This window comes from Alkalidesulfovibrio alkalitolerans DSM 16529, from assembly GCF_000422245.1.
In the GTDB taxonomy this organism is placed as follows: Bacteria; Desulfobacterota; Desulfovibrionia; order Desulfovibrionales; family Desulfovibrionaceae; genus Alkalidesulfovibrio; species Alkalidesulfovibrio alkalitolerans.
In genome coordinates this window covers 1-54880 of the sequence record NZ_ATHI01000003.1, presented here as the reverse complement: position 1 = coordinate 54880, position 54880 = coordinate 1, and the positions used below count along the sequence as shown (strand labels likewise).

General features: G+C 59.5%; 63 protein-coding genes and 2 other RNA genes (1 of these 65 cut by a window edge). 26 read left to right on the top strand and 39 right to left on the bottom strand.

Going from position 1 to position 54880, the window contains the following annotated elements; genetic code table 11:
• From DSAT_RS14695 to DSAT_RS15920, 36 genes are all read right to left on the bottom strand, one after another.
• Window positions 1–2206, bottom strand: partial view of a phage tail tape measure protein gene (locus tag DSAT_RS14695; protein ID WP_161656082.1) — the 5' portion only. 437 nt of this gene lie to the left of the window's left edge; only the first 2206 of its 2643 coding nucleotides appear in the window; its start codon is at window positions 2204–2206; its stop codon lies off the left edge, out of view.
• 252 nt (window positions 2207–2458) lie between these two features.
• On the bottom strand, window positions 2459–2725 hold the full coding sequence (locus tag DSAT_RS01590; protein WP_020885829.1) for a phage tail assembly protein: 267 nt from the start codon (window positions 2723–2725) through the stop codon (window positions 2459–2461).
• A gap of 2 nt (window positions 2726–2727) precedes the next feature.
• Window positions 2728–3249 (bottom strand): phage major tail tube protein, encoded by a 522-nt coding sequence (locus DSAT_RS01585; RefSeq protein WP_020885828.1) that lies wholly within the window; start codon window positions 3247–3249, stop codon window positions 2728–2730.
• Window positions 3250–3261: 12 nt separating this feature from the next.
• Complete coding sequence (locus tag DSAT_RS01580; protein ID WP_020885827.1) at window positions 3262–4683, bottom strand: phage tail sheath subtilisin-like domain-containing protein; 1422 nt, start codon at window positions 4681–4683, stop codon at window positions 3262–3264.
• Window positions 4684–4686: 3 nt separating this feature from the next.
• Complete coding sequence (locus DSAT_RS01575) at window positions 4687–4875, bottom strand: hypothetical protein (RefSeq protein WP_020885826.1); 189 nt, start codon at window positions 4873–4875, stop codon at window positions 4687–4689.
• On the bottom strand, window positions 4872–5351 hold the full coding sequence (locus tag DSAT_RS01570) for a phage tail terminator protein (RefSeq protein WP_020885825.1): 480 nt from the start codon (window positions 5349–5351) through the stop codon (window positions 4872–4874). The genes DSAT_RS01575 and DSAT_RS01570 overlap by 4 nt, the downstream gene beginning before the upstream one ends.
• A complete protein-coding gene (locus DSAT_RS01565) occupies window positions 5351–5770 on the bottom strand; it encodes a gp436 family protein (protein ID WP_020885824.1) in 420 nt (139 codons plus the stop codon). Before DSAT_RS01565 ends, DSAT_RS01570 begins: the two co-directional genes overlap by 1 nt.
• Window positions 5767–5970: a hypothetical protein gene (locus DSAT_RS01560; RefSeq protein ID WP_020885823.1), complete on the bottom strand. Its 204-nt coding sequence runs from the start codon at window positions 5968–5970 to the stop codon at window positions 5767–5769. Before DSAT_RS01560 ends, DSAT_RS01565 begins: the two co-directional genes overlap by 4 nt.
• Before the next feature lie 12 nt (window positions 5971–5982).
• On the bottom strand, window positions 5983–6897 hold the full coding sequence (locus tag DSAT_RS01555; protein WP_020885822.1) for a Mu-like prophage major head subunit gpT family protein: 915 nt from the start codon (window positions 6895–6897) through the stop codon (window positions 5983–5985).
• A gap of 6 nt (window positions 6898–6903) precedes the next feature.
• Window positions 6904–7185: a hypothetical protein gene (locus tag DSAT_RS01550; protein ID WP_020885821.1), complete on the bottom strand. Its 282-nt coding sequence runs from the start codon at window positions 7183–7185 to the stop codon at window positions 6904–6906.
• Window positions 7178–8122 (bottom strand): phage protease, encoded by a 945-nt coding sequence (locus DSAT_RS01545; protein ID WP_020885820.1) that lies wholly within the window; start codon window positions 8120–8122, stop codon window positions 7178–7180. The genes DSAT_RS01550 and DSAT_RS01545 overlap by 8 nt, the downstream gene beginning before the upstream one ends.
• Window positions 8123–8355: 233 nt before the next feature.
• Window positions 8356–8865, bottom strand: coding sequence for a phage virion morphogenesis protein (locus DSAT_RS01540; protein ID WP_020885819.1), 510 nt, complete (start codon window positions 8863–8865; stop codon window positions 8356–8358).
• Between the two features lie 66 nt (window positions 8866–8931).
• Complete coding sequence (locus DSAT_RS01535) at window positions 8932–10170, bottom strand: phage minor head protein (protein ID WP_020885818.1); 1239 nt, start codon at window positions 10168–10170, stop codon at window positions 8932–8934.
• Entirely contained in the window at window positions 10163–11713 is a 1551-nt protein-coding gene (locus DSAT_RS01530; protein ID WP_020885817.1) for a DUF935 domain-containing protein, read from the bottom strand. The genes DSAT_RS01535 and DSAT_RS01530 overlap by 8 nt, the downstream gene beginning before the upstream one ends.
• Window positions 11707–13017 (bottom strand): terminase large subunit domain-containing protein, encoded by a 1311-nt coding sequence (locus DSAT_RS01525; RefSeq protein ID WP_020885816.1) that lies wholly within the window; start codon window positions 13015–13017, stop codon window positions 11707–11709. Before DSAT_RS01525 ends, DSAT_RS01530 begins: the two co-directional genes overlap by 7 nt.
• 144 nt (window positions 13018–13161) lie before the next feature.
• Entirely contained in the window at window positions 13162–13764 is a 603-nt protein-coding gene (locus tag DSAT_RS15925; RefSeq protein WP_353740129.1) for a DNA adenine methylase, read from the bottom strand.
• Between the two features lie 13 nt (window positions 13765–13777).
• Entirely contained in the window at window positions 13778–14311 is a 534-nt protein-coding gene (locus tag DSAT_RS01515) for a phage protein Gp27 family protein (protein ID WP_020885814.1), read from the bottom strand.
• Between the two features lie 5 nt (window positions 14312–14316).
• Complete coding sequence (locus DSAT_RS01510; protein WP_020885813.1) at window positions 14317–14622, bottom strand: hypothetical protein; 306 nt, start codon at window positions 14620–14622, stop codon at window positions 14317–14319.
• The gene (locus tag DSAT_RS01505) at window positions 14615–14899 is read right to left on the bottom strand and encodes a hypothetical protein (protein ID WP_020885812.1); all 285 of its coding nucleotides are present in this window, start codon (window positions 14897–14899) and stop codon (window positions 14615–14617) included. The genes DSAT_RS01510 and DSAT_RS01505 overlap by 8 nt, the downstream gene beginning before the upstream one ends.
• Window positions 14896–15318 carry a 3TM-type holin gene (locus tag DSAT_RS01500; protein ID WP_020885811.1) on the bottom strand — a complete coding sequence of 141 codons (423 nt, stop codon included), beginning with the start codon at window positions 15316–15318 and terminating at the stop codon, window positions 14896–14898. The genes DSAT_RS01505 and DSAT_RS01500 overlap by 4 nt, the downstream gene beginning before the upstream one ends.
• A complete protein-coding gene (locus DSAT_RS01495; RefSeq protein WP_020885810.1) occupies window positions 15318–15815 on the bottom strand; it encodes a glycoside hydrolase family 108 protein in 498 nt (165 codons plus the stop codon). Before DSAT_RS01495 ends, DSAT_RS01500 begins: the two co-directional genes overlap by 1 nt.
• Window positions 15816–15961: 146 nt before the next feature.
• Window positions 15962–16282: a hypothetical protein gene (locus tag DSAT_RS01490; protein WP_020885809.1), complete on the bottom strand. Its 321-nt coding sequence runs from the start codon at window positions 16280–16282 to the stop codon at window positions 15962–15964.
• A 15-nt stretch (window positions 16283–16297) separates the two neighbouring features.
• Complete coding sequence (locus DSAT_RS01485; protein ID WP_020885808.1) at window positions 16298–16786, bottom strand: Mor transcription activator family protein; 489 nt, start codon at window positions 16784–16786, stop codon at window positions 16298–16300.
• Window positions 16783–17214, bottom strand: coding sequence for a phage protein GemA/Gp16 family protein (locus DSAT_RS01480; RefSeq protein WP_020885807.1), 432 nt, complete (start codon window positions 17212–17214; stop codon window positions 16783–16785). The genes DSAT_RS01485 and DSAT_RS01480 overlap by 4 nt, the downstream gene beginning before the upstream one ends.
• Window positions 17211–17384 (bottom strand): hypothetical protein, encoded by a 174-nt coding sequence (locus DSAT_RS15485; RefSeq protein ID WP_020885806.1) that lies wholly within the window; start codon window positions 17382–17384, stop codon window positions 17211–17213. The genes DSAT_RS01480 and DSAT_RS15485 overlap by 4 nt, the downstream gene beginning before the upstream one ends.
• Window positions 17385–17403: 19 nt before the next feature.
• A complete protein-coding gene (locus tag DSAT_RS01475) occupies window positions 17404–17688 on the bottom strand; it encodes a hypothetical protein (RefSeq protein ID WP_020885805.1) in 285 nt (94 codons plus the stop codon).
• Between the two features lie 35 nt (window positions 17689–17723).
• Window positions 17724–17793: hammerhead ribozyme type II (locus DSAT_RS15055), an RNA gene on the bottom strand.
• Window positions 17794–17844: 51 nt separating this feature from the next.
• Window positions 17845–18873, bottom strand: coding sequence for a hypothetical protein (locus DSAT_RS01470; RefSeq protein WP_020885804.1), 1029 nt, complete (start codon window positions 18871–18873; stop codon window positions 17845–17847).
• Window positions 18874–18884: 11 nt separating this feature from the next.
• Window positions 18885–18953: hammerhead ribozyme type II (locus tag DSAT_RS15050), an RNA gene on the bottom strand.
• Window positions 18953–19231, bottom strand: a complete 279-nt coding sequence (locus tag DSAT_RS01465; protein ID WP_020885803.1) for an HU family DNA-binding protein — start codon at window positions 19229–19231, stop codon at window positions 18953–18955. The genes DSAT_RS15050 and DSAT_RS01465 overlap by 1 nt, the downstream gene beginning before the upstream one ends.
• A 20-nt stretch (window positions 19232–19251) precedes the next feature.
• Window positions 19252–19764, bottom strand: coding sequence for a host-nuclease inhibitor Gam family protein (locus DSAT_RS01460; RefSeq protein WP_020885802.1), 513 nt, complete (start codon window positions 19762–19764; stop codon window positions 19252–19254).
• Window positions 19761–20000: a hypothetical protein gene (locus tag DSAT_RS01455; RefSeq protein WP_020885801.1), complete on the bottom strand. Its 240-nt coding sequence runs from the start codon at window positions 19998–20000 to the stop codon at window positions 19761–19763. Before DSAT_RS01455 ends, DSAT_RS01460 begins: the two co-directional genes overlap by 4 nt.
• A 24-nt stretch (window positions 20001–20024) precedes the next feature.
• Entirely contained in the window at window positions 20025–20246 is a 222-nt protein-coding gene (locus DSAT_RS01450; RefSeq protein WP_020885800.1) for a hypothetical protein, read from the bottom strand.
• The gene (locus DSAT_RS01445) at window positions 20246–20971 is read right to left on the bottom strand and encodes an AAA family ATPase (RefSeq protein WP_020885799.1); all 726 of its coding nucleotides are present in this window, start codon (window positions 20969–20971) and stop codon (window positions 20246–20248) included. The genes DSAT_RS01450 and DSAT_RS01445 overlap by 1 nt, the downstream gene beginning before the upstream one ends.
• Window positions 20972–20992: 21 nt before the next feature.
• The gene (locus tag DSAT_RS01440; protein ID WP_020885798.1) at window positions 20993–23098 is read right to left on the bottom strand and encodes a Mu transposase C-terminal domain-containing protein; all 2106 of its coding nucleotides are present in this window, start codon (window positions 23096–23098) and stop codon (window positions 20993–20995) included.
• Window positions 23098–23286 carry a DNA-binding protein gene (locus DSAT_RS15920; protein WP_040370554.1) on the bottom strand — a complete coding sequence of 63 codons (189 nt, stop codon included), beginning with the start codon at window positions 23284–23286 and terminating at the stop codon, window positions 23098–23100. The genes DSAT_RS01440 and DSAT_RS15920 overlap by 1 nt, the downstream gene beginning before the upstream one ends.
• A 209-nt stretch (window positions 23287–23495) precedes the next feature.
• On the opposite strand from DSAT_RS15920, the gene DSAT_RS15045 reads away from it, so the two are divergent.
• The 26 genes from DSAT_RS15045 (at window position 23496) to DSAT_RS01305 (ending at window position 51601) form a co-directional block, all read left to right on the top strand.
• Window positions 23496–23954, top strand: a complete 459-nt coding sequence (locus tag DSAT_RS15045; protein ID WP_040370552.1) for a helix-turn-helix domain-containing protein — start codon at window positions 23496–23498, stop codon at window positions 23952–23954.
• Between the two features lie 310 nt (window positions 23955–24264).
• Entirely contained in the window at window positions 24265–24831 is a 567-nt protein-coding gene (locus DSAT_RS01425; RefSeq protein ID WP_161656080.1) for a hypothetical protein, read from the top strand.
• Between the two features lie 14 nt (window positions 24832–24845).
• Window positions 24846–25817: a class I SAM-dependent methyltransferase gene (locus DSAT_RS01420; protein WP_084712753.1), complete on the top strand. Its 972-nt coding sequence runs from the start codon at window positions 24846–24848 to the stop codon at window positions 25815–25817.
• A gap of 248 nt (window positions 25818–26065) precedes the next feature.
• A complete protein-coding gene (locus DSAT_RS01415) occupies window positions 26066–27388 on the top strand; it encodes a B12-binding domain-containing radical SAM protein (protein WP_235695904.1) in 1323 nt (440 codons plus the stop codon).
• Between the two features lie 22 nt (window positions 27389–27410).
• The gene (locus DSAT_RS01410; protein ID WP_020885793.1) at window positions 27411–28376 is read left to right on the top strand and encodes a UbiA prenyltransferase family protein; all 966 of its coding nucleotides are present in this window, start codon (window positions 27411–27413) and stop codon (window positions 28374–28376) included.
• Window positions 28377–28410: 34 nt separating this feature from the next.
• Window positions 28411–29052 (top strand): HAD family hydrolase, encoded by a 642-nt coding sequence (locus DSAT_RS01405; protein ID WP_161656079.1) that lies wholly within the window; start codon window positions 28411–28413, stop codon window positions 29050–29052.
• Window positions 29049–29786 carry a class I SAM-dependent methyltransferase gene (locus DSAT_RS01400; protein ID WP_020885791.1) on the top strand — a complete coding sequence of 246 codons (738 nt, stop codon included), beginning with the start codon at window positions 29049–29051 and terminating at the stop codon, window positions 29784–29786. Before DSAT_RS01405 ends, DSAT_RS01400 begins: the two co-directional genes overlap by 4 nt.
• Before the next feature lie 24 nt (window positions 29787–29810).
• Window positions 29811–30683: a class I SAM-dependent methyltransferase gene (locus DSAT_RS01395; RefSeq protein ID WP_020885790.1), complete on the top strand. Its 873-nt coding sequence runs from the start codon at window positions 29811–29813 to the stop codon at window positions 30681–30683.
• Window positions 30684–30737: 54 nt separating this feature from the next.
• A complete protein-coding gene (locus DSAT_RS01390; protein ID WP_020885789.1) occupies window positions 30738–31457 on the top strand; it encodes an acylneuraminate cytidylyltransferase family protein in 720 nt (239 codons plus the stop codon).
• Entirely contained in the window at window positions 31450–32361 is a 912-nt protein-coding gene (locus DSAT_RS01385) for a dihydrodipicolinate synthase family protein (RefSeq protein WP_020885788.1), read from the top strand. Before DSAT_RS01390 ends, DSAT_RS01385 begins: the two co-directional genes overlap by 8 nt.
• A gap of 191 nt (window positions 32362–32552) precedes the next feature.
• Window positions 32553–33077 carry a winged helix-turn-helix domain-containing protein gene (locus DSAT_RS01380; RefSeq protein ID WP_020885787.1) on the top strand — a complete coding sequence of 175 codons (525 nt, stop codon included), beginning with the start codon at window positions 32553–32555 and terminating at the stop codon, window positions 33075–33077.
• 380 nt (window positions 33078–33457) lie between these two features.
• On the top strand, window positions 33458–34933 hold the full coding sequence (locus DSAT_RS01375; protein ID WP_161656078.1) for an ABC transporter ATP-binding protein: 1476 nt from the start codon (window positions 33458–33460) through the stop codon (window positions 34931–34933).
• 123 nt (window positions 34934–35056) lie between these two features.
• Entirely contained in the window at window positions 35057–36010 is a 954-nt protein-coding gene (locus tag DSAT_RS01370; RefSeq protein WP_235695903.1) for an N-acetylneuraminate synthase family protein, read from the top strand.
• Window positions 36011–36024: 14 nt separating this feature from the next.
• Entirely contained in the window at window positions 36025–36834 is an 810-nt protein-coding gene (locus DSAT_RS01365) for an SDR family oxidoreductase (protein WP_020885784.1), read from the top strand.
• Between the two features lie 17 nt (window positions 36835–36851).
• Window positions 36852–38321, top strand: a complete 1470-nt coding sequence (locus DSAT_RS01360; RefSeq protein ID WP_020885783.1) for an aldehyde dehydrogenase family protein — start codon at window positions 36852–36854, stop codon at window positions 38319–38321.
• A 9-nt stretch (window positions 38322–38330) separates the two neighbouring features.
• Window positions 38331–40220, top strand: coding sequence for a thiamine pyrophosphate-binding protein (locus DSAT_RS01355; protein WP_020885782.1), 1890 nt, complete (start codon window positions 38331–38333; stop codon window positions 40218–40220).
• Between the two features lie 14 nt (window positions 40221–40234).
• Window positions 40235–41731 carry a capsular polysaccharide export protein, LipB/KpsS family gene (locus DSAT_RS01350; protein ID WP_020885781.1) on the top strand — a complete coding sequence of 499 codons (1497 nt, stop codon included), beginning with the start codon at window positions 40235–40237 and terminating at the stop codon, window positions 41729–41731.
• A complete protein-coding gene (locus tag DSAT_RS01345; protein WP_020885780.1) occupies window positions 41728–43110 on the top strand; it encodes a hypothetical protein in 1383 nt (460 codons plus the stop codon). The genes DSAT_RS01350 and DSAT_RS01345 overlap by 4 nt, the downstream gene beginning before the upstream one ends.
• Window positions 43111–43136: 26 nt before the next feature.
• Window positions 43137–44081: a sulfotransferase gene (locus DSAT_RS01340; RefSeq protein ID WP_040370549.1), complete on the top strand. Its 945-nt coding sequence runs from the start codon at window positions 43137–43139 to the stop codon at window positions 44079–44081.
• Window positions 44082–44117: 36 nt separating this feature from the next.
• Window positions 44118–45086, top strand: coding sequence for a 2-hydroxyacid dehydrogenase (locus DSAT_RS01335; RefSeq protein ID WP_020885778.1), 969 nt, complete (start codon window positions 44118–44120; stop codon window positions 45084–45086).
• Window positions 45087–45103: 17 nt separating this feature from the next.
• Window positions 45104–45826, top strand: coding sequence for an acylneuraminate cytidylyltransferase family protein (locus DSAT_RS01330; RefSeq protein ID WP_152490191.1), 723 nt, complete (start codon window positions 45104–45106; stop codon window positions 45824–45826).
• Window positions 45823–46896 (top strand): class I SAM-dependent methyltransferase, encoded by a 1074-nt coding sequence (locus DSAT_RS01325; protein ID WP_020885776.1) that lies wholly within the window; start codon window positions 45823–45825, stop codon window positions 46894–46896. Before DSAT_RS01330 ends, DSAT_RS01325 begins: the two co-directional genes overlap by 4 nt.
• 101 nt (window positions 46897–46997) lie before the next feature.
• On the top strand, window positions 46998–47939 hold the full coding sequence (locus tag DSAT_RS01320; protein WP_201764130.1) for an N-acetylneuraminate synthase family protein: 942 nt from the start codon (window positions 46998–47000) through the stop codon (window positions 47937–47939).
• Window positions 47936–49090 carry a UDP-N-acetylglucosamine 2-epimerase gene (gene neuC / locus DSAT_RS01315; protein ID WP_020885774.1) on the top strand — a complete coding sequence of 385 codons (1155 nt, stop codon included), beginning with the start codon at window positions 47936–47938 and terminating at the stop codon, window positions 49088–49090. Before DSAT_RS01320 ends, neuC begins: the two co-directional genes overlap by 4 nt.
• Window positions 49090–50490: a surface carbohydrate biosynthesis protein gene (locus tag DSAT_RS01310; protein WP_020885773.1), complete on the top strand. Its 1401-nt coding sequence runs from the start codon at window positions 49090–49092 to the stop codon at window positions 50488–50490. Before neuC ends, DSAT_RS01310 begins: the two co-directional genes overlap by 1 nt.
• A gap of 28 nt (window positions 50491–50518) precedes the next feature.
• Window positions 50519–51601 (top strand): SDR family NAD(P)-dependent oxidoreductase, encoded by a 1083-nt coding sequence (locus DSAT_RS01305; RefSeq protein ID WP_020885772.1) that lies wholly within the window; start codon window positions 50519–50521, stop codon window positions 51599–51601.
• Window positions 51602–51676: 75 nt separating this feature from the next.
• Here DSAT_RS01305 and DSAT_RS01300 read toward each other — a convergent pair whose 3' ends face one another.
• The 3 genes from DSAT_RS01300 to DSAT_RS01295 all read right to left on the bottom strand — a co-directional run.
• Window positions 51677–52120, bottom strand: a complete 444-nt coding sequence (locus DSAT_RS01300) for a response regulator (RefSeq protein WP_020885771.1) — start codon at window positions 52118–52120, stop codon at window positions 51677–51679.
• A gap of 231 nt (window positions 52121–52351) precedes the next feature.
• The gene (locus DSAT_RS15280; RefSeq protein WP_020885770.1) at window positions 52352–54010 is read right to left on the bottom strand and encodes a choice-of-anchor L domain-containing protein; all 1659 of its coding nucleotides are present in this window, start codon (window positions 54008–54010) and stop codon (window positions 52352–52354) included.
• A gap of 657 nt (window positions 54011–54667) precedes the next feature.
• Window positions 54668–54880 (bottom strand): 2-oxoacid:acceptor oxidoreductase family protein (locus tag DSAT_RS01295; protein ID WP_020885769.1); only part of this gene is annotated, 213 nt, incomplete at its 5' end.

The window sequence follows — 54880 nt, the reverse complement described above, 5'->3', positions numbered from 1 at the left end:
CCCACCCTTGCTTGAGGCCGCCGAGCAGGCCGCCGATGATCTGCGCGCCGAGCTTGACAAACTCCAGGGGCAGCATGGCCAGACGAAGAGGGAGGCCGATAACGAGCCGTATAATGGTGCCGATGGCCGTTCCGAACTTTTGCCCCAGCGACTGCGCCGCTCCGCCGGTATCTTCGACCGGCTGCAGCAGAGCCTTCACCCAAGACCAGACCTGGCCGAGCGCATCCGCGACCGGCTTCACAATCCACGCGACCGGAGCAAAGGCCGTGCGCATGGCGTCGCCGACCGGCTTGAGCGCCGAGGACAAGCCCTGGAACATGCCAACAAAGAACCCCTTGATGGGTTTCCAGAACTTCCAGATCAGGAGCGCGGCCCCGGCAATGGCGATGCCGATCCAGCCTATGGGGCTGAGCAGCATGGCGCGGCCAAGCCAGAGAACGGCCTGCCCGATCATGCGGAAAGAAGAAAAGAGAGCCTTCCCGGCAACAACGGGGCTGCGCAACGTGGCGCGCCCCCACCACAGCGCGGCCTGGGCGGAAGACTTGAGCCCGGAAACGAGTCCCCTCCCGGCGATCGCGGGAAGCGGTCGGAGAGACGATCCGAAACGCAGCGCACCCTGCCGGGCCGACAGTAGGCCAGCGGAGAAAGAGCCAGACAGGGCAGCGCCGGAGGCTTTTGCCGAGGCGGCGATGGCGGCCAGGCGAATCTGGGGAACCTTGAGAGGGCCGCCGAGACTCGCGATGCTTCCCATGTGAGAAGCCAGCCAGCCGGAAGCTGCGGACAGCCTGCCGGTCACTGCTGCGAACTTGCCGACGTTCCCGGCTTGCATGGCCATCATCGCGCCCTGGACGGACGCCTTGATGGAGCGCCAGCGGGCTATGCTGGACCAGAGGCTGCCGCCGAGAAGGTGGTAGCCAGCCCTGGCCGCAAGGCTTGCCGCCTTGAACGTCAAGAGCACAGCGGCGGCCTTGCCGATGGCGGAGACCAGCGCCGGGTTCTCTGCGGCCCAATCGGCCATTGCGACAACGAGAGGGCGAAGAGTGGAAAACATTTCCCGCAGCGCGGGGAGCAGCGCCGACCCAAGGTTTATGCTTAGTTCGGATACTGCATTCTTCAAAAGCTGCAGCTTGTTCTCGGTGGTTCCCGCCCTGGCTGCGAACTCGTTCTCCATGGAGCCTTCGACGCGCGGCAGGACGGCGAGAGCGTCCGTGTAGGTCTTAACGGACCCGGCCAGCAGCGCAACATCGTCGGCATACTCAAGGCCCATCATGTCAACCAGGAGCCCGGTGCGCTCCGAGTTCGGCACCTTCTCCAGAGCCTTCAAGAATCCTAAAAGCGCGCCCTGTGCGTCAGTGGCGATGGCCTTTTTGAGCCCCTCCGCAGACATGCCCATGGCGGCGAGGGCCTCCTGGAACTTCGCGCCCTGTTTGTCGGCGGTGGCCAGCTTGGTCAGCATGCCGTTGATCGCCATCCCGGCCACTTCCGGCGGCTTGCCAAGGGAGATCAGTGCGCTCGACAAGGCGGCCGCGCCGTCGGCGCTCAAGCCGAACTGCCGTGCGACACCGCCGACGCGAGTCAAGCTGTTTACGATATCCCGCGCCTTTGCCGGGGACTCGTTGGAAAGCTGATTGATCACGTCGCCCAGGTGGCCGATACTGCCGATCGGAATCTGATAGACGTTCGCGACCTTGGCCATGGAATCGCCAGCCGCTTCTGCGGACATATCAAAGGCGACAGCCATCTTGGCCGTGGTCTCTATGAAGCTCGGCAAGTCCTTGAGGGCAACGCCGAGCTGTCCGCCGGACGCCGCGAGCTGGGCCAGCTCCACAGCGGAAAGGGGCATTCGGCGGGACAGCATCTTGATGCTGTCGCCAAGCCCGTTCAGCTCCGCCTCCGACCCGTCTACGACCTTTCGCACGTCGGCCATGGCGGATTCAAAGGCCATGGCAGAACGAGCCGGAGCCGCGAGGGTAGCGCCCAGGGCGGCAACGCCCACGGCCTGCCCCCACATCTCGCCCATGGCCGCACGGTGCGACGCGGCCTTTTCCTGGGCGCGGGTCAGCCCTTCCAGATTGAGCTTCGCAGATTCAATGCTTTTGCCCAGCTTGTCATATCTCTTGGCCAGGTCTTCAGGCACCCGGCCAGACGCACGGAGCCGAGCCACCTCGCCGCCCAGGCGCGCATGTTCCCTGGAGGCGTCTTCCACCTGGCCGGAAAGCCGATGGACGGACTGCCCCAAGGATTGCAACGCGCCCTGGGCGGCGCTGGTGGTCGCTGAGACCAAGAGACCAAGAGTAAGGGAAGATGCCATGTGGTGTCCGGTTATTTCTCGGCTTCAGCTTTAGCCTGGCGGGCCGCCTCGGCCAGCCAGAGCCGCAGCTCTTCAAGGGTTAGCGCGTCTATTTCGGAGGGTTGGAAACGATACCACCGCGCCAGTGCGGCGGCGGCCTGCCACAGATCAGGAAGGGGAATCCAGATATCTCTGAAACGCGGCCTGGAGCTTGCGGAAGTCCGCAAGCCCCATTTCCTCCATATCCTCCGGCGTCATGGGAGGCTCGCACAGGGAGGCCATCAGCCTGATCTCCTGATCCGCTTCGGTTCCGCCGCCGCGCTGGGCCAGCTTGAGATCGCGCACCTTGGGGGAGCGCAGGACGATTTTCTTCACGACGGTGCCGTCGGGCAAGGTCAGATGTTCCGCCAGGGGAATCTCATTTAATTTGGACAAGACTAGCCTCCGATGTTCTCGTTGTATTCAGCCAGAAGATCTTCACCCCCGGCCTTGTAGATGTTTTCCAGCACGTCGACCTCGACGATATCCTCGCCTCCGGCGGTGATCTTCATGTAATAGGCGACGAACTCCGTTTCCATTTCGACGTTCTCGTGCTGCTTCCAGTTGCCGCCGGGGAAGGTTTTGAAGGCCACGGTCAGCAGTGCGACGACCGGAACCTCGTCAGTACGGCCCTGCGCCGTCTGGGTGTACAGGCTGCCTCTGAGCTGCAGCTGCACGGTCTTGAAGGGGTTGGCGGCCTTCTTGAGCACTTCCGGATACAGGGAGGCCCACTTGACCTTGCCCTCCAGCTTCTCGAAACCGGCGAACGCTTCAATGCTGCCCACCATGCCCAGAGCCTTGTGCTCGGACATCTTGGCCTTGATCTGCGGCAGCTCCACCTCTTCGGCCCGGCCAAGCAGGCTCGCGCCGTCAATGTAGACGTTCGCGTTGGTGATGCGGTTGATGGCAATCTTGCCCATATACGCCTCCTGTTACTGCCCAAGGGTCTTGAGCAGGTTGATGTCGATCACGCTCTCGAAGGTGATCCGCTCGGCCGGAGTCGGCGGCATGAACGTGATGTCGAAGGTCAGATGCCCGTTGCCCGTTTCGGTCGGCGGGTTCTTGGCCGGATCATAGGTGCAGGAGCCGTCGACCAGCGCGCCGCGACCGATCAGCGTCCGGATGAACGAGTTCACGGTTCCGCGAATGTCGTCGATCAGGGCGTTGTTGATGGGGAAGTCGATGAACTGCAGCATGGCGTACTCGACGGACTCGTGGAGAATGTCCGCAGTGCGGCGCACGTTGATGAAGTTCTTCGGGTGCGAGACGGACGGCCACGCGGCGGAACGGTTGCCCCAGGCTCGAAGGCCGGTACCGAAGCTGTTGAACACGGTCACGATGCCGTTTTCGTTCAGCAGGTTGGCTTCCGTCTGCGGATCGTTGATGCGCGCGGAAATGCTGCGCTCGGCCCCGGTGATACCCATGAACTCCGTATTGGAAGGGCTCCACCAGTATCCGTTCTCAACGTCCTTGCGGCAGATCACGCCAGCAAGACGCTGACTCATGGGCTCCAGGCGCTCCGAGTCGGTGGCGGTATCATATACCTTCAGATGGGGGTAGCAGAGCACGGCCCGCTCGCTGGAGGTGTTGAAGTTGATCTCGCCCATGGGGCCGCGTCCGGTGATCGCCTGCTGCGGAGTCAGCCCGATAGGCGCGTCGATCAGCGTAACCGCGCGCAGCTTGTGCGCCATGCTGATCATTTCCACGGCCACGCTGTTCTGGGTGCAGTACACCGGGGCGATCAGAATCTTGGCGAAGAAGCCGAACAGGTTGTAGGTGTCGTCCAGGGCCTTCATGCCGGTGCGAGCACCGCCCACGGTCACGGTCCCGATCAGGTCGGAAGGCAGAACGGCGGTGGGGTCTTTGTGCTCGTAGCTCACGAGCAGGCTCGCCCCGGAGGAGATACCGGCCCCGTCGATACGGGTGATGGTTCCCGCGTCGGCGTCGTAGGTGTAGTCCGTCCCGGCCACGTGGGTGGTTGCGCCGTCCGACGACTTGACCGTCGGCGCGCCGTTCCATGCCGGATGCGCGGCGGTCCCCACATCCCCGGACAGCACAAGCGCCTCGTCGGTCACTTCGGCCTTGTGAACCGAGGGGTCCAGCACGTTGATGACGATGACCGTACCCGCGCCCTGGTCAAAGATCGCGTCAAGGGCCTGCGGGATGGTGTAGTCGGGATGCGCCGCCCCGAACTGCGCGGCGTCGCGGTCGGACAGGACAATGGTGGGCGCGTTCACAGGCCCGGCCGGAGCCGTTCCGATCAGCCCGACAACGGCCGACTTGACCGTGCGGACCGGGCGAGGCCCCTTGTCGATTTCGATGGTTTCAACACCATGCAAGTAGTTGGCTGCCATGATTTACTCTCCTTTGCTCCGCTTTTTCTGAGGCGCAGCGGCCGGTGCGGGCGTCAGCCGTCCCTGGGCCACGAGCGCCGACACGTAGCCGGACTTTTCCGGCAGCTCCACAGGACGGCCGGGCCAGAGCATCACCTCGCGGCCTTCGATGGTCACGCCGGAGGGAGGCCCGGAATAGATATAGGTTTTCATTCGACGTCTCCTTTGAATGTTACTGTTTGCAAGGGAACTTCGACCTCTTCTCCGGCCACGCTGCCCACCAACACCTGGCGCGCATTCCACGCCAACGGCAGATACAGGAACCCGGCGTCGAAGCCGGGACGCGGGGCATTGGCCAGCTCAAGCTCGCGTACGCACCCAGAGGGCAGCCACCCGGCCAAAGAGCCGTACAGGCTGGAAATGAGCTTCGCAGCGTCTTCTCTTGCCGCGCTCCCCGTCTTCTGTGCTCTCGCGTTTCTCACCGCCAGAACGGTCAGCCAGGACGTTTCGATCTCAGCTACAGCCCCATCGGCCTGAACCACGCGATAGCCGTCATAGATCACATGCACCGCCGGGGTGTGCTGTGCGGCCTCGCGCACTCCGGCAAGGTCTGCGGCGGAAAAGACTTTCACGCCCTTGGGCATGTTCTCGGCGATACGGGCGACAATCACGGGCTCAAGAGAAACCATTAGAGCCCCTCCGTACCCGAGCGATCCATGATGCGCGGATTCCCGGAACTGGCAGAGGCCAGCGACGGGCGAGGCTGATCCTCGGTCTCCGGAACGCCGAGGCCGACAGAGCCACGGCTGATGCCCTCCAGCAGGCGGCGGGCGTCCTCGTAGCGGGTGCGAACCTCTTCCGGAGCTTCATCGCTATGGAGGCGATAGAAGACGATGTCCGGGGCGATCCGCGTCAGCACAGGAGGAACACTCGCCAGAGGGAGGCGGTAGCGCGCGGCCAGATACCCGTCGATCTCGGCGTCGGCGTCGGCAATGGCGCGCAGGAGCACGGCCTGGTCTATGACCTCGGCCATGCTCCTGTCGGTCAACTGCACCAGTCGCTCCTCGCCGTAGCGATCGACTAACTCCTGCAGCGTGGCGTAGCTCATGCCACGTTCACCACGAGTTCGGGATCAGCGCGAAGGGCCGCTTCCTGGTCGGGGGTAGCTTCGACCTCTTCGGGCTCCGGATGGAACGGCCCGAGGCCAGCACGGAACCGGCGCGAGAGACTCTTGGTTCGCACCACGAGCTTGACCAGGCCGGACTCCTGCTTTTCGTCCCTCTTCTGAGTCTTTTCTTTCTCAGCCATCAGAGAACCTCCTTAGGCCACCCACGGCGAGACGATCATGTCGACCACGCCGAAGTTGGGGTTGGACGCGCCGTTGGCCAGGCGCTCGTTCTTGACGATCTCGATGGCCGCAGCGCGCAGGGACGGGGGAACAACCAGCACGGAGGGCTTGATGCCCAGCGGGCGGCCGCCGTCGGCCTTGGTGCTCATCATGGCGGTCATGGCGGAGTTGAAGTTGGTGGCGTTCAGAGTCTGGCGGCTCATGTAGGCCATCTGCCAGAAACCGAAGCCCGCGTTGCAGCGGTAGCGAATGCCGTAGCGGTACTCGTCGCGGACGAACACGCCCTCGTCGTTGGTCGCGGTCATGCTGTCGAGTTCCGGCTTGGTGCGCTCCTGGAAGATCAGCGGCTTGAGGGCGCGGCCGGTGTCGAGCAGATACCAGGGCGCGCCGGGATCAGCTCCGGGAACGTCCATGTTGGAAACGGTTTCCACGTCTCCGGTCCCGTCGACCTCGGGGTAGATGGGATGGTCGGTGTCGAAGAAGTTCTGCCCGTCGTAGCACAGGGTCGAAGCTCCGGCCTTGAGCAGGGCAAAGACCAGCTCGTCCGCGTGGGACATGGCGGCCCGGCCCATCTCGGAGAACAGCGGGGTGTAGATACCGACGTTGTCGTCCTCGATGTCGGTACGCTTCACGCCGACCGTGGATTCGTACAGCTTGTTCTGGACCTGGTACGCCTGGGCGGCCATATCCTTGATGACGCGGTCGCCGATCCACTCGCGCAGCTTGGGGAACTGCCCGAGCCAGCCGTACGTGTTTCCGGCGGACCCGGAGGGAACGACGGTCGCGACCTTCTGATAGTCGGTGGGGGTGTCGCCCAGCGCCTTGCGGAACGCGTCGGAGAACCCGGTGCGCAGCGAGGTGATAAGGGCGGGGGTAACGATAGCCATGTTCACTTACTCCTTTTCGGTGATGGATTCGATTTCAACGCAGCCGCGCGGGGTAATGCGGTAGTAGCTGCCGGTCGGCAACGCCATTCCCGTCTCGACAAGCACCTCGCAAGCAAAGCGCACTTCCACTTCGGAGTAGCCGCTGTCGTCTGCGACGTGCTTGACGGAAAGGCCGTCGAGAGGCGGTGTCTTGACGGTGCGAGACACATACAGCGCAGCCAACACGGCCGCGCGCACATCCTTCTGCCGCAGCGCGTGCGCCTTCACTTCCGCGAGGCGGTTAGCCATGCTGGACATCCTTCTTGGCCTGGGAAAACGCTTCTTCCGACATGCCCAGCAGGCGGGCCGCCGTGCGATCGTCCTCGGACAGCTCGGAATGGCCGTCGCCGTCCGGGCGCTTCATGGAATGGGAGGAAGCGATGACAGGAGCCGCCTCCACGTACTTGGCGAAGCCTTCGAGGTCGGCCATCGCGTAATCCTTGGCCCAGCCCTCCATGGCAGGGGCGATCTTGCCAGCGGACATCGCTGCGGACACGGCGTCCGTCGCGGCCTTGGTTTTGACCTCGCCCTCCAGTTCGGCCAGCTTTCGGGACACCGCTTCATGCTGGTCGAGAGGCACGTACTTGGTCGGGTCGGGGGCCGCGCCCTGTGCGGCCTGGGCTGCGGTCAGCAGGTCTTTCTTCTTGTCAAGCTCGGCCAGGATTTCCTCGGCCGAGGCGGTGGGGGCGAGTCCCAGCTTGTGGGCGACTCGCTCCTGCAGTTCCTTGCTCATGGGGTCTCCTTGAGAGGCTGCGGCATGCAGGTAAAGGTTGGGGGTGTTCGTCAGGCCAGCCCCGGAGAGAGACACGACCCTTCCGGTGTCCGGGTCGTATGCGAATACCGGCGACAGGTACCTGTACTCCTTGGCGGCGAGCGCTTTTGCTGCCGTCTCGGTCCACGTTGCCTGCCCCCACACGCCGTCCTCTCGAAGCTCCAGCTTCTTGATCCATCCGGCTGCGGGGACTGGTCCGGCCTTCTTCTCGGCGGTAAGGGTCTGGTGATCGTAGTCGACCACCAGGTCGATTCCCCACCCGGCAAAGGCAGACAGCACGGCGTCGGCGTCAAGCTCATACGGCCCGCGCCCGTCGCGCCCCGAGAAGTTCCCCGCCGGAACGAGATGAACCCATTCCGGCGGGGTGTCCGAGGAAGGAAGGCGGATGCTGAAACGATCGGTGAGGGTCTTCATGTAGCCATCATGGCCACATCAGATGATAAGAAGGCGCGGAAGAGGGTCAGCATATAGCCGCTCTCTTCCGCGCCTGATTGGTGTCTTTGTCTGGTCGCCCCGTTTAACCCGTTTACCGGCGTTTACTAGGGGGGTGAAGGGGGTGGACAGGTGTCCACGCTAGGGACGATGGTTAAAAATCGTTCTGGGGGCATTCTGGCGAGTTTTCGGATTTTGCGCAACCCCTCTCGTCATCATGGCAGCATATACCCCGATACGATGGCCAGGATGGAGCCCCTGTCGCTGTCCGAAACACCAAGGAAAGGACGGGCCGGGATATCGCCCCAGGGGGCCGCACCGAATTGCCCGCGCTTCGCGCCGAACTGCTGCACGGCAGCATAAACCTGTGGGCTGCCAATTTCAACCCTGTCGCGACCCGCGCTGTAATGTATCATCGTGGACAGGGATTTGGTTTCGCCGATGAGCGGCTTCTTTGATCCAGCGCGGGTCTGGCCTTTCTTGGTCAGCCCGCCGCGCTTGCTGCGGGAACCCTTGTACTTGTCGACATAGGCAAGGATGGTCGCCGGGGAGTTCTCCTTCCACGCTTCGCCGTCAGGGCCGACGCCGTCGGAGAACCGCTGGATCGCGCTCTCGGCGAGCAGCTCCCCGATATCCTGCATGGCGGGAGACATATTGCCGAGGCGACGGACAAGCCCCTCCAGGGCGTCCAGAACCTCTCTGTCGTTGATTTCGATATTGATCATGGCTATACTCTATTGAAAGGTGCGCGCATCGCGGCGTCCGGCTCATACCCGGAAACGTCCTGGACGTTAGCGCGGGGGCGCACCTGCTTTTATCCACATGCTCTGCAGAGCCAGCGACCTTCTCTTTTCCCGAATCTCAAAAGCTGCCGTGCGCATCTCGCCGCCAATCTCTTTCGATATCCGCACGACCGGGCGGCCAGCCTTGGTCATGCCCCCGTCCTCGACCAGGTCCGGCTTGTTCAGCATTTCAGGCAGCAAGGCATAGTCTTCGACCCTTACTTCCCGCTGGCCTCTGGCGAGTTCTGACTTGGCGTCGCCATGCCCGGTGAGTATGTGCCTGGGTGCATACTGGTCGATCGCATAGTCGAACAGATCGACCCTTGCGCCGGTCAGTCCTCCCACCGTCTTCGCGTCTGCACTTGTGAGCAGGCCCATGGTCCGATACGGGGGGACGTCCCTGCCGTCCAACGCGGCCTGAGCATAACGCCGAACATCATCCGCCACGGAAGGCAGGCTGCGATATGCCGTGGCCAGCCTGTCGCGGACAGACTCCGGAACTCCCTGCATGTACGACTTGGCCAGGGAATAATCCCACTGCTGCGTTTTGGCCGCCATCGTCCGGACGGCGTCTGAAACCGTGTCGCCGGGCATGTAGCCCCATCCACGGTCGATGCCGCTCGGCTCTCCCGTCTTGGGGTCGATTCCATTATCCGGAGCCGTGCGCACCTTGCCGCCGTACCTGTCGGCATCCTCGGGACGCCTGACGCCGACAACCCGGCATCGGCAGCCCCACCCGTTTGGAGGGTAGTGCGCCTTCCACCAAGGATCGTCAGCCCGCAGCGTGAGACCGTTCCAGGACACATGCAGCGGACGGGGATGAAGGGAGCTGTCGGAGTGCTTGTACACCCACCACTCAAAGCCGCCCTCGCGCAGCTGCGCAAGGCGACCGGCGGCGTAGCTCGTGGAAAGATTGGTCGTGTAGATAACCCTGGTGCGCCAGTTGAACTCGCCCCGGTAGTCCCAGCCGTTGCGCTCGACGATTCGGGCAAAGTCCTTGCGGAAGGACTGAATACTTCCGCCCTCGGCAATAACCCTGTCGACCGCTGCGGCCAGGTCGGACAGCAGGTCCGCCTTTGCGGCCCCGGCCACCATGAACCCCTGATCGTGCCGCCCCTTCCAGACGTCGTCCCACTTGGCGGACGGCATCATTTTGCCGAGCTTGGCCCGGAAAAAGGCGACCTGCTCCGGAAACGGGCGCTTGAGTACGCCCGCCACCTTCGGGTCAGCTGCGGCCGGATCAGACATCAGACTCCCTCTCCACGTCGTAGCGCCCCGCCAGCTCGGCGGCGGCGAATCCCATGGCCATCACTTCGGCCAGATCTCCATCGGGCAGATCGGCGTAGCTTGCGAGCAGCGACTCCCGAAGCGTCGGAAGGTCCGGAGCGTCCTCGACCAGCTTGCCGATGTGCTCCAGAATGGTCGCCCACCCTGGCTCGGCATCCGCAGCCATCCTTTCGGCCTGGGGGGATATGGGGGTCACATCCTCTCCGGAAGCCTCCTGGGCGTGTGCGGCGGTAGCCTTGCGGGAGTGCTTGTCTTTGTCTTGCTCTGTTTGTTTGAGATTTTCCGGCGCGGATACAGCACCCAAAAGAGGCTCGTCGCCTTCCGCTTCGGGGATGCCCCACTTCTCACGCACCCAGCGCTCCGGCACCTTGGCACCGAGGGGGACAATCTTGGACAGCTGGCCCGCAAGCGCCACCATGTCCTCGGGCTCTTCAACGAACAGTTCCACGTGAGGAAGGGGCGCATCTCCAAGGTTCAAGCGCACGATGGGGCCGATAAGACCCCGGCGGAGCGTCGCAGACAAAGAACGTGCGTCGGCGCGCAAGAGGTCACTGCGAACCTCGTTGTGGACCGTGGCCTGGGCAAGGCTGCCGCTGGAACCCTGGTCTGTCGTCAGCGTCTGTCCCAAAACGGCCTTGCTCACCTGGCGGTCCAGATATTCGATCAGGCGCTGGTACAGGTCCGCGCTGGCCGTCTTGGCCGTCGACTCCTGAAATTCGATCTTGAGGCTGTCGGGAATAACGGCGGCGGCATCGGAGCCGACATCCATCACCGCCCGGCGAAGCACGTCAATATCCTGCTGGGTGGCCGAGGCGTCGTATTTGCCCAGGCGCAGCGGCTGGCCGTACAGCTCGGCGAATGCCGCCCAATCGCGCAGGGCATAACTCTTGAACACCCACGCCCACAGCGCCGAACGGGCGAGGCCGCCCATGATCGGAATGCCCGCCAGAATCCTCGGAGCATGGCAGATAAACTTGTACTCCGGCAGCTCCTGGCCATCCGGCGACCCGTCGTACAGACGCAGATGGCGGCCGGTCTCCCGGTCGAACTGGAACCAGTGCGGCTCGCGGATCAGCGCGTCCTGGGGCAACCACCGGCCGCCCTGGGTGGACCAGAGAATCTCCGCAACGGCATACCCCTTGGACAGCGCGTCAAGCAGTCCCACCAGCAGGGCGGGGATGTCCAGCCTCTCCAGCGCGTCTTGGACAAGCTCCGCAGCCTTCTCGGCGGCGGGCGTCTCGTCGGCTGGAGAAACGGACAGCGGCAACCCTGCGGCGGCCAGCTTGCGGGTCTGCAACACCGAACGGTAGTGCAGGTCTTTCTCTTCAATGTCTGCGGCGGCCAGCAGATACTCCTTGGCGTCGCCAAGGCTCGCCCTGCGCAAAATGTCAACCACGTGCGCCGGGGTGAGCGAGGCCATGGGCCGCAAGGTCCACGCCTGCCGTATGCCGGTCAACCCGGCCGAGGCCACCTCGGACTTCAGTGTCTTCTTATCTACTACCATCGTTCATTATCCTCGCTTCCGCGCCAGGTTCTCCGGCTGACCGTTTCATAGGCATATACAGGTGACGGCTCCACGGCCGCCGAGACGGCCAGAGCCAAGGCCCAGAATCTGTCCGCGTGGCTTCTGCCGCTTTCCGTGGTCCGCTCGGCGATCAGTCTCGGCGCTCCGGTCGGGCTGGCTTCGCGCTTGACGGAATGCAGGTCCGACCGCAACTCGGGCCGGGGCGGAATCCGCAGCGAGCGATCCTCCATGCGCTCCTTGAGCGCGGTGGCCATGTCGAGCTTGCGCACTGCGGAGAACAGGACGCCTTCGACACGGTACTGGCCATGGCGACGCTTTGCCTCTTCGACGGGCATCTCGCCGAGACCCGTCTGGTCGAGCGCGGCGCGGGAGACCCGGTATTCCTTCATGATCCTGTCCAGGGCGGACAGCTGCTCGGCAAAGGACGTCCGGCGCATTTCGACCAGCTCCCGCAGCCAAAGGACATCTCCGACCATCTCCAGCACGGCGATGACGGTCAGGTCGCCGCGAGCCGCAAAGTCCATCCCCACAAAGCAATGGCCGCCGGAGTACTTTGCGGGAATCCCCGCGGCCTCGTCCTCGCAGCTGCCGACCAGCTCATAAGGGAGCCAGGCCGAGGCCGCGTCGACGAACTGGCACTCGAACTCCTGCGCCCAGGCTTCCGGGTCGGACATGCCCCGTCGCAGCTCTTCGACGTCTCGCGGGAGCCCGTCGGCGACGGCGTCGTAGATGGTCACAATGTGCCGGGAGAAGACCGACTCGGGATCGGTCATGATCTCGTGAAATTTGTCTCCGACTCCGCCGGGCGTGGATATGACGCGCAGCTTGAGGTCGGGGCGGGATATGACGGGGAAGAGGGCCTTCCATATCGCCCGGTTGTCCTTATGGTGGGCAAACTCGTCAAGAATGAGGTTTTCCGTCATACCTCGCGCGGTGTCGGGGTTCGCGGCCACGCACCGTATGCGGCTCCCCTTGGGAAGCCTAACCTCGAAGGCCAGCTCGTTCGCGGCGAAGGGGACGGCCAACGCTTCGAAACCGGCCTTGAACGCGCGCAGGTGGAGCTTCACGCCGTTGTCCATGGCGTCCAGGGCGCGGGCCTGGCTGACGGACAGAATGGTCCATCGGCGAGACTTGCCCTGCGTCTCCGCGTCAAGGCAGTCCAGAACGGCCTCCAGGGTGGTCGTGAATGTCTTGCCGGTCTGACGGCTCCACATGCCCGACTTAAACCTGGAGGTGTCGTTCAGGTATCTGCGCTGGTACGGATAAAGGACTGATTCGCTCATTCTTTCGGCCTGATTAAAAGTTCAACGTAGCGCTTGCGGGCTGCATTGTTTATACCCCTCCAGCGCTCTCGCTCCACGATCTCGCAATCCGCATACAGCTCCCTGATCAGCGGATGGTCCCCGTAGGTCAAAATCCAGCTACCCTTAACAGTACGCAGGCGCTCCCGAAGCTCGGCATGGTCTATGCCGCCGCTCGCGTACAGCTTCTGGTCGCCGTCCGCGTAGGGAGGGTCCAGGAAAAAGACTACCCCCCCCCCCCCCCGAAGGGGCGTGGTCATAAAGGTCGATCAGCCGCCGCCAGTCGAGGCATTCTATCGACACCCGAGCCAGGCGATCGGATACGGCCATGATGTTCTTGATCAGCGTGTCCCGCGATGCGGCAGCGCACGACCTGGACACATGGAAGCCACGACCGGCCAGCCCGGCAAAGCCGGTCCACCGTGCAGCGATCCACCGCGCGGCGCGCTGAATGTCCGTCTCGCCCGGAGACTCCAGCCAGTGCAGGCGCTCGGAACGGGAAAAGAGGCAGTACCGAAGCTCCTTGGAAAGCTCGTCGGGATGATGCCGTGCGACGCGGAAGACCGTCACCAGCCCCTCGTCGACGTCGTTGTACACCTCGACAGGAGAGGGCTCTTTCGCCAGGAGCACGGCCCCCATGCCACCAAAGACCTCCACATAACAACGATGCGGCGGAAGCATGGCGGCAATGTCTTTTGCCAGCCACCTCTTTCCGCCGGGATATTTCATAATGGGCTTTACATTAGCTGCCATACAGCTCTTCCTTGATGCGATTGAATGTGTATGCGTCGTAACGAGCATCGTCCTGCATGGCCTCTTCGATCTTGGCCAGCTTGTCGGCCACCTCGTCCTGCCAGCGCTTTTGAACCACAGACGCTCTGGAAACCTCCGCGATAGCCTTGGCGGCCTGGGAGAGCAGCTTGACACGCGCTCCGGCGTCGGACTCTTCCTCGGCCTCCTGCAGCGACACCATCGCATCGAACAGTTCCGACTGGACCAGACTGATAACAGCTGCGGACCTGAGGTCCGCCTGATCCGGCGCGCTCTCCGCAATGAGCTTCGCGGCTTCCGTACTCGCCTTGATGGCCGAGAGCTTTCGTTCCAGCTTCTTTCCGTAGCGATGCACGGCGGAGCGGGAGGGAGCGGCCTCGTCGGGAAACTTGTCCTGCAGGTCTGCGATCAGCTCGTCGAGCGTCAATCTGCCCTCGACGATCCGCCGCTCCAGATAGGACCGTATCTCCGGTGAAAGCTGCTGGACTGTGGATTTCCTTGCCATGCCGCTTACCACTTGGGAGGTCTTGCGACGCCTGCGGGACACGGCGCGCGGTGGTCCACCACGTCCTCACCGTCGGCGGTCAGCTCGGCTTTCCAGACAGGCCCCTTGCTGATCGTCAGCAACCCGCGCTTTTCCAGACTTGCAAGCTCCTGCCGGACCAGGTCGGGAGTCACCGCCAGCGGGACGTCCTGGGCGGTCCTCATAAGCACCATTTCCGTGGTGCCATAGGGGCGCGCATGCCACAGCGCATAGAGAAGCACCCAGCGAAGGGTCTCCCGCTCCGCCCTGGCGATATCTACAAACTCATTCATTGTTTCTCCGGGCCATCAGCTCGTAGAGCCGGTCTAGTTTCACGTTCAGGGCCGTGTATTCGCGGATGGAGTCTTCCCTGCGCTGAAAGTTGATGGCCAGCTCGGATCGGCAACACTGCTGCTCGCGTCTGATCTGTGCCAGCTCCTTCGCCTGTTCGGCCTGGCGCTTTTCCATGTCGCTTACCATCTTGGAGACGAGCGCCCGCAGTATGCCCACGAGAAAGCCGCTCCAGGCGACCATAAGTCCTGCTGCGAACAGCAACTGCCTTTCGGTCATTTCCTGCTCCCGCCGCCCTTGAGAATGGTCGTGATCTTTTCCGCCCCGCGAGAGACGAAGTAGAACCCGAAGGCCGCCATGAGCATCTGCTTGAGCATGTCCACGTAGGCCGGGGAAACATCGTGCTGATACAAAGAGAAGCCTGCAAAGATGGTCCATGCAGCCAGCAGATAGATCAGGACGAGAGGCCGCACGTTTTTGGACAGCCAGCTGTCACTGCTCATGTCGGCTTTCAGCCGCTCGGTGAGCTGGTTTTCCATGTCGGCTTGGAAAGACATGGCCTGCGCCACGGCCTGCTGCTGCAGTAGTGCGAGCTTGGCCTCGGCCTCGGCCTTCTGCTCGGGAGTCATATCCGGGGGGAAGTACCCCTTGATAAGGTCGACCCCGGCAGAGATCAGGTCTCCAACAAAGGGGAGCATCATACCTCCTGGGCGAGGGCGAAAATCCGCGTCAGCCAGCCCATGCCGAAGCGGTCGAAGTTTTTCGTCTGGCTGTAGCGCATCGCGCGCAGCGCCATGAACCTGACCGCGCGCCATTCCGGGTGGGACTTTGCGGCAGCGAGAGTCTTCGGCCCGATCTTGCCGTCCACGGTCACGTCGGCAGCCTCCTGGAGCATCCGCGCGGCAGCGGATACGCCCTGGTTTATGGCGGCGTCAAAGACGTAGAGGGAAAGGGGCCAGGGAAGCTCGTCGCACTTGCAGGCATCCCAATAATCCCGCCTGTAAATCTCGCGCGCGTCAGATTCGGTCAGGGCGCGGATGTCGAGATCGGGATACGAGCGCTGGCAAATGCCCCACTTGGTCAGGCCGCCGGGGTCGCGAGGGTCGTCCGAGACCTTCTCGCCACCCTCGGCAGCCACAATCAAGAGGAACGCGGCATCGAAAATTTGAGGGGGGGGATTGTAATTCTTTTTCATGCCCGCACGATACGGCAATATGCGGCGGGGCGAGCGTAGAAAGCATTCAGCGGGAGCCACAAGACTATGCTTGCGACTCCCGCTGATATAAGGCTTTGGCCTTGGCTTTTTGATACAGAACTTTTCTCGGAAAAGCTATCCCCAGATCACAAGGTCGTTTCGCTCATGACCTTTTCGATACGCCTGCGCTCGCGCTGCGTCAGGCTCCACTCGCTTTTGATCTTCTGGAACTCGGACAAGGCTGCCTCATAGCGCTTGGCCTGCAGTTCCGTTCTGCGCTGCCTGTCGGCATACTGGAGGAGCACCCAGAACGGGTCAATCTCCTCCCCGCACTTTTCACACTTCACAGTGTGGGCCTGGTCGTTTACGAGCAGCCGTGGATGATCGCACCGGCGATTCCTTGGCTTCACGGTGTAGGGCGTGGCGACGCCTTTCTTGTAGTCGTTAAAATCAACAACCTTACCCACTTCACACTCCTTTCATCACAGAGGCAAGGGCAGCTGGCCAATCTGCTGCGACCTGCCGCCGTCCTTCTTTTCACCGCCGGGAATCCTCGTCAGGGCGCGCCAGATAGTCTTGTCGGTCAGACTGAACTCTACAGCCAGCATGGCCACGATCGTACGGGCCGATAGCCCCTGCTCGGAGAGGCCGTCGAAGCGCTTCTGGATCGACAAATCCTGCATGGCCGCGACGGCAGCCTGGCAGCGCGGGATATAGAACCCGCGACTGCCGCCATAGTGGCGCACGAAAGCTGCGGCGACATCTTCGCCGAGAACCTCGCCAAGCCACTCTATGCGGGCAATGCCTGCGGGAATGTCTCCCTTCGGCACGTCCAGGGTGGTTCCGCCGAGCTTCTCCACGACGCGCAAGGCGAAGTCCAGGCCGATATGCTCGGCCAGCTCCCTCACGCTCGCGGGAAGTAGCTCTTCCAGCTTCTGCGCGTGTTCCGTGTTCAGCTTCTGTTCGATCACTTGGACTCCTCTTGCTTTTTCCAGCGCCGTAGGCCGGAGATGATGTCGGTTGCCTGCTTCCTGCTGGCAAAGGTGACATCGTCGACGCCAGCCGTGCGCTTGATGAACCCACGCAGACGTCCATCATTCAGCCCGTCCTCCCATCCGCGCTCAAAAGCGAGCTGTTCAATCTGTGCGAGCTGCCGAGTGGTCGGCTTCGTCAGGTCTTGTCCACCGCGCGGAGCCGGATCAGGAACGTAGATGTCCGCGCCCATCTCTTTGAGCTTCCAGCACCATCTGGTCAGCACCTTGTCATCCATGGCGGTGCATGAACGATGGCCGGTATGAATCTCCTGAATGGAGCGGCGCATTTCCTCATCGTCTCCCCACAGCTGCTTTGCACCCTTGTGAGCTATAAAGAGCAGTCGCCCACGGCCTGTTTTATTCATTTACTGCCTCCATTCGCCCAGAGTTTCAGCCATCCGACAACCTCTTCGGCGTCTTCCGAGCTCAGACCTTTGCGCTTGATGTGGCCACGCCACATCGCAAGCACCGCCGGGTTCGTAAAAAAGTCGGCAAGAGCCTTGCGCAGTTCGTGCTTCTTCTCGTCCTGGGTCATTGACTCCTCCGCGCCCAGGCTACGGCCTCAAGGAGTAAGCGCCGATCATCGTCAACGCGAACACGGCGAGGGTCACCTTGTCGTCAGCCTGGATCATGACCAGCAGAGCTATGCAGTCCGCGCAAAGGGCGAGGGCCAAGGGCATCCCGGAACTCTTCACAGCCCCGAACAGGAGCGTGACCAGACATACCCACGTCCTCACCTGCCACGGAAGCATCGCGGCCGGAACGCCGTAGCGGAATCCCAGGGCATAGGCTCCGAGGAAAAGCGCGGTCACCAAAGTCTGCGGGTGCGTTATTTGCATGTTTCTCCCAAGCCGCTTTGCGGCATTTCGTTTTCATTCGGCTGGCTCATCAGGCCCCGGTCGCCGTCTCTCCGGAACGACCGCCCACTCAGGGCGGTTTCGCTTTCAACAGGCGGGCTTTCGCCCGCCACAGCATGATCCAAGGGGCAAGGCACATTACTCCTTCGCCAGGCGCGCACCGAGGATCGAGTGCGAGATCGACGCCGCGGGGACGCAGTTGACGTTCCAAAGCCCCGCATGCGCGCCGTAGCTCCAGTGGCCGCCCACGATCGGGAAGGCCTCGCGATAGCTGTCCCAATACTGCCAATCAGGAGCTGTGGACTCGCTCTGCTCATCAGCGCCGAAGTCCACGATAAAGAGGTCGCCGAGGTCGTATTCGTTCGTCCTCTCGTCCATGAAGGTCACCGGATAAACAGCGTCGTCAATGGAGTCGGGAATCTGGCCGGTCTCGACCCATGTCTTGCGGCCGTGGCGGTCCCAGAGGCAGATTTCGCCATCATCGGTCTTGAGCCCGTCAATCCACTGCCAGACGTTGCCCCAAAGGCCAACGATTCCGCGATAAGTGGCCTGCGCCACGTCCTCGGCGTCAACCTCCGCCGCACCCTTGCCCCAGGCGTCCACGCGGCCGCGACCGGTCTTGCTCTGACTGTCCATGGTGGCATTCTCCACCAGGTAGAGCCACTGAATCGCGGACCACTGGTAGGCGCTCCAGAGCATGAAGCCGTCGACATCGCCCTCGTTGCGCGCGGCGGCGTCGGCCTGAAACTGCGTCAGGCTCCGGCTGACAGCGGGCTTGACTCCAGGAACGGAAGAGAGCTTGGAGCCGTCCATGCTGGCCTGGTACTTGCCGACGAACACCTGCTGCAGGTCGCCACCATCACGGCGGAAGGCCGGATGAATGGAAAACCCGTCCAGAGGCTTGTCACTGATCAGCCAGGCATGCTTGCCAGCATACTCTCCGGCCGTCAGCCAGGTCCGCTTGATGTAGAACGCGGGAATAAGCACCATGTACTGCCCGTCGATCACGACATCCTTGATGCCGCCCCAGACGGGATGGGTGTCGAAAAACGCCTGTCCGGGATCGGGAACCACATTCCCGTCAGCGTCGATACGCGCCCACAGGCCGCCGTCGCTGTCCGACCCGGTAAACACCACGCCAATTGCATCCATAATCTTCTCTTCCATCGGTTTTCTCCTTTCGGCTGGCTCATCAGGCCCCGGTCGCCGATTGGCCGGGACGACCGCCCAAAAGGGCGGTTTCGCCTTACAGTTCATCCATGAGCAGCGACTTGGACGCCTTGAAGGTCACGGCCTGGCGCTCCGGGATCATGACCGGCTCGCCGGTCTGGGGATTGCGACCCTCGCGGGCCTTGCGCGTCACCGGCTTGAAGGTGCCGAAGTGGCGGAGGTTGACGGACTCGCCGGAGCGCAGCCCGTCGACCATGGTCCGCAGCACGGTGTCGACGATGCCTGCGGCCTGGGTCTTGGTCAGTCCCGACTTGTCGGCTACGGCCTGAACGATTTCGCTTTTGGTGAGAGACATTCCTTTTCTCCTTGTGGTTGTTACGCTTCACCCTTGAGGGCTTCGGCGGATACTTCGATGTAGAACTGGTCCTTGGTCTTGCGCTCCATGCCGACGGCTTCCAGCTTGCCGTCCGTCCACTCGCGCATGGCTTCCTTGTTCACGGTCTCCGAGGTCTTGATGGCCTCGCCCCATCCCAAGTCCTTGAGCTTCTCAAGAACCTGGGCCATCTTGACCTTGGCCTTGGCCACGATGCTCGTGGATTGCCTGAACCCGATCACCCCATGCGGCAGTTCCAGGCTCTTGCGCTTGGTGAACAGTTCGCCCCTGTTCACCTCGGCGAATCCGTTCAGCGCCGTCGCCAGGGCCTTTTTGCGCTCCTGGTGCGGAGCCGCTTCGGCGTCCGCGTTGCGCTTCACGATGTCGATGTTCTCGTTCATGTCCGCCTCGATGGCGGCGAGGCTGCGCTCGATCTCCGCCATTTCAGCCATTGCAACCTTTGCCTGCTCGACCGTGGTGATGATCTCGCTCTGCGGCTTGATCCGCTTGCTCATCTTTCGCTCCCTTTAAAGTGTTTCAGCGTTGCACCCTCCAAGCCTTCAATCCGCTCGGCAAGCGCCAGCATGTTGTTTCCCATGATCACCAGCTCCTCGTGGGCGCTTCCGGCCTTCTGCGCCAGAATCTTGAGTTCCACGCCAAGCCGGTGCGCCTCGCCGGAGATCGGTCCGTTCGGCATGGCGGTGAAAGCCTGGTTCCCTGTTCTGCGTCCGGTATCGGTTCTCTGCAGCATGTGATTCTCCTTGACTGTTGCGGGTTATCCCCTGAGTTCCGCCACCCTGCAGCCTTCGCAGTTCTGTCGGGGGCATTCGATGCAGATTTGATCCAGCGGGGTTTCGCGCCCCTTGTCCATGGCCTCCATGAGGGCCTGGTATCGCTTCACCAAATCTCCGTTCCTGTCGTATTTCCCATTCTTGAGCAGCGAGGCGGCAGGCTTCGAGCAGCCAAGCACCGCGCAAATCTCATTTAATGTGAGCATCAGGCCGCCCCTACCTCTCTGCGGTTGGCGGTCCAGGTCAGCGCCGCTTCAAGGACCGGCATGGTCAGGGCGGATACGTTGTTCGCCCGGCAGATGCGCAGGCATTCTTCGGCCAGCTCCACCGCCTCACCCCAGTTCCCCTTGCGGCAGCCCTGCCAGAACTTGGTGGCCGTCTCGCGGTCCACATCGCCGAAGCGGGCATTGAGCACATGGGTGAAGGTTTCGGCGCGGTCGAGGTGTCCCATCCGCGCGCGCTTGGCTCCGATCCTGCGCCCGAGCTGCAGCAGTAGGGGCCGGGTCTTGGCGCTCACGAACTGGCGCTCGTAAATTTCGGTTCCGACCAGGAGCACCGCGAAGCCGCATTCGTCGGCGAGGTAGCGCAAGGCTTCCAGCGCCTGCCAGCGCAGCTTGTTCGCCTCGTCCAGGATCAGGATCGGGCGCTCGGTCTGGCTCGGACCCCACTCGGAAAGCATCCGCATCCATCTGGTGGAAGGCCCTTCGATCCCGGCGGCGGCAGTCACTTCGCCGAGAAGGGCGTAACGGCTCATCCCCTCGTAGGCGCAAACCCTCATCGCGCCGTGGTTGGTCATGATCGCGCGAGCCGCCACCGTCTTTCCGGTGCCGGTCTCGCCGATGATCTCACCGACGGACGCTCCGGGGGTTTCCTTGAGCAGCGCGGCCAGGGCCAGCGCCTCGCGCACAAACTTGGTTTCAGCGATTTCCACATCTTCCTCCTTGGTTATGAATTACCAGCCTTGAGCCCTTAGAGCCTCGACCGCCGGGTCTTCCTTTACCCCCCAGCGATTCAGTGAGAGCTTCTCGGCATCCTGTGACTTGGCAGCAATGGCCAGCGTCTGCTCGGCAGCCTTGTGCCGGTTGTCGCAAAGAGCCTGCACCTCGGGATCAACAACGCTGATGCGTCCTGCCCCTATGTCGGTGGCCTCTATGGCTTCTCTGACGCCAGCCAGTTCAGCAAATTCGCGCATAAGTTCTCTCGGCTCCAGCCAGGCCACTTCGCCCTTCATGATCTGCACGGCCTTGCGGGCCTCCTGGGCCAGCTTGCCCGCGTACTTTGCACCCTGCGGGTCGGCCATGTCATAAACAGGCATGGGCCGGGCTACGCAGAGCAGCCGCGATTCCTTGAAAACATAGCTGCATACCGGGTCATGCCTCGGGTGGCGCACGAGCAGCTTCTCGCCGTCGTACTGGTGGAGTTTCTCGTGATAGTAGCGCCAGCCTCCGGCGGACACCGTTCCGGCGGTCACAACCCTCTCGCTACGGTCCGAGAACGCCAGCATCAGGGCTCCCTCATCTGCCACCATCTTTCTCCAACCGCGCTCGGTCCACTCGCTGAGCACCTGAACAGGAGAGCGGCCCTTCATGTGGTCGCCGCCCTGCGGTGTCGCGTGGTAGTAAGGGATCGCGTCCGCGAAAAATTGCTTCAAATCCTCAAGCGGCGTGGCTTCCGGAGCCTTGCCCAGCCGCCGGGTGCGCTTCACGATGCGGTTTCCGCCCGCGTAGAGCGGATGCCAGCCCAGATGCCATGCCAGTGCGGAGAAAATACCTTCGAGGTTCTTGGCCCTCGGCTTGAACGGCTGGGAGCGGATGATCCGGCCCTCGTCGCTGTTCAGCTGCACTCCGCCGAAAACACCGCCGGAGAAGACCGCCAGCTCGCGCCAAGCGTCGAGCATTTCGGTCCATGAGTATTCCGACCCGTTGTCCAGGTAGAGCCGCTTCGGCATGCCCCAGGGTGAATGGGCGCACATGGAGGCGAAGGAGAGCGCCACATGCTCGCGCCGTACGCCGGTACCCTTGTTGGGCAGGTAACCGGTGACGTGGATCATGTTGGTGGCCGCATCCTGCCAAACGATCAGGCGCGCCCAGGCCAACTTGCCGTCGGGCCGCAGAACAGGAATGTCGCAAGGCGATACGTCGCCGAAAACGACGTCTCCGGGGGCGTAGTTCTCGCGCGTCCTGTAGATGGGTGTCTGGTGGGTGTCGTAAAATTTCTTGGCGTCGCGCTTATAGGTGGCGATCATGGAATACCGGCGCTCAGCCTCCACAAACTTCCGGGGGACGTTGCAGCAGCGCTTCGCCACCGCTTCGGGCATCCCCGCCGCGACAGAAAGCCTGTAGAGCACCGGCTTGGCGAGGTTTTGCACCTGCCGCACGGATGTGTTCGCCTGCGCCCAGAGGCCGCGCACGGCCAGGGACATTTCCTCGGCGATCTCCGCCAGCTTCTCCCGGCGTATGCCGGACCCTGCCGCCATGGTCTCCCATTTCTGGGAGATCAGCGTCCGGGCCTGCCCCCTGTCGGTGCGGACCTTGTCCATAAGAGCGGTGATCCCGCCCTGGCGATACTGCTTCTCCCAGCGGTACAAGGTCGGCGTGGAAACGCCGTGGGCCTCGGCCAGCACTTCCGCCTTCTCGCGGCGACCCTTCGCGCGCGGTGGGAAGGATAGAAGCGGCTCGATCATCCGATACCGCCGCATGGCCTCCTCGCTGCGCCGTCTGGCGTCGCCCTCGTCCATGCTCACCAGCATGCCCACATGCACGTCCGTGGCATCTTCCCGCACCGCCGCCACAAGCGCCCGCGTCTCGGCGGGAACCTGCGCGGCGGGCGCGGGAAGATTGGAGGGGGTGGAGGTGGCTATTTCAACTGATTGACGGGCTTCATGGATGGCAAGAGCGCGCTGCACCTCGGCCGGAAGCGACGCGGCGTCGAACAGACGCTTGCGCCCGCCGCGACACGTCGCTTCGGTAAACGGCCAGGACTCGCGAAGAGCGCGTTTATGCACTGCCTGTACGCTGATATCCAGCGCGTCCGCGATAAGCCTGACGTCTACACTCATTAGATCACGCCGTCCTTGATGCCCAAGAGAACGGCAGCGCGGTGAGCATCGCCCCTGCGGCCTTTTTTTCTACCTGCCAAAACCTCATATACGGTCCGGTCCGAAATTCCGTGTTCACGAGCCCATTCGCGGATGGACTTTCCTTTCCTGTCGAGTTCCTTGCGGACCTGCTCGCGTGTTTTAACCATTGCTAAGATCACCTTCTTGGTTTAATTCGGTGGAAGACGGCCCAATCATACCGAACTAAAAAGTGATGTCAATCACTAAATGGTGATTCTCCGGTTTAAACTTAGAAAGTGTCGCCCGAAAAAGCGATTTTGCTTTTTATCTTTTTAATTTCAAACCTTTAACGTAAAGCGTCAACGAGGGGCAAAGTTGTCGCTTTTGGTTTAAACTTATGGAAGAAGCCTCAACCATAGGAAAAAGACTCCGCACATGGCGAAATGCCAACGGCTGGACACAAGCAGACCTTGCATCACTTTTAAGTGTTCATGTTGGAATGATTCGCAAATGGGAGGGAGAGACTTCTTTACCCGGCGGAGACGCACTCCAGCGGATTGGCGGAACCGGCGTGAATTTGCATTGGCTGCTCACCGGCGAAGGCAGTATGCGGAGCGATGAAGAGAGGGCCGCTACGCCGGATGTAGCTGTTGCTACGCCGGATGTAGCGCCAGGGATGCAGAAGTACGCCGCGCGGCTGGAGGCGATCATGAAGCTGCTGGAAGACATTGAAGACGAAGGGGAGCGGGAGGTTCTGCTCGCAGACTTCTTTGCGCGCGCTCAAAACGCGAAACAGATAGACGAGCTGAAGCGCACGGTCGCGGACCTCCGCGCCGCCCAGCAAAAAACGGGTTGACCTGGCGCACGATCAGCCGCCATAATCACCCGTAGAAGGCAAGGGAAATCTCAAATAATCAGGACAAAACTACACCCCTCGAAAAAGACCAACCCCATCCCCGCAAACCCGCACCAGCCGGGCGCATTCCGAAATATTCCCCCTCGTCCCACCAAATCCCAGATCACTTCCGTCTCACGTGTTCCGTCTCATATAATGTTTTCACCCCTACCCTGAAGTGAAGCTCATGCACAGCCATGTGCCTCCTTCGCGCGACCTCGTGGACAACGCGCCTCTGCTCGACGCCCTTGGGGTGCGTTGGATATTGGCTATGGAATCCGAGAGTCCACCTGCGAATGCGCGCGAGGTCGTGCAGTGGCCGGTCGAGGGCATGGAGAATATCGTCGTGTATGAAAACGAGGATGCATGGTCGCCCGCATGGTTCGCCGTGCCCGAAGTATCGGCCGGACCGCTTCCATCGGTAGCCGGATGTGGACATGACCGTCTGCTGTGCGCGGACGCCTCCGGACTACCCGCCATCAAGACCGGCGACACTCGGGCCGATTTCGCTGCAGGCGGCATGGACGTGCGCTTCGCCCCCGCTTCCGAGCCCCGCCTGCTCGTGGTTACACAGATGTACCGCCCGGGTTGGCGGGCCGAAGGACTGAGAGAAGGAGGCGAGCGTGTTCTCTTGACGACAAGCGAGACGCTGGGCACTCTCACGGCGGTGGAAATCCCAGCCGGCGTTTTCGCAGTGTCTTTGCGGTATCTGCCTGTAACGCCCAGATTGCTGACACGCGTGTCTTGGGGGATGCTCGGCCTGTTCTCGCTTGTGGCCGCTTCATGCCTGGCGTTGGGGCGGACGCGCCCGAAAAACGATTTTACGAGTCGGTCCTGATAATGTCACACCCCATGAACCGAGAATTTCAGTGCATCATTTGCGGTTCTTCAAGCGCACAACGCCTGTATCCCGTGCGCGATACCAACCAGGGAGCGCATGGGCAGTGGGACATCGTCCAATGCGACGGCTGCGGCCTAGGCGTGCTTTGGCCCTTGCCGTCCCCGGATGAAATATCCTTCTTTTATGAAGGCCAATTTTATACAGAGGGTGGCGAACGATTTGCAGGACCAGTCGAACAGCTTCGCGCAAAGCTGGCCGAACTGCGTGGCCGTACTCTCGACAGGATTTGTCCGGATCAAGGTCGCCTCATGGATTTCGGTTCAGGAGCGGGACATTTCGTGCGCGCGCAGCAACTCAAGGGGTGGGAGGTCCACTCCGTGGACCCCTACAGTTCCGTCGCGTCGCATACGGCCCGAGTAACGACGAACAAGGACGGGACGGTCCTATTGGACTACCCTGACGCCTATTTTGATGCGATCTCGCTGTGGTACGTGCTTGAGCATCTGGCAAATCCTCAGCAGGTGCTCCGCGAGTTGAGCCGTGTCCTCAGGCCTGGAGGCTACCTGCTAATTGCTGTACAGGATTTCTCGAGTATTCAAGCCCGATTCTTCGGTCCACGCTGGCTCATTCTCGACCCGCCTCGCCATCTTTGGCATTTCTCCCCGGCTAACCTCGATATGCTCGCCAAAAGACATGGCCTGCGACGGACGGCCATGAGTCGGGCGTGTGTTGAAATGGGCCCGTTCACCATTCTACAGAGCACGCTCAACATACTTCTGGGGAACCGCAATCACCTGTTTCGCTTCCTGAAAAATCCGAGGCTGTCCCGTGGCCGGGTTTCCTGGACGGAGGCGGGAGGCGTGGCCGCGAGCATTGCCCTTTCTACTGTCCTCGGGCCGTTGTCTTTTCTGGCATATTGGGGGCTTCTGGCGATCGGGTCGGGGGACGTGTTTACGGCCTATTACCGGAAAGACGCGCAATGATTTCGGCCAGGGCCGCTACGACAGGTGGAGGCGATGCCCGTCCGCTCAAGACTTGCGTCGTCGTACCGCCCGTCGTCTGCCACCATCTGGACCCCCACACGGGTATCCCCTTCATGCCGCACATGGCCGCCTATCTGGCGGGCGCCCTACGCGACGCGGGCATGGATGTGACCGTGCTGGACAGCTTCGGCATCGACTGCCACGCGACCCAGGTAGTACGTTCGGAATTCTTGCTCATGGGCCTTCGCGTGGACGACCTCGTGGGACGGGTCGCAAGGAACTGCGACGTCTGCTTCATCTATTGCCGGACAATCGCGGAATTTGTGGCCGTGGAAGATCTGGTGGACCGCCTGAGGATTAACAGGCCTGAAACGAAGATCGTACTTTTCGAGAACATCCAGGCAGTCACCTCATACAGCCTCATGGAAGTCGCGGACCAGTTCATCCGGCGAGGAGTTCATTGTGTCATCGGTGGGGAACCGGAAGACCGGTGCGCCGAAGTCGCTAGGCGTCTGGCTGCCAGCCGACCTCTTTCCGGCATCCCCGGCACGGTGCATGCGGGAGACGGAAGCGTGGCCGCGCCGGTCAGTGAAGAGTCTGCCGGGCTGCCAGAGAACCTGGACGCTCTGCCCATGCCTGCTTGGGAGTTGTGGAACCTGAAGGGGTACTGGACAATGGGCTTCGCCCACGCTCCAGTCAAAAAGAAGGACCGTTTCCTGCCGTTGCTCACTTCGCGTGGCTGCCCCTTCCGGTGCGCGTTCTGCATTTCGCCAGGGCTCAATCCCAGATGGCGACCTCGAAGCGCCAAACACGTCGTCGATGAAATGGAGCATTTCAACAAAACGCTCGGCATCAACGACTTCCACATCTCCGACCTCAATCCTACGGTCAACAACGAGCGCATCCGCGAAATGTGCCGCGACATCCTGCGTCGAGGGCTCGCGATTACTTGGAAGTTCGCCCAAGGCACCAAAATAGAGACCATAAAAGATCGCGAAACTCTGGAACTCATGGCCAAGGCCGGATGCGTCTATGTTTCCTTCTCGCCGGAAACCGGTTCGAAACGACTCCTTAAGATCATGCACAAGCCTTTCGACCACGAACACGCGCTTGCGATGGCCCGACATATGAACGCGTTGGGCATTCGCATGCAGGCCGTATTCCTCGGCGGCGTGCCCGGTGAAACGCAAGCGGACCGGGATCAAAGCCTGGCCTATGCCACACGGCTCATCAAGGCTGGGGTGGACGAGATATCCACGGTGATCTTCACTCCGTTGCCTGGGGCGCGCCTTTCCGATGCCCTGTCCGGTTACGAACATTACTCACAATGCACCCCGTCCCCCGATTGGCGCGCGGATTACAAGGATTTGACCGCCTACCGCCGTCGTATGTATCTGAATCTGTTCACGCGCAAGATACTCTTTTGGCCCGGCAAATTTCTGCGCGAGATGCACGGGCTTTTCACAAAAAACTTTGAAACGAAGATGGAAATGTCTTTGTACAAACAGATCAAGCTATACATCCTTCGGTATTTTCCGGCCTTCTATGCCCGGAAGCCTGTTTCCAAGTGAACCATAAGCAAAGGTACATTTCATGCCCAGTTTTCTAGTCCCCTATTTGCGCATAGCCCGCCCTGACCACTGGGCCAAGCATATCTTCATCGTGCCGGGCATATTTCTGGCCGCGTTCATGGCCGAAAGTCTCGCCTGGAACCAAGTGGCCATGAACGTCGTGCTGGGGTTCGCGTCGGCCTGCCTGCTCGCTTCAGCCAACTATGTCATCAACGAATGGCTTGACTCCGAAACCGACAAGCAGCATCCCGACAAGTGCAAACGGGCTTCTTGCCAAGGACTCGTCACAGCACGCGGAGTGTATGTCGAATATATCCTTCTCGTGGTTGCGGGTCTGGGCATCGCCTCATTCGTCAACACCCTTTTCTTCCTTTCGGCGATTCTGTTCTTCCTTAGCGGCATCCTTTATAACGTGCCGCCTTTCCGAACCAAGGACATCGTGTTCGTGGATGTCATCACCGAATCCCTGAACAATCCCATCCGCCTCCTTTTCGGCTGGTCGATGATATCTCCCAACTGGCTTCCTCCTTTGTCGATGATGCTCTGCTTCCTGTTCGGAGGCGCTTTTCTCATGGCCGCCAAGCGGCTTTCAGAATTTCGACATATCGTGGAGAAGAAAGGACGGGAGGCTGCGAAACTCTACAGGCGTTCCTTCGCCTTCTATTCGGAGGACTCACTGTTACTCTCGTGTTTCGCCTATGCCGTGCTGACCAGCTTTCTGCTTGGCGTGCTGCTCATGAAATACAGAGTGGAATACATTCTCACCCTGCCGCTCTTCACATGGCTGTTCGCCTACTACCTGCGACGCGGTCTTCAGCCCGGCTCCGTGGCCCAAAAGCCGGAGAAACTACTTACGGACAAGCACCTGCGACTCATCACTCTTCTGCTCGTGGCGGCCTTCACGGTGCTCACCGCCTATGACATTCCCTGGCTGGAGAGACTGCTGCTCACCCGTTTCTCGGAGGTTCCGCTTGACCGTCTCTGGTGACGCCCAGGTAGCCTGGAGCGACATAAGGGCCGTCGTGCTCGATCTCGACGGCACCCTGTACCGCCAAAGACCGCTCAGGTTAGGCATGGCGACCGAACTCGCCGCAGGGCTGCTCATTGGCAGGGTCTCGCTCAAGACCTTGCGGGCCATCCTGTTTTTTCGGCAGCTCAGGGAACGGCTTGCCGAGCATGAAACGCAGGACGCCGCCTGGCGGCAATATGTGGACACCGCAAAGGCCTTTGACCTTTCTCCGGCCGAAGTGCGGGATATAGTTGCGGAATGGATACAGCGCCGCCCTTTGAAATATCTGTCCATGTCGGCCATTCGACCGGCGAAGGATTTCGTACTCGCGCTGAAAAAACGCGGTTTCAAGACCGCCGTCCTTTCTGACTACCCCACGCATGCAAAGCTGGCGCGCTTGGGCATAGAGGTCGACGCGCAGGGCTGTACCCTGGATGCGGAAAGTTCCATGCTCAAACCCCATCCGGGAGCTCTTCTGGATATGTTACGGCGATTGGAGGTTCTTCCTGAAAACACCCTGGTGGTCGGAGACCGCGACCGAAGAGACGGAGAGATGGCCCATCGAGCGGGATGCGCCTACCACCGGGCACGCTCGGCCCGATGTTTCCGAAAGCTTCTCGCTTCGCTCGACCAGCACCATGGAGCGCACGCGTGACAGCCCTGAAATCGAATCAGACCAGGAAGTTCTACAGCGACCTGATGCAAGGCAAGGAAAAGCGTCGTCTGTGGGGTACCGATTCCCGCTTCTCTCCTGAGGCCATCTGTGCAAGACCGTCGGTGCAGAAGTACTTTCTGCCTCCTGTCAAGCGTCATATCCGGTCGGAACATACGGTTTTGGATCTCGGCTGCGGTCCGGGCAACTTCCTGCCCTTGGTCTCGCCCTTGTGTCGCGAACTCGTGGGCGCGGATATCGTGCCCGACTTCGTGGCTGCGGCGCGCGGGCTCGTGGACCGGCTCGACCTTGCGAACGTTACGGTGCGACAGTCGGATGCGATCCTTCCTTTTGACGAAGGCTGCTTCGACAGGGTCCTCATGGTGGATACCATCCACCATCTGGAGGATGTGCGGTCCACGCTGGAAGAAGTGCATCGCGTGCTCAAACCCGGCGGAAGACTACTAGTATTCGAACCCAACAAACTCAACTGGCTGCTGTGGGTGATGTGCGTCCTAGACAGGAACGAGCGCGGTCTCCTTTCACTTGGAACCTTTCCAGCTTACCGGAAGGCGATGGAGGGTCTTTTCCGCATGCGGGACGAGGAATGGAGCGGCTTACTGCTCGGGCCGTCATCTCGTCTGGCCACCAGCGTTGCCGATTTCCTGGACGGCGGCTTGGGCGGAAAGCTGCGTTTTCTTTTGCCTAAGATATTCTTCACCGCCGAGAAAATTTGAGTCATGCCAAGCGGGAACGACGACATGCGTTGCAGAATATGCGGCAGCCCCCGCCTCAGGCTGGTGAAGCAAGGAGCAGGTCAGGGAGAGCTGCGTAGCGACGATTTCGCCATTACCGACGCTCGCTATGGCCAAACGCTGCCGATCTACGCGTGCGATGCGTGTGGCTTCCTCCAGTGTCCCGACGTCGAAGGACTGCTGCGTTACTACGAAGGACTGCAAGACCCGGACTACGAGAAAGGCCGCCCCCAACGCACACTGCAGGCACGGATGCTGCTTGGCCGCATGCTCTCCATTGCAGGCGATTCGGGCCAAGGCAAAACCTTGCTGGATGTGGGGGCGGGAAGCGGCATTTTGGTGCAGGCAGCCAGGGAAATGGGGTTTGACGCCTTGGGCGTGGAGCCGAGCCGCTGGCTTCAGGGAATCGCTGCCTCAGCGGAAATTCCCGTGATCTGCGGCACGATCGACGACCTGCCAGGGGATGCGCTTTTTGACGCCATCATGGCGGTGGACGTAGTTGAGCACGTGGATGATCCCATGGGGCTGCTCCGGGCCTGCGTCTCGCGGCTGAGGCCCGGAGGCCTGCTCGCTGTCGTCACGCCGGATCGCGGATCCGTGGTGGCGCGTCTCATGGGTTGGCGGTGGTGGCACTACCGCATCGCGCACGTAAACTACTTCAACCGCGTCACACTGGACATGGCCCTGCGCGGTGCGGGCCTGACCCCTATCCAGTACACACGCCCCGGCTGGCGCTTCCCACTCGATTACTTATTGCAGCGCTTGGGGGCTTATATTCCTCCCCGTTTTATTCCAGTCCCAGGTTTCGCCAGGAGGATAACCGTTCCCCTCAACCTGCTCGACTCGCTCATGGCCGTAGCCATGCGGAGGGAGTCTTGAAACCCGCCCGGCCAAATGGGGCTTCCAACCTGGAACAAGGAAGATGAGGACTCGATGACGCCACCATGCAACGCCCTCGGCATCATACCTGCCCGAGGAGGTTCCAAGCGCCTGCCGCGCAAGAACATCCGCTTGCTGGCCGGACACCCGCTCATAGCCTACACCATCCATGCGGCGCGAAAGGCCAAGCTCCTCACAGATTTCCTGGTCAGCAGCGAAGACGAGGAAATCCTCGCCCAAGCCAAACGCTACGGCGCTCCCACCCCTTTCGTCCGTCCCGCCGAACTGGCCGGGGATCAGGTTCGCAACATCGACGTCATCAGACACGCGCTGTTCAAGATGGAAGAGAGCAGGGGCATCCGCTATGACATTCTGGTCCTGCTGCAACCCACGTCTCCGGTCCGCTCTTGCGAACATATCGACGAAGCCATCCGGCTTTTGCATGCAAGCGGCCTCGACACGGTGGCCTCGGTCAAAGGACCCTTCAAAAAGCGGGATCCTGTGGCCAAGACCATCAGGGCCGGAGTGCTGGAAGATCTCTGCCCCGTGGCCGACTACTCCGACCCCGAGCCCTTGTACATGTACAACGCCTCGATCTACGCCATGAAGCGCGACTTCTTCCTTGAAACCGGGCGTCACGTCTCGCGACGCCAAGTGCCGCTGATCATGGACCAGTTCCATTCCGTGGATGTGGACACCGAGGCGGACTTTCTGGTAGCCGAGGCCTTCGTCAAATATCTTGGTTTGCACAGCGAGGTAACGCCCTGTGATTGAAACGAGACCGGTCGAGGGCATCGTCCCCGTCGTCGTGACCCCCTTCGATGACCATGGAGAGGTCGATCTGACTGCCGTGGAGCGGCTCGTCGGTTTTCTCAACAGCAAGTCCATTGGTGGACTCTGGGTGCTGGGCACAGGCAGCGAGGACATGAACCTGAGCTATGAAAAACGCCTGCGGATCGCCCGGATGGCTTGCGCGGCCAACGCCGGAAAGACGCCCCTGATCCTCGGTGCAGGCTTTTTCGCCATGGAAGACACCCTCGCGTTCTTCGAGGACACCAAGGACCTCGCTTGCGACGGCTATCATGTCATGCCCTATCATCCGCTCCTGAGCCTGGAAAGGCTGGAGTGGTTCTACACCGAGCTTGCCGACCGCTGTCCGCGCCCATTGTGGATGTACACCAGCGGCAACTGGGCACGGCCAATACCGCCGGAATTCGTGGCGCGGCTGAAAGGACACCCGAATATCGCGGGCATCAAGTACTCCAACTCGAACGCCGTGTTGGCGGGCAAGGTGATCAATCTGGCCGAGCCGGGCTTTCAGGTCATCACCGCCGTGGCGGCACAACTGCTCGCCTCCCTGGCAATGGGGGCGCGGGCACATACGTCGAGCCTGGGCAGCGCATTGCCCGAAGCCATGATCGCCGTTTACGAGCTTTTCCTGCAGGGTGACATCCAGGGCGCGCGTGCAGCCCAACGCACCTTGGTGGAGTTCCTTTCCCTCACTGCTACATGCGCGAAAACCGATAACTTTCTGACTGGCGCCGAGGAGAAATACATCCTCAGCCTGAGGGGTATCTGCGGTCCGCGCATGAGCTCGTATTATCGCGAACTCACCGAGAGGGAACAGGCCGTGGTGCGCAAAGCGCTTTCCCTTTATCCCGGCATCGTGCCCGTCTAGGGTGACGTCCGTGGAAATCCGCAAAGCCGCATTTTGCCGAGGAGCGGTCAGGGGTTGCTGATAACCTTTGCGAGCCGTATCGATCCGCTGGTGGACGCGGCACTGGCCCCCGGAGGCGAGCGAACGGGAGGATACGGGAACGGGCGGCTTTTGGTTGACTTTTTGTTCAGATTTTCCTAACGAAAAACGCCATGCTTTCCGAGCTTTTCACATCCAAAGCCCGCATCCGGGTACTACTCAAACTTTTTTTGAATCCAGGTATTTCCTGTTATTTAAGGCAATTGTCTGGAGAATTCGGGCTGTCCCCAAACGCCTTGAAAGAGGAGTTGGACAGTCTGGCGGGAGCCGGGTACCTCGAACGCGAGCAAAACGGCCGTTCCGTCTATTTTCGGGCCAATACCAAACACCCGTTTTTTCCCGAAATCCACTCCATCGTTCGCAAGCATCTGGGCATAGACAAAATCATTGAGCAGGTCATTTCCGCGTTGGGGCAGATTGATGCCGTCTATCTGCTCGACGACTACGCGCAAGGCATCGACTCGGGGCTCATAGACCTCCTGATCGTGGGGACACCGAGCCGGAACCTGCTTGAAGGGAGCCGACGTGGAGTGGAGCAGAAGATCAATCGCAAAATTCGCTACATGATTGTGTCCCCCGAGGAGTTTGAGTCAGACAGTTCCGTATTCCTGCAAAGACCGAACTGCAGGGTACTATGATGCGTGACGCGCCGCACATGATTGCCCCGGGGTCGGCTTCGCTGCCGAACGGCGGAAAAGGCGGGAACTGAATGGAGCGGAAACGGGACACGCCCCCCCGGGACCCGGGGCTTTTGCGCGCCTTGCGCGATCTTTCCGGCGGCTATGTGTCCTACGCGGCCTTACTGACCGGTGTCATGTTTCTTGCCGCCGTCCTCGAAACCTTCGGGCTCTCCCTCATTCTTCCCATTCTCGGACACATCACAGGGCAGACCTCGGAGCAGGGTTGGCTTGGCGAGGTCTTTTCGGCGACCGCCGCCTTTTTCCCCGAAGACTATCGGCTGCTTTCGCTCATGGGGTTTGCTGCCTGCGTCTTTCTTCTCAAGGCGCTGGTCATGGTCATGTTGCAGGCCATGCAGATGGACTTCAGCCTCAAGCTTCGCGAAAACTGGTCCGCCTCGATTCTCGAGAACTACATGCGTGCCCCGTTCGTGGCCTTGATGCACGAAAAGCACGGCGTCATGGTCCACAATGCCACCTTCGAGCCGCTCTCCGCCAGCAAGGCGGTCCTGCAATTCTGCCATCTTTGTGTTCATGCCTTCACCTGCGTTTTCGTCTTTGCCCTATTTCTGGCGGTGGACTGGTCATTGACCCTGTTCATGGCCGTCCTGGGAGGAGGTGTGCTACTTGCGACCCGCACCGTGACCCGCAATTTTTCCGTACGCTTCGGGGCCCAGCGTCTGGCGTTGCACCACGAGATATGCAACCTCACGGCGGAGTCGCTCAGCGCGCTGCGAGACGCCAAGCTGCTTGGCATGGAGCGAGGTTTCGGCGATCGTTTCAAATCCCTGTTGCGGCAGTACACCAGCAAGCATGTCCGGTTCTCGGTCTGGTCGGGCCTGCCAGAGAATTTCGCGGAATTTTTCATCCTTTTGGTCTTCCTGTGCATCGTCCTTTTCCAGACCGCCTATCTGGGCAAAGATCTGCAAAGCCTGATTCCGACGCTCGGATTATTCATCATTGCGGGGAATCGGCTTTTGCGGTCTCTCGTGCAGATAATCGCCTACCGGTTCAAGCTTCTCTCCAATCTACCCTCCTTCTCCATGCTGCATCGGCTCATGTTCCATGGGCCCGGACACGAAGTTCTGGGGCAAGGGGATGATTTCGAGAGACTGGACTCAGACATCGTGTTCGAGAACGTCAGCTTTGCATACGACAAGAGGAATCCAATACTTCGAAGTCTTAACCTCACGATTCCCTTGCGGAAAATGACAGCCCTCGTCGGCCCCTCGGGGGTCGGGAAATCCACAATCGCCGATCTGCTCGGCAGCCTTCTCACGCCAGACACCGGCCGGATTGTGGTCAACGGCCGCTCGTTGAGCGAAATGAACCTGGAGCAATGGCGGCGCAATATCGGTTACGTCGGCCAGGAACCCTTTCTTTTCCATCTGAGCATTCGTGAAAACATCATGCTCGGAAAGCCTGGCGCGACTCTGGAAGAAATCGAGAACGCGGCCAAGGCCGCGAACATCCACGAATTCATCGCGAGTCTTCCGCAAGGATACGACACCCTGGTCGGGGAGCGCGGGGCAAGCCTCTCGGGCGGTCAGCGGCAACGCGTCGTCATCGCCCGCGCTATTTTGCGCGATCCGGAAATATTCATTTTCGACGAAGCCACCAGTGCCCTGGACAGCGAGACGGAAGCTCAGATTAAGGCGGCTATCGAAGGTCTGGTCGGGAAAAAGACGCTCTTGGTTATAGCCCATCGCCTCTCAACAATCGAGAAGGCCGACGTCGTCTACGACATGGAAAAAATCATGAAAGTCGGCTCAAGAAGCGAAGACTTGGCCGACTCGGACGCCAAGCGCCAACCATAGCGCCAAGGAGTGCAAAAGATGCCGCGCGTTTTGACCATCGACGGACAAAGCATAGCCGACGACACAGGCTGTTTCGTCATCGCGGAGGTAGGGCACAACCACCAGGGAAACCTGGAAACGTGCATGGAGATGATGAAAGTCGCCAAGGAGTGCGGCGCGGATGCGGTGAAACTGCAAAAACGCAACAACAAGACTTTCTTCACGCGAGCGATGTACGATTCTCCCTACTGTAGTGAGAACAGCTACGGCTCGACGTACGGGGAGCACCGCGAGGCATTGGAGTTCGACGTGGATCAGTATTCGAAGCTGATCGAGTACGCGAAGGAACTCGGGATAGTCTTGTTCGCAACGGCGTTCGATCTCGAAAGCGCGGACTTTCTTGAAAGCCTGCACATGCCGCTCTACAAGATAGCTTCTTCGGACATTGTCAATACGCCACTGCTGAAAAAGGTCGCTTCCTACGGAAAACCCATGATTGTCTCCACGGGCGGCGTCTCCATCGAGGACGTCAGACGTGCCTACGAAACGATCCGCCCGATCAATGAAAACTTCTGTTTCCTGCAATGCACGGCGGCCTACCCGGTCCAGGACTACAAGGATTTCAATCTTCGAGTCATCGACACCTATCGACGGGAATTCCCCGACGTCGTCATCGGACTGTCAGACCATGAGAGCGGCATATCCATGGCCACTGCGGCGTATGTTCTTGGCGCGAGAGTCGTGGAGAAGCACTTCACTCTCAATCGTTCATGGAAGGGAACGGATCAATCGTTTTCCCTAGCCCCGGGAGGCTTGCGTCGTCTGGTACGGGATCTGCGCCGGGTCCATCTGGCGCTGGGCGACGGAGTAAAGCGTCCCTACGACGTGGAAAGGGCTCCGCTGACCAAGATGGTCAAGAAGCTCGTGGCTGCCCGGGACCTCTCGGCGGGCACGCGGATCCGCGAGACGGACGTGATATTCCGGGTCACGGGTCGCGCCGACGGCATGTTGCCGTACCAGCTTGATGAAATCGTCGGCAAGACGTTGACGCGGGACATGGCCGAGGAGGAGTGTTTCTCTCCTTCCGACGTCAAATAGTCAACAAGAACGCCATGCTCCAATCATTCGATCTCAACGGAAAGACCATCGTCATCACCGGCGGACTCGGACAACTCGGTCGCCAGTTCACGGGCGCTCTGCTTGCCCACGGGGCAAACGTGGCCGCGCTCGATCTGGCGTCTGGGCCTGGCGAGGCTTTCGATGCCCATGCGGACGCGAAGCACCGGCTTCTCTATGTGCGTGCGGACATCGCGGACAGAAAAAGTCTTGAACAGGCGCTCGAAACGATCACTGAACGCTTCGGCGTGCCCTTCGGACTGGTCAACAACGCGGCCCTGGACGCTCCTCCGGGGGCAAGCGCGGCAGAGAACGGTCCCTTCGAGGACTACCCCCTGGCGTCTTGGAATAAGGTCATGGAAGTCAACGCGACCGGAGCGTTCCTGGCCTGCCAAGTCTTTGGCGGCGCCATGGCCAAGGCCGGGCGCGGCTCCATCGCCAACGTCTCGTCCATCTATGGGGTCGTTTCCCCGGACCAACGCATTTACGAATACCGCAGAAAACGCGGTGAGATGTTTTTCAAGCCCGTGGCCTACTCTGCCTCCAAGTCCTCGCTGCTGAACCTGACGCGCTATCTGGCCACCTACTGGGGCGCGCGGGGCGTCAGGGTCAACACCTGCGTGTTCGGCGGCGTCTTCAACAACCAGGACGAAGCGTTCTTGGAAGGTTACAACGCCAAAGTTCCTTTGGGCAGGATGGCGGAAGAGACGGAATACAATGGCGCCATCGTCTTTCTCATGAGCGAGGCGTCCGCCTACATGACCGGGGCCGAGCTCGTTATGGATGGCGGCTTCACCGCCTGGTAGCCTGCAGGAGGAAACGGATGCTGAACGAACTTCCTGAAATCATACCCAATTGGATCGGTGGCCGGGAAACCGGTCCCGAGCGCGGCGAGAGCGTCGAGAAACGAAATCCCCACGACGGCTCCGTGCTGTGCCGCCTGGCCAGATCGGGCAGCGAGGATGTTGCCAAAGCCGTTGATGTTTCCAGACAGGCGCAACCGGCCTGGGCGGCCATTCCGGCCGTGCGGCGCGGAATGATCCTGCACGAAATGGTCGCACGCATGAAGGAGCGGCGCAAGGAGATCGCGGCGGTCGTAGCCGCCGAAACGGGCAAGGCTCCGAAGGAAGCCCTGGGGGAGACGGACGGAGCCATCCAGTGCGGTCTCTTCTTTGCCGGAGAGGGGCAACGCCTTTACGGCAAAACATGTACCAGCGGCGCGCCTGGCAAGAAGGCCATGACGGTGCGCCAGCCTGTAGGCGTGGCCGGATTGATCGTCGCCGCCAACACGCCCATCGCCAACGTGGCCTGGAAGATATTCCCGGCCATGATCTGCGGCAACGCCGCGGTGCTCAAGGCCCCGGAAGACACCCCGGCCACAGCTTGGCTCATGGGGCGTATCGCCAAGGAAGCGGGGCTGCCGGACGGCGTGCTCAACATCATCCAGGGGCTCGGGCCGGAAGCAGGACAACCGTTGGTCGAGCATCCAGATGTCGGCGTGGTGAGTTTTACCGGCTCCACCGCAGTGGGCAGAAAGCTTTCCAGGATCGCGGGCGAACGACTGGCTAGGGTCTCACTTGAACTGGGCGGCAAGAACGCGCTGGTGGTCTGCGACGACGCCGATCTGGACAAAGCCGTCAGGTGGGCCTGCCTTTCGGCTTTCTCCAACGCCGGACAACGGTGCGCCTCGGGTAGCCGCGTCATCGTTTTCGATTCGGTCTACGGTTCCTTCCGCGACAGGTTCGTTGCCGCAGCCGGCAAACTCAGGGTCGGCAACACCGACGATGACGATCTTGGCCCCGTGATCAACGAACGGCAGTTGCGCAACATGCTTTCGGCCCTGGACGAGGCAAGGCGGGACGGGGGAGTGGTGCTCGCGGGGGGCAACCGACTAGGCGACGAGGCCCGCGCAGGGGGCTATTACCTACAGCCCACGATCATCGAGGAGATCGGAACCGGCCATCCCATCTCGCGTCAGGAGCTTTTCGGGCCCATCTGCTGCCTGTACCGGGCGGCAGGATACCGGGAGGCTCTCGCCATGGCGAACGATTCCCCCTACGGCCTCACCGCCTGCATCCATACCCGAAACGTGGACCGGGCGCTGCATTTTGCACACGAGGTGGCGACGGGCGTCGCGGTGATCAACGCCGGAACCTATGGCTCCGAGCCGCACATGCCCTTCGGCGGTCGCAAGGCCAGTGGAAACGGCACACGTGAGCCGGGTACCGAGGCCTTGGATATCTACAGCGAACTCAAAGATATCTACATCCAACTCGACGACGATTACGCATAGGAACACGACATGGCGGATTTGTTTTATATTCCCAAGGCCGAATTCGACCGCGTGCGTTCACTTGACTTGAACGCTGCCGACAAGGCCTTGCTTTTCGCGGACATGTGCCGTCTCAACTGCCTGTACATGATAGCCAAGGCTGGTTCGGGACATATAGGCACGAGCTTCTCCTGTCTGGACATACTCACCTGGCTGCACCTCTTCGAGATGAACGCGAACGACATCGCCTTCTCCTCGAAAGGACACGACGCCCCGGCCCTCTACTCACTGCTCCTCGCGCAGGGCGTCCTGGAATTCGAGAACATTCATTCCTTGCGCAGACTCGGCGGCCTGCCCGGTCATCCAGACGTGGATACGCCCGGTATCGTCACCAATACGGGCTCGCTTGGCATGGGAGTCTCCAAAGCCAAGGGGCTGGCACGAGCTGCCCGCATGGACGGCAAGCCATGCCGCATTTTCGTACTCACAGGCGACGGTGAGTTGCAGGAAGGCCAATTTTGGGAATCCCTTCCAGGGGCCGTCAACCAAGGATTTCCCGAGATCACGGTGATCGTTGACCACAACAAGTTTCAATCCGACGTCACCGTGGCCGAGACCTCCGACCTAGGTGATCTCGAAGCCAAGTTCCAGGCTTTCGGATGGGAAGTGAGACGTGTGGACGGTCACGACATTCCGGCCCTGGCAAAGGCGTTACGCGAGGTGACCGCAGCCGAGAGGCCCGGAGCGGTGATCGCCGACACTATCAAGGGCAAGGGAGTGCGCCGTTTCGAGCACACGACCATGCCGGACGACGAGCGCTACTACCGGTTCCACAGCGGCTGCCCCACCGCTGAATTGGTGGACGAGGGGCTGGCCGAGCTTCGGGAGCGCATTGACGACGTCTTGCGCGTTGCGGGAGTTGCCCCCCTGGAAGTGGCTTGGGTCGCTCGCGAGATGGTTGCGACTCCGGCCGGGCGAATCGAACGACTCGTACCGGCTTATGGCAGGGCACTTCTCGATGCAGCCCGCCGCGACAGACGCATCGTGGCCCTAGACGCCGACCTGCGCCTGGACTGCGGACTGGTGGATTTCGAGCGCGAGTTGCCGGAGCGGTTCATCGAATGCGGCATCGCCGAGCAGGACATGGTTTCTCAGGCGGGCGGCTTGGCTTTGCGGGGTTACCTGCCTGTCTGCCATTCCTTTGCATGCTTCCTCGGTCCCCGTCCGAACGAGCAGATATACAACAACGCCACGGAAAAAACCAAGATCGTCTACATGGGCAACCTCGCTGGGGTTGTGCCGGGAGGCCCTGGACATTCGCACCAGTCCGTGCGTGACATCGCCATACTCAAGGGAGTTCCCGGCATGCTCCAGGCGGAGCCGTGCTGCGAAGCCGAAGTACCTGGACTGCTTGAGCATTTCCTGGCACGCCACGACGGCCCCGCGTATCTGCGCATGTGCATTTTGCCTTGCGAAATCGGATTTGAACTGCCTGCGGGTTATGTGCCGGAAACTGGCCGCGGCTGCGTGCTGCGCGAGGGCAACGACGCAGTGCTCATTTCCTACGGCCCCGTAATGCTGGAGCAGGCCTGCCGCGCTGCTGAACTGCTGGCGCGTGAAGGAGTGTCGCTGCGGGTGGCAAACCTGCCTTGGCTGAACCGGGTCGATCCGCGCTGGCTTGCCGATATGCTTGCCGATGTGCGCGCGCTGATCACCGTGGACAACCACTACATCGAGGGCGGGCAGGGCGAGACGATCGCGGCGGCCATGGCCGATGCAGGCCTGTCCACGCCGCTGCTGCGCCTGGGGCTGACCGGGACGCCGCCCTGCGGCAGGAACGACGAGGTTCTCTCGGCGGTGGGACTGGATGCTGGTTCCCTGGCGCAGGCCGTGCGGCGAGCGCTTGGCCTGGCAGACTGACAAAGGAAGAGTCAATGGGCGTAAAAGCCATTTTTACGCAGGCGGGACAGGATTACTGGATTGATGTGGCCGCATTCATGCACGATCACCACGATTGGGAACCCGCCTATTTCGTCGGCAATCCTGCCACCCGGGATCGCGTGAGGTCGTTGTTTCCGAATGCAGTTTTTCTGGACAACAAAGAAGCTGTCAGAGGTGGTGGGTCGACGGAATGCAGGCGCTATCCGGTCCGCACGCCGGACCAGCCGACGCTTGAAGCCTTGGCTGTTTTCGAATCAATCTATCTGAAGATGCTCGATCGATTCAATTCCAGAGGTTCCCTGAATTACCACAGGCGCATTCACTCCTGGCATGCCCAACTTGCCCACTGGCTGGGCGTTTTTGAAGAATTAAAGCCCGATGTCGTTGTATTTCCGACGGAGCCGCACATGGGCTACGATTGGGCGATCTTCGCGATCTGCACGTACCTCCGCATCCCCACTGTCAATTTCATCCGCACGGGTTTTCCATGCCGGGTTCTGGCCGCCCCGCGCTTCGACAAGCCGTGCACCGAGATCATCGAGGAGTACCGGCGGCTTCAAGCTGAGGACAAAGATAGCGACGTGGAACTTTGCGAATCCTTCGATGCACAGCTTCAGCGCCTGAAGCAAGATTACTCGGGGGCCATGCCTTTTCACCAGAGACTCAAGTTCGGACGGATGAAGAAAGGTGGCGTGTTGAGTTCGAGAACACGACTTTACGGAAAGGTTCTACGGGATGCCGCGGCAAACCTGCTGCGCGGCCGAGCCCGTGAAAACCTGAAGAAGGATTTTCGGGACGGCATGGACCGCGTGCTTCGGCATGGATTGCAGCAGGCATACGACCGGTTGACGAGCGAACCGGATTTCCAAAAGCCGTTCGTGTTCGTGGCCCTGCAATGCGATCCGGAACGTCAGTGTTGCCCGTGCGGAGGCTTTTATGGGCACCAGGAGCTCATGGTCCGGCTTCTTGCGGAATGCGTTCCTGAAGGCTGGGAAATCGTGATCAAGGAGCACAACTCCATGTTCCGCATGCACCAAAAGCCGGAGAGGGCTCGCGACCCCTCGTTCTACGAACGACTGGCCGAGTTCCCCAATGTTCGCCTAGTTCCGCTGACCTACACGTCCTTTGATCTCATCGACGCGGCCAAAGCAACTGCGACCGTGTCGGGAACCGTGGGCTGGGAAAGCGTTGTCCGCGAGACGCCAGCCCTGCTTTTTGGCCATTCGTGGTATCGGGGATGCGAGGGTGTTTTCGCCGTCCGTTCCCGTGCAGAAGTGATCGAGGCACTGGGGCGCATCGCTCAGGGCGCGACGGTCGATCGGCGGCGGGTACGCCTTTTCGCCAAGGCGGTGCAGAACCGCACCGTGGACGGGTACGTGGACAAGATATACTCGCAGATGAGTTCCGTACCTCGGGAGGAAAACGTTCGCAATCTCGGCAGGGAAATCCACCGCGTCTACATGAAACAAAACACGAAAAGCATGTCATGAACATTTTTTTGCGACGGGCACAGGCCTACATTGCGTATCGACTCCAGAGCTTCCGCACCGAAATCTCGTCGAAAAGGATTTCCAAGCTCGACGCCGATTACGATCACGCCGCCATTGCTCGAGAACTGAAGCGACAGATTAGGGTGGTGCAACCCTCGGGCACGCGGAAAAAGGCGAACGTCCTCTTTCTGCCCAAAGCGGGCCATACAGAGGACATCATGGCCTGCTTCGGGCAAAGTTCGGCCTACGGCCTCTACGCCTTGGACAGGCGCCTGGTAAAGGCTGTATTCGAGAAGCTGTTGCCCATCACCATCGACGACAACAACTACAAGGTCGAAGATGAAGCAATTAACACGAGAAAGGATGCGTTGAGGAAACTGTGGAAGAGAATCCTTCCTTCGCTTGTCGGTGAAACGCGGATCGACGCAGTGTTCTCTGGGAATTTCAGTTATGCCGCTGAACAAGAGCTAGCTGGCGCTTGCAGCGAACTTGGCATTCCTTTTATCGCAATCCACAAAGAGTGCCTCAAAACAGATTTGCTGAAGAAATTCTATGAGGACGTCTATAGAACTAGGAAAAACGCTTTTCAGGGGGCTAAATCACTGGTGTACAACAACGCGGAGCGCGACATTCAGGTCGGTTCCGGATGCGTGAGGCCTGATCAGATTGAAGTGGTCGGCATGCCTCGCCTCGATGCGCTGCACCTGGCCCGGCGCGTGCTGGAAAAAAAAGACAGGATTTCCAGGGCAAGGCCTTTGGCATTGCTTTTCAGTTTCAACTCTAAATCTGGATTGCCATCCACAGGTAGAAAATGCATCGGGTTCGAAAAGCTGAGCAGCGACCTTGAACAACTGAATATGCCCAACCTCGTGCGCAATGTGCACCGGAGATTTGTCGATCTGGCTCGTGAGCACGGTGATGTAGATTTCGTCATCAAGGCAAAAGGGAACGCGGACTCGGACAACGTACTGCGCGAATGTCTCGCCGGGCAGCAGTTCCCCCCGAACCTGACCGTCGTATCCAGCGGTGATCCCATGGATCTGCTGGTCCGCTGCTCAGTCGCCTGTGGCATCAACTCCACGGCCTTGATCGAGGCCATCGCCCTGAAAAAACCCGTGGTCACGTTCGCCTTCGACGAAGCGGCGGACCAGCGCATCAAGGACTACTGCCTCGACCTCGATGGGGTCGCCGAAGTAGCTGCTTCGGTGGATGAGTTGGGCGAGATGCTGCTTCGCCATGTCCGCTCCGCCCCTGAAACCCGTTTGCACCAGGGGTTCAGCGAACGCGAATTGGAAGTGCTCGACTATTACGTGGGCAACACCGACGGCTTGGCAGGAGCGCGCGTCCGTGAGAGCCTGGACGCATTGCTACGCGGATAGAAGAAAAAATCGAGGTGACGTCGTCTATGTCCACGTTCGTACATATCGGTCTCCCCAAAACGGCCACGACATCCCTACAGAGGAATCTGTTTGCGCAACACCCCGGGGTAAACCATCTCGGCAAGCCATACCAGAATGAAGATTTCAGGGCCTTGTTAAAAACAATTATCGCCTGCGATGAGGTAATGTTCGAGGATGTTTTGGCTCGGATAAAGCCTTGTGGGCACCTTCTCGATTCCGACAAACCCACGGTGATCTCACACGAACGCCTGTCGTCGGACCACGACGCAGACCGGGCGGTCAAGGCTCGGAGGCTGAAGGCCATGTTCCCGGACTCCCGCATCATCCTCATCGTCCGCGAGCAGATCAATTGTCTGGAATCGATGTATGTTCAATATTTGAAAGGTGCGCCAGTAAAATATCCGTATTGTACATTCGAAGAATATCTCCAGGCCGCATGGATGCGCTTTCACGTCGATCGCGATTTCGGCAAGGAAGCGTATCAAAAATACATGCACGTCAGGGTGCACAACCCCTTGGGGCGTGTCCATTACAAAGCCCTTCTCAAGTCGTACCTGAAGCATTATGCAAAGGATGAACTGCTGGTTCTCCCCTTCGAGCAACTCAAGGCTGACCCTACGTTTTTCCTGACCAAGTTGTCGCGTTTCATCGGTATCGACGAAGAGACTTCCGTTAGGCTCATGACCCAGCAGGCGCCGAGACAAACGCGCCCGAGTGGGATCGATATCGCCCTCAAGGGATCCCCGCTTCTGTTGCGTCTGCGCGGGGTCGCATCCGCCCTGCTCCCTCAAACCGCCAAGAAGAGGCTCAAGGCTAAGCTATCGAGGAACATCTCGCTGGACTGGCCTTCTACCCTTTCGGCGAAAATATCAGACCTCTACCGCGAGCCAAATCGGTGGTTGGCCGACGAGTTCTCGCTGCCGCTGATGGACCTGGGCTACCCCATATAGATCGCCGTGAACGCACCGAAACCCAGGCAGAACGGAATGAAGAAACCCCTTCTCATATACTACGCCAGCCTGAATTACACGCAGGAAAACCGGGAATTGCTGGCGCGCAATTTTGAGGTCGTGGAAATCGCTGATCCTCGGGAGGACACGCCCGAGTTACTGGCGCGGGCCGAGGCAATTCTCGCCCCTCTCGGGCACCGGTGCGGCCGGGATAAGATCAACGCCGCTCCGGGGCTAAAAGTTATCGGCTCGAACACGACCGGGCATCCACACATCGATGTGGAGTATGCGCGCTCACGAGGTATCGCCGTCGTCACGCTCAAGGATCACCAGGACTTCCTTGACACAATCACGCCCACCTCAGAACTGACGTTCGGATTGATCATCGCCTTGACCCGCAAGATGCTCCCGGCCGCGCAATCCGTCCTCGCCGGAAGATGGGAGCGTTGGCCCTTTGGCGGCCAAGCAATGCTTTCTCGCATGCGCCTGGGCGTGATCGGACTTGGCAGGCTGGGACGAAAAGTGGCCCACTACGGCAAGGCATTCGGCATGACAGTCCGCTATAACGACCCGTTCGTCGAGAATGACGATTACGAACGTGTCGAATCGCTCGTCGATCTGGCCGCCGTATCCGACGTCCTCACTCTCCACGTGCCGCACGAACCCGAAACCGAGCGCATGATCGGCCAGGACGTGTTTGCGGCCTTGCCGCGCGGTTCGTGGTTTGTGAACACCTCGCGAGGCGAACTCGTGGACGAAGCGGCCCTGCTTGCCGCGCTTGAGTCCGGATATTTGGGCGGAGCGGCCACGGACGTTCTTGACGGCGAGTTCGTCCCCGATTTCTCGGCGCGGGCGGGTGAACACCCGCTTGTGCGCTATGCCAAATCCCACGACAACCTGATCATCACCCCGCATATCGGCGGCTCGACCCGCGACGCCTGGCATCTGACGCAGGAATACACTGTGCTGAAGATGATCGAGGCACTGGGGCTGCCGGTCCGTTGATGCCCAAGGAAGCCAGCATGGAAGTACTCGGCCTGATTCCGGCGAGAGGGGGCTCCAAGTCCATTCCCTACAAGAACGTGGTCGAACTCGGCGGACACCCGATGCTCGCCTACGTTCATGAGGCGGCCAGACGGGCGTCGTCCATCGGCCGCATCCTGTGTTCCACCGAGGACCAGCGCATTGCCTGCGTCTGCGCCGGTCTCGGATTGGAGGTGGTCGAGCGCCCCTTGGAGCTGGCCGACGACGATACGCATATCATCGCGGTGCTCAAGGAATTGATCGCGCGCCTCGATGATCAGGGATACCGGCCCGATGCCGTGGCCTTGCTGCAAGTCACATCGCCGTTTCTCCTGCCCGAGCACATCGACGGATGCGTAGAACTGCTGAAAAAGAATCCCGAAGCGCGATCCGCACAGACCGTTGCCGCCATGCCGCACAATTTTCATGCTTACAATCAGAGACATATCGTGGACGGTGAGGTTCGTTTCCGGTTCGAAGACGAGCGGCGCGAATGTTACAATAAACAGACCAAGCCTAAATTCTACACCTTCGGCAATATCGTGGTCACGCGCACGGAAGCGCTCAAGGACGGGGACACCTGTTTCGCCGCACCCTCTCTCCCCTTCGAAATCCCTCGTGCCTACGCCCTGGACGTGGACACTCCCGAGGATCTGGATGTGGCTGAATGGTATCTGCAAACCGGAAAAGTGAGCATAGCTGCGTTCGGGAAAGGAAGATGAGAAAGGCCGCCATCACAATTAACAACGTTGAGGATACGTACGAGTTCGTGCGGGCTACCAGGCGGGACGAGTTTTTCGCCGCCCATAACGCCGAAATTAAGCGGCTCGTCGGCGATGACGGAGCCATTCGGCCCGAATTTGCCGAGCCCGTGGCCGCCTGCCCCATCTGCGACGCTTCAGAGCATGAAGTGCTCTTCCGTAAACAAGGCTTCGTTTTCAAGGATTGCAGAAATCCTGAATGCCGCCATATCTATGCCGATCCGCAAATAAACCATGAAGCGCTCATGGCGGCTTACAGGGGAGCGGGAACCGGCAAGGGAGGACGAACCGCCAGCGACATCTGGATGGATGTACTCCTGTCCAACGCCAACCAGCAGTATGATCGCGCCAAGTATCAGCGGGGCATGGACGCCATCGAGGCGGCCTTGGAGACCGGAAGCGGAGCTCCTTTCGCAGTGCTCGACGTGGGCTGTTCCGTGGGGATTTTCTTGGATACAGCCCGGGAACGCGGGTGGAGGACCATGGGCGTGGAGTTGAACGAGCGCGCCGTGGATTATGCCGTGAACACGTTGAAGCTTGACGTGCGGAAAGCGTTGCTTGAAGAATGCGGCTTTGCGGAAGCCAGCTTCGATGCAGTGACCCTGTGGGGGGTGATCGAGCATCTCAAACAGCCGCTGCCCGTGCTGCGGGAGATATATCGCATTCTTAAACCCGGCGGTGTGTTCGTGACGTTTTGCCCCAACGGTTCAAGCCTCGCCTGTCGGGTGCTGCGGGAAAAGGCCGCCACCTTCGACGGGCGCAACCATCCGCACAACTTCACGCCGACTTCCATACGGCTCGCGATGCGCATGGCTGGCTTCGAACCGCTGGCCATCTCCTTCCATCAGCCTGACATAGATGCAGTCATCAACCATATCGAGGGCCGGGATCCATATCTCAAGGGGGAAGAAGGCGCGGGTCCCTTGAAACAGCTGTTCTCTGGCCCTTTGCGGGCACAGGCCGAGGACTTTTTGGAGAACGTCGGATTGGGCTACAAAATGATGACCTTGAACAGGAAGCCGAAACCATGAAGGCCTGCGCGATGCATAAATTTTCGTTCGCCCAGCGTTTCTCAATTGCCGGAAGAGCTGTTGGGCAGGATGAGCCGACGTACATTATCGCCGAAGCGGGTGTGGCCCATTTTGGCAGCCTGGAGAAGGCCAAGCGGCTGGTCGATCTTGCCGTTGACGCCAAGGCCGATGCAGTCAAGTTCCAGATATTCAAAACCGAGGAGTTGGTTTCTGGAGCAAGCGAAGAGTGGAGAAACCGCCTTTCCAAGCGCGAGCTTCCCTACGAAGCGTTCGCTGAGATCAAGGCTTATTGTGACGCGCGAGGCATCACCTTTTTCGCCACAGCCCATGACAGGCCGAGCCTGGGCTATCTCGCCAAGTTGGACGTGCCTGCCTACAAGATAGGTTCGGGCGAGGTCGGAAACTGGGGCTTTCTCGCCGAAGTGGCCTCCAAGGGCAAGCCGGTCATCCTTTCCACCGGCATGTACTCCATGGACCAGGTGGGGGAGGCTCTTCGAGCCATGGCCGCAACCGGCAACAGGGAAATCGCGGTGCTCCATTGCGTCACGCGCTACCCCGTTGCGCCCGGAGAGGTCAACCTACGCGCAATCCAGAGCATCCGCGACAACTTCGATGTGGTCAGCGGATACTCGGATCACACGAGGGGCTTTCATTTTCCGCTGGCTGCCGCGGCTCTCGGAGCGCGGGTGATCGAGAAACACATCACACTCGACTACGACGTACCCGATGCCCAGGACTGGAAAGTCTCCTGCGGCGTGGACGACCTGCACCTCATGGTCGCACAGATAAGGGAGATCGAAGCCGGTCTCGGATCTGGAGAGAAAACCATGACCGCCTCGGAACGGGAAGGGGCGGTGTGGGCTCGCAAGAGCTTGGTGGCGGCGAGAGACATTTGCATCGGCGAGGTCATCGACGAGACGATGCTGGCCGCAAAGAGGCCCGGAACCGGGATCGAACCGTGCAAGATCGGTGAGGTGCTCGGGCGGAGCGCCCGCGAGGATATACCCAAGGATTCGATCATTTGCATGGAGAAGCTTTCATGAGGCGCAAAATCTGCCTTATAATTACATCACGCGGAAATTACGCCAAGATGAGTTCGATCATCAAGGCGATGGCGAACCATCCCGAACTCGAACCCCAGATCGTCGTAGGCGGCGGCGCGCTGCTTTCGAAATATGGAGCCATTGCCGACGCCATGCGCCAACAGGGGATACGGATAGATCGCATGGTTCATTTTCTCGTGGAAGGAGAGACGCCCGTGACCATGGCCAAGTCGGCCGGAGTGGCGGTCTCCGAATTCTCAACCGCCTTCGACAATCTCAAGCCGGACGTCGTGGTGGTGCTCGCGGACCGTTTCGAGTGCCTCCCTGCCGCCATGACTGCCGCCTACATGAACATCCCTGTGGCGCACATCGAGGGTGGCGAGGTCTCGGGCTCCATCGACGAATCCATCCGGCACGCGATCACCAAGCTGGCGCATGTGCATTTCCCTGCGACGAGCGACGCAGCCAAGCGCATAGCGCGGATGGGAGAGGAACCGGAAACGATCTTCCCCGTCGGCGCGACAAGCCTCGATGCGCTCTGCCAGTTGGACCTGACCGACATCAGTCCGATGAAAGAGTTGCAGTTGACCACGGGCGTGGGCGAGGTGGTCGATCTCAGCGGTGACTATCTCTTGGCCATCCAGCATCCGGTGACCACGGAGTACGCCCAGAACCTGAACAATATCAGGCAGACCGTCGCCGCCATCGAGGAATTGAGAATGCCCACCATCTGGATCTGGCCGAACATGGACGCCGGATCGGACGGCATCTCCAAAGGAATCCGCGAATTCCGGGAAAACAAGCGGCCAGACTACATCCATTTCTTCAAGGGGCTGGCCATCGAGCACTACGGTCCGCTTTTGAACAACGCGGCCTGCATCGTCGGTAACTCGTCGTCGGGCATACGCGAATCCGCCTTTCTCGGTGTACCCGCAGTCAATATCGGCATCCGGCAGGGCGGGCGCGAGCGCGGCCACAACGTGATAGACGTCGGTTACGACCGCGCGGCCATCGTCGATGCGGTCAGACGACAAGTGGTGCACGGCCGCTACGAGCCGGATCTGATTTATGGCGACGGCAAGGCAGGCAGCAGGGTCGTCGAGATCGTCAAGGATTTTTCGTTCACCATTCAAAAACGGATCACATACTGATGGCAAGCCCGTGCCTCTATATTCCAGTGGAAACCAAAGTCCGGGAATTCGACGCCAAGACGCTGCTCGCGTGTTTCGCGGCCGAGGCCGGCTTTGAGGTCGTGCTTGGCGGACAGATGGAACTCATGGCCCATATGCCCTTGGCGCGGCCTGGATTCTACCTGGAAAAAGGGATTGCACCGACGCGTCTGGAGGCGGTCGAGCAGCTTTGTGCGGCTGGCCACAAGGTCGTCTCCTGGTGCGAAGAGGGATTAGTGACCCTGGACCCCTCAGTCTACGTGCGCGACCGGGTCTCTGCCGAACTGCTCGACCGGCTGACGTTCTTCTGCGCTTGGGGCGACGAGCATTCGAACATCATTACCGAAGCCCATCCACGGTTCGCCACGAAGATCGTGCGTGCAGGCAACCCTCGCTTCGACATTCTGCGAGAACCCTTCAATGCGGTATTTGCGGACCGTGTGCGTGAGCTCCGTTCCCGTTTCGGCGATTTCATCTTGGTGAACACGAACTTCGGATTCTATAATAACTTTCTTGGGGAGAGCTTCTTTCTGGAAAAAATGATGCGGGGTCACGGGCGTATTACCGGACCGGAACACGAACGGTTTCTCACTGGAATGCTCGATCACATCAAGGGCTGTTTCGAGGCATTCGCCGAGGCGGTGCCCGCCTTGGCGGCCCTTTTTCCAGACAGGACGATCGTCCTCAGGCCGCACCCTTCGGAAAACCATGATCGCTGGCGCGAGATCGTCGAAGGCGTCAGGAATGTAACCGTGGTGCATGAGGGAAACGTCGTCCCGTGGCTGATGGCCTGCTCCGCCCTCGTCCACAACAGCTGCACCACCGCAGTCGAGATGGCCGCTCTCGGAAGACGGGCCGTGGCCTACAGACCCAGGGTTTCCGAGGATTTCGAGCCCGCTTTACCCGCCCTGGTCAGCGAAAGCGCGTTCACGCTCGACCAACTCAAAACTGCGGTTGCCGTGGCGGTACAGGGTGCAGACACTTTTGCGGGGGGAGAACCGCTGCTTGAGCATTACGTCAGCGGCTACCAGGGGAAGTATTCCTGTGAAATTCTCGTTTCCGCCCTCTGGCGCGCGGCGCGCGACGCCGGGCCCTCCTCCTGGCGCGTCGGTCAGCGGCTTCGGTGGCATTCGCGAAGCAGTTACCAACGCATACTGCACGCCGTCTCACGACTGATGGGACGTCAAGATCGGCTTGAGGCGTACAAAAAACAAAAGTTTCCCGGCCTGGAGGAAGCAGAGGTGCGAGCCTTGATCGCGCTGTACGCGAATGCTTCCGGGCGGTTCGGCAGCCTCGGCGTATCCGGGATGCCAAACGTGCCGCGCGCTGTGCGGATCCGCGCCCAGGATTCAGAAGGCGGGGTTCGCGCCGCGTCGGTATGAAGCGCAAAGCCATCATGGGGGTCATGCGATGAACGCATCCTTTTTTCAAGACAAGAGAATCGCCGTCACCGGGGCCTGCGGAACGGTCGGCAGCGAACTCGTGCGCCAGATGCTTGAGGTTTACCGGCCTGCGGAACTTGTCTGCCTTGACAACAACGAAAGCGAACTGTTCTTCATGGAACAGCAATTTTCGATGCACCAGCAAGCATCCTTCTTTCTGGCGGACGTCCGCGATGCGGATAAGATGGCCAAGGTATTTCGCGATATCGACATAGTTTTCAATCTTGCTGCCTACAAGCATGTTGTTCTTTGCGAGCGTTCTCCCCTTGAGGCTGTTCAGACAAACATCAACGGCGTACGCAACGTCATAGACGCTGCACAAAGATGCAACGTCGGGCGAGTCATTTTCACCAGCTCGGACAAGGCTGTGAACCCCACCAACGTCATGGGAACGTCCAAGCTCATGGGCGAACGGCTCATGACAGCCGCGAACTCCACCATGAGGGCCGGCCACAACACCATTTTCACATCCACACGTTTCGGCAACGTCCTTGGATCCAGGGGTTCCGTCATCCCAATCTTCCAGAAGCAGATCGAAAAAGGCGGGCCGGTGACGCTCACCGACGATAGAATGACGCGCTTCATCATGAGCATCGAGGAGGCCGTGCGCCTCGTCATCGACTCCGCGATCATCGCCTGCGGGGGAGAAGTCTTCGTCACCAAGATGCCCGTCATCCGCATCAAGGATCTGGCTCAGGCCATGATCTCGGTTCTTGCTCCGACGTTCGGCTACGATCCGGCAGACATCCAGATCGCCATGATCGGAGCGAAGCCCGGCGAGAAACTGTACGAAGAACTCATGAGCGACGAGGAAGTGGGGCGGACAGTGGAATTAGACAAGTACTTCGCTGTACTGCCGGCTTTCCGCTCAATGTATCGGCAGATCAACTATTCCTATGAAAATCTCATCTCCGACAAGGTGGACAAGACGTATCATTCCGCTAACGAGGAGCCTCTTTCCGTCGATGCTCTCGTCACGTTTCTCAGGAGTAATGGGTTGCTCAGAAAGGGCACTTTCCCGGGTCATCCGGATCAGCGCTATTGGCCGTAAGACCCGCCTGCCGCGGACGGCCAATACCCGAGGCCAAAAGACGGCGACACGCGGCGGCTCAGGCATCCCGCTGACTTATTGCTTGCGAAGACCGCCGGTCAAAGCCTCTATCTCATCGCGGCTCAAAAGGCCCGACTTGACATTCGGAGTCTTCGGAGGCTTCATGAGATTGGTGAGGGTGTCCAGCAGACCCGCCTCGTCGAAGGGCTTGAGCAGGATATAGTCAACCTGCGCCTCGTTGATTGCCTGCACGGCGATATTGAGATCGCGGTAGCCGGTCATGAGGATCTTGTGCCTGACATCCGCCTTGGCCGAGGCGCGTCGGAGCATCTCCACGCCACTCATGGTCGGCATATCGTAGTCCGTGATGACTACGGCGCAGCACTGGGCTTCATCGCAATGGCGAAGAAACTCCTCGGGGTCGTTGAACGCAAGTACTTCGTACTCCTTCCGCAACAAGTGTGAAAGATAAGTAGTCACGACTTGGTCGTCATCGACCACGCAAATTGTTCTGTCCATTATGAAACCATATACGTTTTTTTTCACGGATGTCCATTGAACGTCCGTCCTCCGCTCAATGTTTCAGGAAGGCGCTCAACTCCTTGTCCGGCCAAGACAAAGAATGAAAGGGGAAGAAAAGAACGAAACGCAGCACCAAAAAATGTTCTTTCAATCCATGTTGAAAAACTCCGAGTTTGGAAGTGCAATCCTTTGCATTGATAACGTCGACACAAAATCTATGCTGGAGCGCTAAATCTTAAGCCGTAATTTCAGAATGTATGCAGAGCCAAAAAGAATCAATATAATTGAAGATGGCTCAGGTGTTTCTGAAATTTTTTGCGTAAATGAATCAAAATGAGGGTAGTAAATCAATTTATGAGCATCCTTTTCGCTAAGAAAAAGTGCGGCTTCCATTGAATATGTGTCTAAATCATATATACTAAAATAATTTATGTCTGAATTGAAATCTAAAAACGAAACCTCTTCTCCGATAAGATCAATGTGCTGAAGGTATTTTTTGTTTATTATGAAATTGTTGATGTAATCCGCAATCATGTCAATTGTCACTACTCCAGTTTGCCTTGTGTCTGCATTTATAAATTCTCCAGTTTTTGTAAGTGCATTTTCTAGTGCGAATGAAAACAATGTCATCCCATTTTTACTTGAAAAAAAAGCAGTAGCGTCTTCTCGTGCTGATGCTAGCAAGGTAACATTTCCAAGTATAGCGAGGTCACCACTTTCGCCTGGTGGTGGTGTTGTGGTTCCCCAAAATCCTCCAGAGTAGCATGCATCGATAATCATGGTTACGCTATTGTGTCTAAAATAGTCATATATTAAGCGATTCATCTGGTCATCGCTGATAATCTTATGGTGATCATAGTACGTATCAAGTCGTAGTCTCTCATTCTCCTTAGTCAATGTATTCTCATTTTGCAGGGTGTCGGTGTATCCGTGTCCAACATAGTAAATCAAGATTTTGTCATCTGGTTCAATAGCATATTTTTTGAAAGCATTTTCAAAGTCATATATGCTGAGGCCTTCTCCTTGGGTAGAAATTTTGATTGTTTCAACATGCGGAAATGCATCGTCTATTAATTTCGATATAGTATTTACATGGTAAAAGCCATCAGCGTCTCTTTTGCTACCATTGTATCCATAGTCGGGACCAAACAAGAAGGCGTATGTTTTTTCTGGCTCCTTGTATTTTCCAGATCCAGTGAAATTACTTATAAAGGCAGTGCTATCATATTCATAATCAGAAACATCTGCGATAACAAATTCAATGTTATATTTGCCTCCTGGTGTAACTTTTGCAGTGGTCTTTAAAATTCCAGTCCATCCATCAAGTTCTGTCCCTGTTGAGTATTCCATAAACGCTGAATTAACGTTTATTAAATTGCCAAGCTTGTCATGGGCAATTTGTCTTTTGCGTCCATCTGCACCAGTTAGCCAAACACCAAACATGTCATTGAAAATGCTGTTTTTAAATTCTGGATACTCTTCTGATCCAAAAACAAAGTTAAAACTAACAGAATCTGAGCTCGCAACAAAATCAAAAGAAAATCCGGCAGCATCGTAGCTGGGTGCGTTGACAGCAGTGCTAATTAATGTGCTTCCAGCTGTTCCAAAAACTGTTGTATTTCCAGGACTCTGATTTGGTCCAGAATAGTAATGGAAAGCATTGCCTGTCGATATTACAATTCCTGGATTAATACCCCACGTTCCAAGCTTATTGTCGTATATTTTTATTGCGTTTTGATGTCCATACACAGAAAGATTTTGAACAGTGCCATTTTCAACAAACAAAGATTCTAAATTGTGTAGTGAATAATAGTTTTTTACTTCTATTGCATGAACATTGATGGGAAAAATAAGAAGTGATGCGATTGCTACAAGAAATTTATACATTTTAGCTCCTCTATGTTTTACAAATTTATGTTTGTATATGCAATTAGCGCTCCAAAGTTGTTTGCTCGTTTTTTTGATAGGTTATGCATAATTATTTGTCAGAAAATTCGACAGCTGGCATTCTATTTGTTGTGATTCTCGACAAATGAAGTCGCTTGACGCGTATTTGAGATCGTGTTTGTTTGCCAATTTCACTTTTGCCCTACCGCTTTGCCCTGAAATGTCGTTTGCCTGGCAGAAAAAGCGATTTTCAGTATTCTTGCGGAAATCACCGTACGAGAAAAGCGTAGGGCTCCGCGATGTTACGCGGAGCCCTTGCAAAAAGATGGTGCCGAAGATGAGAGTCGGCGCCATCACATGGCGGATGACAGCCAATGCATTGATATAAATGCCTATTTTTCGTCGAAGCGCGCGCCCGCAGGCCGATTTGTACCCCTTCGTGTCCTCACCGTTGCCCCACCCACACTAGCAGCACAAATGCCCGGAAACAAGCGCCCTGCCAGGATTTTCTCCCCGCGCTGACAAATCCAGGTCCCGCCTGCGTCTATACTCCACTTCCTCAATGCTCGAACCAAGCGCTCCAACCGCAAGAGCCTCCCGCTATGACACAGCAGGTCGCTCACTGTCCCTCCAGAATCCTGTGCCAAGTAGAAACCATTACAGACGCAAAGCGCGCGCGCCCAATTCGATGGCCTTGAGGTTTATATCGTGTAGTTTCGGGGACATGCTGGTGCGGATGGTCTCGGCCAGGCGCGACAGGCCGAAGGGCAGGCGGTCGGCCGCGCACAGCGCGCCGAGCAGGACCATGTTCGCGGCCTGGGGCGCTCCGGCCTCGCGGCCGAGCGAAAAGATCGGCAGGAAGTAGGCCTC

Excerpts from the sequence above, each read along its gene's own strand:
- DSAT_RS01585 (WP_020885828.1), bottom strand. The coding sequence starts at position 3,249 with ATGGGCAAGATTGCCATCAACCGCATCACCAACGCGAACGTCTACATT.
- DSAT_RS01580 (WP_020885827.1), bottom strand. The coding sequence starts at position 4,683 with ATGGCAGCCAACTACTTGCATGGTGTTGAAACCATCGAAATCGACAAG.
- DSAT_RS01575 (WP_020885826.1), bottom strand. The coding sequence starts at position 4,875 with ATGAAAACCTATATCTATTCCGGGCCTCCCTCCGGCGTGACCATCGAA.
- DSAT_RS01570 (WP_020885825.1), bottom strand. The coding sequence starts at position 5,351 with ATGGTTTCTCTTGAGCCCGTGATTGTCGCCCGTATCGCCGAGAACATG.
- DSAT_RS01565 (WP_020885824.1), bottom strand. The coding sequence starts at position 5,770 with ATGAGCTACGCCACGCTGCAGGAGTTAGTCGATCGCTACGGCGAGGAG.
- DSAT_RS01560 (WP_020885823.1), bottom strand. The coding sequence starts at position 5,970 with ATGGCTGAGAAAGAAAAGACTCAGAAGAGGGACGAAAAGCAGGAGTCC.
- DSAT_RS01555 (WP_020885822.1), bottom strand. The coding sequence starts at position 6,897 with ATGGCTATCGTTACCCCCGCCCTTATCACCTCGCTGCGCACCGGGTTC.
- DSAT_RS01550 (WP_020885821.1), bottom strand. The coding sequence starts at position 7,185 with ATGGCTAACCGCCTCGCGGAAGTGAAGGCGCACGCGCTGCGGCAGAAG.
- DSAT_RS01545 (WP_020885820.1), bottom strand. The coding sequence starts at position 8,122 with ATGAAGACCCTCACCGATCGTTTCAGCATCCGCCTTCCTTCCTCGGAC.
- DSAT_RS01540 (WP_020885819.1), bottom strand. The coding sequence starts at position 8,865 with ATGATCAATATCGAAATCAACGACAGAGAGGTTCTGGACGCCCTGGAG.
- DSAT_RS01535 (WP_020885818.1), bottom strand. The coding sequence starts at position 10,170 with ATGTCTGATCCGGCCGCAGCTGACCCGAAGGTGGCGGGCGTACTCAAG.
- DSAT_RS01530 (WP_020885817.1), bottom strand. The coding sequence starts at position 11,713 with ATGGTAGTAGATAAGAAGACACTGAAGTCCGAGGTGGCCTCGGCCGGG.
- DSAT_RS01525 (WP_020885816.1), bottom strand. The coding sequence starts at position 13,017 with ATGAGCGAATCAGTCCTTTATCCGTACCAGCGCAGATACCTGAACGAC.
- DSAT_RS15925 (WP_353740129.1), bottom strand. The coding sequence starts at position 13,764 with ATGAAATATCCCGGCGGAAAGAGGTGGCTGGCAAAAGACATTGCCGCC.
- DSAT_RS01515 (WP_020885814.1), bottom strand. The coding sequence starts at position 14,311 with ATGGCAAGGAAATCCACAGTCCAGCAGCTTTCACCGGAGATACGGTCC.
- DSAT_RS01510 (WP_020885813.1), bottom strand. The coding sequence starts at position 14,622 with ATGAATGAGTTTGTAGATATCGCCAGGGCGGAGCGGGAGACCCTTCGC.
- DSAT_RS01505 (WP_020885812.1), bottom strand. The coding sequence starts at position 14,899 with ATGACCGAAAGGCAGTTGCTGTTCGCAGCAGGACTTATGGTCGCCTGG.
- DSAT_RS01500 (WP_020885811.1), bottom strand. The coding sequence starts at position 15,318 with ATGCTCCCCTTTGTTGGAGACCTGATCTCTGCCGGGGTCGACCTTATC.
- DSAT_RS01495 (WP_020885810.1), bottom strand. The coding sequence starts at position 15,815 with ATGAAAAAGAATTACAATCCCCCCCCTCAAATTTTCGATGCCGCGTTC.
- DSAT_RS01480 (WP_020885807.1), bottom strand. The coding sequence starts at position 17,214 with ATGAATAAAACAGGCCGTGGGCGACTGCTCTTTATAGCTCACAAGGGT.
- DSAT_RS15485 (WP_020885806.1), bottom strand. The coding sequence starts at position 17,384 with ATGACCCAGGACGAGAAGAAGCACGAACTGCGCAAGGCTCTTGCCGAC.
- DSAT_RS01475 (WP_020885805.1), bottom strand. The coding sequence starts at position 17,688 with ATGCAAATAACGCACCCGCAGACTTTGGTGACCGCGCTTTTCCTCGGA.
- DSAT_RS01470 (WP_020885804.1), bottom strand. The coding sequence starts at position 18,873 with ATGGAAGAGAAGATTATGGATGCAATTGGCGTGGTGTTTACCGGGTCG.
- DSAT_RS01465 (WP_020885803.1), bottom strand. The coding sequence starts at position 19,231 with ATGTCTCTCACCAAAAGCGAAATCGTTCAGGCCGTAGCCGACAAGTCG.
- DSAT_RS01460 (WP_020885802.1), bottom strand. The coding sequence starts at position 19,764 with ATGAGCAAGCGGATCAAGCCGCAGAGCGAGATCATCACCACGGTCGAG.
- DSAT_RS01455 (WP_020885801.1), bottom strand. The coding sequence starts at position 20,000 with ATGCTGCAGAGAACCGATACCGGACGCAGAACAGGGAACCAGGCTTTC.
- DSAT_RS01450 (WP_020885800.1), bottom strand. The coding sequence starts at position 20,246 with ATGCTCACATTAAATGAGATTTGCGCGGTGCTTGGCTGCTCGAAGCCT.
- DSAT_RS01440 (WP_020885798.1), bottom strand. The coding sequence starts at position 23,098 with ATGAGTGTAGACGTCAGGCTTATCGCGGACGCGCTGGATATCAGCGTA.
- DSAT_RS15920 (WP_040370554.1), bottom strand. The coding sequence starts at position 23,286 with ATGGTTAAAACACGCGAGCAGGTCCGCAAGGAACTCGACAGGAAAGGA.
- DSAT_RS15045 (WP_040370552.1), top strand. The coding sequence starts at position 23,496 with ATGGAAGAAGCCTCAACCATAGGAAAAAGACTCCGCACATGGCGAAAT.
- DSAT_RS01425 (WP_161656080.1), top strand. The coding sequence starts at position 24,265 with ATGGAATCCGAGAGTCCACCTGCGAATGCGCGCGAGGTCGTGCAGTGG.
- DSAT_RS01420 (WP_084712753.1), top strand. The coding sequence starts at position 24,846 with ATGAACCGAGAATTTCAGTGCATCATTTGCGGTTCTTCAAGCGCACAA.
- DSAT_RS01410 (WP_020885793.1), top strand. The coding sequence starts at position 27,411 with ATGCCCAGTTTTCTAGTCCCCTATTTGCGCATAGCCCGCCCTGACCAC.
- DSAT_RS01395 (WP_020885790.1), top strand. The coding sequence starts at position 29,811 with ATGCGTTGCAGAATATGCGGCAGCCCCCGCCTCAGGCTGGTGAAGCAA.
- DSAT_RS01390 (WP_020885789.1), top strand. The coding sequence starts at position 30,738 with ATGACGCCACCATGCAACGCCCTCGGCATCATACCTGCCCGAGGAGGT.
- DSAT_RS01380 (WP_020885787.1), top strand. The coding sequence starts at position 32,553 with ATGCTTTCCGAGCTTTTCACATCCAAAGCCCGCATCCGGGTACTACTC.
- DSAT_RS01375 (WP_161656078.1), top strand. The coding sequence starts at position 33,458 with ATGTTGCAGGCCATGCAGATGGACTTCAGCCTCAAGCTTCGCGAAAAC.
- DSAT_RS01370 (WP_235695903.1), top strand. The coding sequence starts at position 35,057 with ATGGAGATGATGAAAGTCGCCAAGGAGTGCGGCGCGGATGCGGTGAAA.
- DSAT_RS01365 (WP_020885784.1), top strand. The coding sequence starts at position 36,025 with ATGCTCCAATCATTCGATCTCAACGGAAAGACCATCGTCATCACCGGC.
- DSAT_RS01360 (WP_020885783.1), top strand. The coding sequence starts at position 36,852 with ATGCTGAACGAACTTCCTGAAATCATACCCAATTGGATCGGTGGCCGG.
- DSAT_RS01355 (WP_020885782.1), top strand. The coding sequence starts at position 38,331 with ATGGCGGATTTGTTTTATATTCCCAAGGCCGAATTCGACCGCGTGCGT.
- DSAT_RS01350 (WP_020885781.1), top strand. The coding sequence starts at position 40,235 with ATGGGCGTAAAAGCCATTTTTACGCAGGCGGGACAGGATTACTGGATT.
- DSAT_RS01345 (WP_020885780.1), top strand. The coding sequence starts at position 41,728 with ATGAACATTTTTTTGCGACGGGCACAGGCCTACATTGCGTATCGACTC.
- DSAT_RS01340 (WP_040370549.1), top strand. The coding sequence starts at position 43,137 with ATGTCCACGTTCGTACATATCGGTCTCCCCAAAACGGCCACGACATCC.
- DSAT_RS01335 (WP_020885778.1), top strand. The coding sequence starts at position 44,118 with ATGAAGAAACCCCTTCTCATATACTACGCCAGCCTGAATTACACGCAG.
- DSAT_RS01330 (WP_152490191.1), top strand. The coding sequence starts at position 45,104 with ATGGAAGTACTCGGCCTGATTCCGGCGAGAGGGGGCTCCAAGTCCATT.
- DSAT_RS01325 (WP_020885776.1), top strand. The coding sequence starts at position 45,823 with ATGAGAAAGGCCGCCATCACAATTAACAACGTTGAGGATACGTACGAG.
- neuC (WP_020885774.1), top strand. The coding sequence starts at position 47,936 with ATGAGGCGCAAAATCTGCCTTATAATTACATCACGCGGAAATTACGCC.
- DSAT_RS01310 (WP_020885773.1), top strand. The coding sequence starts at position 49,090 with ATGGCAAGCCCGTGCCTCTATATTCCAGTGGAAACCAAAGTCCGGGAA.
- DSAT_RS01305 (WP_020885772.1), top strand. The coding sequence starts at position 50,519 with ATGAACGCATCCTTTTTTCAAGACAAGAGAATCGCCGTCACCGGGGCC.
- DSAT_RS01300 (WP_020885771.1), bottom strand. The coding sequence starts at position 52,120 with ATGGACAGAACAATTTGCGTGGTCGATGACGACCAAGTCGTGACTACT.
- DSAT_RS15280 (WP_020885770.1), bottom strand. The coding sequence starts at position 54,010 with ATGTATAAATTTCTTGTAGCAATCGCATCACTTCTTATTTTTCCCATC.